Genomic DNA, 55,200 nt, shown 5'->3' on the forward strand with positions numbered 1-55,200 from the left:
GGTGGCCTGGCCGGCGACCCTGCTCAAGGGCCGGCCACGGCAGCGCGCCGATCTGTGCTGGAGCCAGCGCAGTGCGTCCAGTCCCGAATTGTGGCTGGTAATCGTCGATGCGTCGGCCTCGACCCGCCGTTATCAGGCGTTGAGCCGGGCCAAGGGGCTGCTGGCGAGCTTTTTCGACCAGGCCTACCGCGCCCGCGCCCGCCTGGCCTTGCTCACGGCCAGCGGCACTTCGCCGCGCTGGCAACGCCATGGGTTGAAAGCCTCCGCGGCGTTGCAGCCATGGCTGGCCGAGCTGGGGGCGGGGGGCGGCACACCGCTGCTGGCGGCGTTGCAGGAAGCGCGGCAATGGTTAGTGCGGCGGCAGAAGCAATTCCCTGGCGAGCAACAGCGCTGCCTGCTGCTGACCGATGGTCGCCTGAGTAAAAGCGCCGCGTTGGCGCCACTACCGTGCGCCAGCGTATTGATTGATATGGAGAGCGGGCCGGTGCGCCTGGGCCGCGCACGACAACTCGCTGAGCAACTTCAGGCTGACTATTGGCATATGGATCAATTGGATAGCGCTGCCTGCGGCGCGTTGTCGCAGCGACAATAAAGTACAACTTCGCGACCAACAAAAAGTGCACCCGAAGGTGCACTTTTTTATTGGCCTGAAAAACCCGGAAGTTACTTCGGCATGGTCCAGGGCTGCAGGTCGTAGCCTTTCAGGCGCAACTCGGCGCGTACTTCTTCGAGCAGGTGCGCCCACTGCGCCGGGTCGGAGTAAGTGCTGCTGGACACTTGTTTGCTGCCAATCCGGGTGCTGGTCCGGTCGATCACTGCCAGGCTTAGCTCACCGGTACCGTTTGGCGCGTCCCAGGCTACACACTGGAAGGGTTCGAAGGCGTGGTCGGCAATCAGCAGTGCTTCGTTGACACGCAGCGGAGCGTTCATGGGTTCGGTCTCTCTATGGTCCCAAACATCAAAATGAAAGTTGCCGGCGGTTGTTCGCGGCGGCAGGTTACTTGTACTGATGTCCGAAGTAACAGGTGAAGTCACACCGTTCGCGAAAATTTTTTATTCGCGCTTCGCACATTGTTTTTTTCCTGGCGCTTGAGACGTTGAAATAACAGGAAAATTCCCGAGGGTGAAAAATAACGCCAGTGCTCGACGGACAGACGGTAGTGGGCCAACAGTCGTTCATTGCTACTGTTACAAACGGGTCTGCCAAGATGCTGTTTCTACTCACTTTTCCAATAATTGGCGTCAAGGAACGGTCATGCTCGAACCCGCACAGAACCGTCGTTTGCTGGTGGTCGATCCTTGCGATGATTGCCATCGCCTGTTGCCCGGATTACGCAGTGTTGGCTGGGATGTTCATAGCTGCACGTTGAGCAGTGCCCTGGAGCATCCCTGTGATGTCGGGCTCCTGCGTTTGCAGGCGTCGCACCTGCAGCACCCCGAGGCGGTCAAGGACCTGATCGGGCGCAGCGGCGCCGAGTGGATCGCCGTGCTCAGCCCTCAGGAACTGCGGGCGCAGAAGATCGGCGACTTCGTCTGTGAGTGGTTCTTCGATTTCCATACCCTGCCGTTCGATGTGTCCCGGGTCCAGGTGACGCTGGGGCGGGCGTTTGGCATGGCGCGCTTGCGGGGCAAGGGCCCGGCACCGGTCGATGAGCCGGAGCACGAGCTGCTCGGTGATAGCCGACCGATCCGTGATCTGCGCAAGCTGCTGGGCAAACTGGCGCCCACCGAGTCTCCGGTGCTGATCCGCGGCGAAAGCGGGACCGGCAAGGAATTGGTGGCGCGCACCCTGCACCGCCAGTCGCAGCGCCACGACAAGCCATTCGTGGCGATCAATTGCGGGGCGATTCCCGAACACTTGATCCAGTCCGAACTGTTCGGCCATGAGAAGGGTGCCTTCACCGGCGCGCACCAGCGCAAGGTCGGGCGGATCGAGGCGGCCCATGGCGGCACCTTGTTCCTCGATGAAATCGGCGACCTGCCGCTGGAGTTGCAGGCCAACCTGTTGCGGTTTCTCCAGGAAAAGCACATCGAGCGGGTGGGCGGCAGCCAGCCGATTGCCGTGGATGTGCGGGTACTGGCGGCGACCCACGTCGACCTGGAGAGCGCCATTGTCAGTGGACGGTTCCGTGAAGACCTGTATTACCGGCTCAATGTGTTGCAGGTGGTGACCGCGCCGTTGCGTGATCGTCACGGTGACCTGTCGATGCTGGCCAGCCACTTCTCGCGTTTCTACAGCCAGGAAACCGGACGCCGTCCGCGCACCTTCAGCGAGGACGCCCTCGGTGCCATGGGCAAGCACGACTGGCCGGGCAATGTCCGTGAACTGGCCAACCGTGTGCGCCGTGGCCTGGTGCTGGCTGAGGGGCGGCAGATCGAGCCCCGCGACCTTGGCCTGCAAGAACAGACCGCAATGCTCGCGCCTATCGGCACGCTGGAGGACTACAAGCACCAGGCGGAACGCCAGGCCCTGTGCGATGTGCTCAACCGGCACAGCGACAACCTGAGCATCGCGGCGAAGGTGCTGGGGGTTTCGCGGCCGACCTTCTACCGTTTGTTGCATAAGCATCAGATTCGCTGAGGCCATTCCCTGCCAGAAACCAGAAAGCCCGTGACTGCAACAGCAGCCACGGGCTTTTGTGTGTGAAACCGATCAGAAGTAGTACGGGAATTTCAGGCTGAAGGTGAAGTCCGGCGCATCGTCGGTAAGGCCGATGGACAGGTTCGGCACGATGGTCAGCTTGTCGGTGGCGGCCAGGGTCATGCCGACGTTGAAGTAGGCGGCGTTGGCGTCGCTGCCGGTGACGGTGGCCCAGTCGCCGCCGTCTTCCTTGGTCTTGGAGCGCCGCACGATCAGGTCGGAGACGGAGAACGACATACTCATCTTCTCGTTCAGGGCGAAGGCGACACCGGCGCCGAGTTGGAAGCTGTCACCCAGTTTGACCTTGCCCGGTATTTTCTGGTTTTCGGTCGAGCTGATGTCGCTGAACGAGTCCTCGAGGTTGTGGGTGTACGACAGGCTGCCGAACAGCACTGCCGGGTCGAAGGTCTTGACCAGCGAGATACCGGGGCTGATGGACCAGACGCCGTTGCCGGTCGGCAGGCTTTCCGGGTATTGCAGGCTGCTGTTTTGCGGATCGGTACGGAACTTGATGCCGAACGGGTCCTTGCCGGTGGGCGCCTTGACCCGCAGGGTGAACACCGCGTCCGGGGCGTAATCCGACTCGTCCATGAATTTGTAGGCAACGCCGACGTTGACGTCGCCAATGGTCGGGTCGCGGGTAACGGTGCGTTCGGAAAGCGCGGTGCCGGCACCGCCGGGTTGGTTGGGCGTGCCGCTGGCACCTCCGGACTGGAAGGTCGACTCGCGGTAGACCACCGGCACGTTGACGTCGAACTGCCAGCGCTGGTTGAGGTTGTAGCGCCCGGTCAGGTCAAGGGTCCAGGTGTCGGATTTGATCCGGTCGAGGTTGATGTTGCCGAGGAAGATCGAGTCCAGCGCCAGGAAGCCGTTGAGCAGCAGTTGCTTGGTGTCGTACCGGGCATAGGTGATGCCGGTCTCGACACTGAACTTGCCGCCGCCGAAGAAGCCGCTCGCTTCGTCGTACAGGTTGGTGACGCTCTGTGCCGGGGCCGAGTCGTCTTTCAGCGATTCGCCGTAGGAAGCACCGCTACCCGATGCCGCGACCGCCTGGCCTTGCCCGGAAGGCTGGCTTGGCTTGGTTGCAGGGGAACGCACGAGGCGTTTGGGGGCTGGGGTTGCGGGTTGGTCTTCGACCTGGCGGACCCGCTGTTCGAGGACCATCAAGGCTTGTTGCTGCTGTTCATAACGTTGTTTGAGGGCTTGCAACTCCTGTTTCAGCGCCTCCACCTGCGGGTCCTGTGCCGCGAAAAGCATCGTTGAAGGAACCAGGGTGCTCAGACAGACGACTGCATTGAATGAAAACTTCCGGTGCATAGGTTAGCCATCCTTTCCAACTGCGCAATAAGTTGAAACAGAGCGTAGATCAATATCCGGAGATACGAAGGCCCTTCAACTGGTCCAGATTGCAGTTCAGCGCGCCTGCCGTGGGCATGTTGTCGCGCAGTACCACATTGAGCTGAGTGATGTTGCTGACGGCGTTGCTGCCGCCGAGCAGGGTGGTGGCCTGCATCAGCCCGCCATCGGCGAGCCGCTGGAGGCTGGCGCCCTGATTGTTGGCGGCCTGGATGCTCATCTGGATACCGGCGGAGGTCGAGGCGACGCTTAGGGTGCCGGCGTTGTTGCTGGCGCTGATGGTGGCGCCGCTGGCAAGGGCCTGGCCTTGCTGGGCGGCCATTTGCGGTGCCTGGCTGGCCTCGCTGACATTGACCTGGAAGTTGTTGGAGGTGGTGTTGCCGTCGCCGGCAGAGCGGTTCACCTGGATCACGCCCTGGCCGCTGCCCAGACCAGCGCCACCGGTGACGGTGCCAGTGCCTTGAGCGGTGGAGGTGCCCGTGCCGTTTTCACCGGTCAGGGAGACATAGAATTGCGGCTTGAAGGTCGACTGCTGCACCTGCAGCGAGGCCGTCGCGCCGATGCGGTCGCCATTGGCGTTTTGCCAGGTGCTGTTCATGACCACCCCGAAACTGATGATGCGCCCTGGCATCACGTAGCGTCCGCGTAGTTGAGACAGTTCCTGATCCTTGACTTCGATGGGTTTGAACGCCTGCGCCTGGGCAGGAAGGCTGGCCGCGAGACACGCGGCGATCAGCCAGCTTGAAGTCTTCATCGGGTGCTCCCGGAGCTCCATGCTCGCTTGTTGTTAGAAGAAGTCGCTCTGGATGAATCCAAATTCCATCAATTGCGCATCGTCGATGGGCTGGAAGTTGTTGACGCGGTTCTTGGCGGTCAGCGGGTCCGGCGGGTTGAGCAGGGCGTTGGCCTTGTCGTAGCCGGGGCCGATGACGGCGAAGATGATGCCGTTCCAGCCTTTGACGAAGTCATCGAACTTGTAGCGTTTGTGGCCCAGTACCGGGTCGCCGACGTAGGCCCAGTCCTTGTCGGTGCGTTGCAGCACGACGAAGTGTTTGTAGCCACGGATATCCATCAGCACCACGACCGGAATGCTCACGTCATGCAGGCTTTCCGGCGGGATCTTGTAACCCCGGGCACGCATGCCGAGGCTTTCCACGTAGCGTTTCATGTCGAGCATCGAGAAGCCCTGGACGCGGACGATGTCCTGATCGGAGTGGGCGAGCATGCCTTCGATGATGTGGCTTTCATCCACGTCCAGCCAGTAGGCCTGTTTGAGGATGGTGCCCAGTGCGGCGGCGCCGCAACTGAAGTCGGTCTTTTGTTGAACCAGGTTGGCGAAGCGGCGTTCACGGATGCTCTGTACTGGCTTGTAGATCGTGACTCCGCCTGGCAGGGCGGCGACCGCCATCTGCGCGGCGTGGACCGTGCCGATCTGACCACTCAGGACAACCAGCAGCATCAGCAGTAGCGCACGCATGATCTTCCCCATCCTGTGGTGAATTAGGAAAGGGGCCCCGAAGGGCCCCGATCAAGGCTGTTACATGCCAGTGCAGGCACGGCAGCCGGCGGCGATGGACAGCGAGTTGCTTTGTTGGTTGCCCGAGCCTGCCGAGACGTTGGCCCCGACGTTGCCCGACACGCCGTTCAGCGAGTTGGTCAGCGACGCGGTGTTGGTCACAGGGTTGACCCAGCCACTTGGGGTCAGCACTTGGTAGGAGGCTACGCCGTACAGCGCGAAGTCGCCTTCTTCGTGGAACTTAAGCGGATCTTTCTGGGTTTGGCCACCACGGTCATGGCTGTCATGACCGCCGTCTTTCTTGCTTTCTACGTAGCCAACGCCGTTGCCTTCGTACTGGCCGTAGGCAGCAAAGGCGGAGTAGAGGGTTTTGGTGTCGTAGGTACGGTCGGCTTCGTTGGTCACTTTCAGACCAGTGGTGTTCTGGTTGGCAGCGGCGCTGGCTGCGGCGACGCGGCCGCCGGACACGGCGATGGCCAGGTTGTTTTTCTGTTGGTTGAAGTCGCCGGCGGTGACGTTTACCCCAATGTTGCCGGAGCTGCCGTTGGCCGAGCTGTTGAGGGTCGCGGTGTTGCGGGTGGAGTAGTTCTTGACCGTGTTGCCGACGTTGTTCTGGGTTGCGCTGGAGACGGCGAGCGCGCTGCCGAAGATGAAGCTTTCGTCGGCGGTGGCGATTGCAGCGACGTTGTCTTGTTGGTTGCCGTCACCGGCTGCGGTGTTGGCGCCCAGGTTGCCCTGCGAGCCATTGGCCGAACTGTCCATCTTGGCGTCGTTGCGGGTGGCTTCGTTTTTGACCCAGTTGCCGCTGTTGTTTTGAGTATCGATCACCGTGGCGGCGGAGCCAGCGTTGATCAGCAGGGACAGCAGAAGGGTCTGGGTGCTGTCGTGATCGTCGTGGCCGCGACCACCGCCATGGTCGTCGTTACGTCCGCCTGCTTGTGCAGCAACTGCCATGACCGCTGCGAGTGCGAATACCAGAGGCTTGAGTGCCATTGTGGGTTTCATGGTGTTTCTCCGCATTAATTATGATTGTTAAGTGTTGTGTTGCCTTATCGGGTCAGTCAGCGACCCGTACGCTCAGGGTGTTGGCCATTCGGTTTCCCACCCCTGCGCTCTGATTCAACTGAACCACGCCACGACTGCCGGTGAATGCCTGGTCGCTGGTGCTGACCTGGCGACTGCCGGGTGTGTGGTCGGTTGAGTCGGAGCTGTTGGACAGCGCCACGTTCTGCTGGAGCAGGACGCTGTCATCGATGCTTTGCGGTACGGCGCTGATGCCGATGCGTACCGCGTTGGCTTGTTGCGTACCGGCACCGGCGGACTGGTTGATGCCCAGGATGCCGTTGCCGTTACTGAAGGAAGTGCCGCCGATACTGGCGTTGGCATCGATGGCGCGGCTGGCGGCCGTATCGATGCTCTGGGTGATCCGGGTGGTGGCCTGGGCCTCGTGGCCGATGGCGATGGCCCGGCTGTTGTTCTGTTGTTGCTGGTCGCCGGCAGCCTGGTTGATCGAAAGATTGCCCTTGTAACCTTGGGCGCTGCTGTCGATCCGGGCGTTGTCCTCGACGGGCGAGGCAGCCAGTGCGGTGCCGCTGCAGAACAAGGCGATAAACAGGAGGGAGGCTTTCATCTCACTTGCCTCCGGTCAGGATCTGCAGCGGGGCGAGGCCGCGCTGGATACCCGAGTTGACCGAGTTGGAGATGCTACCGCCCGCGCCGCCACCGCCGCCGCCCGTGGCATTGCCAAGGCCCGGCAGGGTGCTGGGCACCGCGTTGATTCCACGCACACCACCCGAGGCAGCGTCAGGGACCAACAAACGGTTGATCGTGGCGCCACTGGCGACGCTGGCAAAGTCACCGTCGCTCAGTTCGTTGTTGGTCTGGGAGACGATGCGATTGGAGGCGTTGGTGTTGACGGTGGTGGGGCTCGGATCCGGATGGTCGTTGCGAATGGCCGGGCGGGTCTTGACGTCACGGGTCAGGACGACCACACCGTTGCCACCCGCCTGGACCTGGGCGGCGAGAAGGGAAGCGCTGAGTGCGCATCCGATGACCATAAGGCGAAGCAGCTTATTGTTGTGATTCCCCACGGCGGCGGTTCCTTCTTTCTATGCGCTGGCCCTTCAGCGTTGCGAGAGAGAGAGCAGAAGCTGTGCCGCTTTTTGTTTGCCGTGTTGAATCAACGACTTGCATGAATCCGGGGAGAGCGCTTCGCGCTGCCTGTAACGCCGGTGAGACAACCTGGCGGCGGCGCGGGCGGGGCGTGGTACGGGAAGTCGATAAAGCGGGGCGGGGCGGCCACTGTATCAGTGGCGTGACAGTCGACTCGCGGATGGCGCGGCGGGCTCTGCGCCGCGGGCCGGGGTCGCGAAGGGTGTATCAGCGAGTTAACACTCGGTTGCGCAGGCTGGGGCTTTACCTTCCAGCAGGCGCTGGACCGTGGCCAGAACGATGGCGCGGCGGTGGACCCAGTCGCCTTCGATGATCATCAGCGGCTGACGATGCTGTTCCAGCCATTGCCGGCTGGCCGCGAAGAACGCCCGGCGCTCCTCCAGGTCCGGCTGGCAGCGCTGGCCGTCGCCGATCCACGGCACGCCGTCGGGGCTGAGCAGCAGGTGCAGGTCATAGTGCCGCGCCAGCAGCGCCTGCTCCAGCCAGTCGGGGCAATCGGCGAACAGCGTCTGGCTCCAGAGGATATTGCTCAGCAGGTGGGTGTCGAGAATCAGCAACTCCGGCTGACGCTGGCGGGCGGCGTCTTCCCAGGCCAACTGGCCGCGGGCAATGGCCGGGATATCGGCGTAGCAGGTGTCGCGCTGCTGCTCGTCGATAAAATGGCGGACATATTCGCCGACCAGCTCGCCACCGAAATGCGCCTGGATTTCCCCTGCCAGCCAACTCTTGCCGCTGGACTCGGGGCCTGCCAGCACCAGGACCTTCATGCCGCCACCACTGCGGGATCGCGGCGCCACTCGCGCAGCCCCTGGATCGCCATCAGCGTGAACAACGCATACAGACCCGCGGTCAGGTACAGCCCCTGATAGAGGAACAAGCCGACGCAGACCGCGTCGATCACGATCCACAAGGCCCAGCACTGCACGCGCTTCTGCGCCATCCACCCTTGCGCCACCAGGCTGAAGCCGGTGATGGTCGCGTCCAGCCAGGGCTGGGCGGCATCGGTCCAGGTACTCATGGCGCCGCCAATCAGCAGGCTGCCCAGCAGGCCGAAGAGCAACCCGAGATTGACCTGGCCGGGTGTCAGCAGGCTGACCTTGCGCGCCTCGCGCACACTGTCCGGCCGGGTCCACTGCCACCAGCCATACAGTTGCAATACGGCATACACCCCTTGCAGGAGCATTTGCGAATAGAGCCTGGCATCGAAGAACACCCAACTGTAAAGCAGCACCATGGCCAGGCCGATGGGCCAGCACCACGGATTCTGCTTGACCGTCAGCCAGACGGAGAGGGCGCCAAGTACGGCGGCGAACAGTTCGAGGCCGGACATCGGCGCTCCTTTACAGCAAGGAAAGAGGGGCGGGGATTGTACCTGTTAGGCAAGTAGCCGCCAGCCGGGTTTTCCGCTTGCACCTGATATTTCTGTCAGTTTCGCGCCGTTGCGTTTGCAGGCAGATTATTTCTGCGGCGTCGAGTTGTGGCTGTTCAGTCGTTGTTACGTCGATCCACTCATTGAAGAAAGATCCCGACGATTTCAGGAGACACGGCGATGAGAAGGCGTATTGACAGGCTTATTCCGCTATTGGCGTTACCGTTCATGCTGCAGGCGACGTTTGTTCATGCGGAAAGCTGCGAAGAAACATTGAAAGTGGTTCAGGAGCTCTATAACAACGAGGCGAGCAACTGTATGTCGCTGACGGGTGATAGATCGGTCAGGAACCCGGCATCGGACTGTTCCGGCCTGCTTGTCAGGGGCACGATGCGGCCCGAGCGGCAGGAAACACCTCAGCCTGCCGGCACCTATTACGTGTGGAATTCGAGTCCTACGGCAGTGAAGCTGGGGACCACGGCGGCCTCCTGGATGCGCTCTGACATCAAATATCAGACGCCCGGTGTCAGCCACCACAACGGCATGCTGCTGTACCCGACTCACTACACGCCAGCGGGTAAAACCCCGGTGAATATTGATTGCGCCTTCCCCATCGATGGCTATACGGATTCCCGCAACGATAATGGCTGCGGCGACAATGACAGAACGCCGAATGTGGAGAAGTCCTGCCAGCAAGAGGGCGTCAATGGTTCCAACTGGAAGGCCAGCGAGTTCGACCCGTTCGGCGGTGTAGACCCTGCAAGAAACATGTCCCTGTGCGGCTTCGATATGCGCGGGCTGAGCGACGAACAGCGCACGGATGCCTTCCAGCAGTTCATGCAGTCCAGGAAGTCAATCGAAGGCTCTGAAGGCGCATTCTTCTGGCAGACGGAAGTGCGCTTCAAGAACCCCGAGAAGGACAAAGCGCCTGTAATGGCGTTCTTCTTCAGTGAAGAAACCGGCACCAACGTCGAGGACGCCTGGAAGAATGCCGAAGAATATAAACAGGTGACGGGCGAGGAACGGCCGGTCATCAAGATCAACTTTCCGAATGACCCGAGCAGCAAGGCAACATTCTCTTGCGCGACCAAACCTGCACCTAAGCCAGAACCTGTAATCGAGCCCGATAAACCGGTCGCCGGCGGCTGGGGCACGGGGACCGATCCGAAACAATGCTCTCAATACATCGATTCGGTGAAATGGATATCGCGGTGGGACCCAGGCTTCAATAAAGAAGTCATGTCGCTCTCGGTAACGCCTACTGCGTGCGGTCGCGAGGTCGGACCGGACCAGACCGAGAAACTGATTGCCGAGATGAAACAGAAAGCGCTGGCAGAAAAAGACGGGGCGAAGTACTGGGGCGATAGAGACCAGACATTACGGCGTCAGGCGGTGTGCCATATAACCCTGGTCGAGAAAGATAAACAAGGTAACGACTTCCAGGTAAGAAACAAGGAAACATGGAACCTTGAGCCCGTCAGGCCGTATGTCTCGCACGAGCAATCACTCAGGGATGGTTGCAACTCTGTGAAAGTCGACGGAGGAGCCGGTGGCGCTGGCGGTGCTCCCGCGCAATGTCCCGACTACATCAAGTCGGTCAAATGGATGGACCGCACTTATGCGGAATATCCCGGCAAAAAGATCAAGGCACTTGAGGTCACCTACAACGACTGCGCACTTGGATTCGGACCTGACAAAACCGATGCAGTGATGGCGGAGATGAAGAGGAAAGCCTTGGCGGCCGACCCTCAAGGCGCAAAATATTGGGGTGACAAAGACATCTCGATGCGCCGCCAGAGTATTTGCCTTGCCCAGAAGTACACCAAGAAGAACCCGGTGTATCTGGAGTCGATCAGGCCGAACGAAGCCAGTCAGGAGCAAGTCAACGCAGCGGACTGCAACCACAAATGATAACGACGGCGCTCATTGATTGAGACCAGGCTTGTTTGAGCCACTTGAACTGCCGATATCCCGCGGATATCGGCAGTTTTTTCATGTTCGAATGGCTTCAGCGGACAAGCGCGCCGCCGTTTTTTGGCGACCCACCTGACATTTTTGTCAGTTTCGCAAAAGAGTGGGGTGTGGCAGTTTCCGGGCAGGCGGTCGGTAGTGGCATTCAGTCGTGTTCACGCCAAATCAATGAACGGTGTACTCATCGTTTCTGGAGGTGTGTGTCATGCGAAAGACTGTCGAGAAAATAGCCCCGTTACTATTATGTCCCCTGCTATTCGGGGTGCCCTTGGCCAATGCGGAGACCTGCGAGGAAACGCTGAAAGTTGTTCAGGAGCTGTACAACAATACTGTCGATAAATGTGGCGACGATCCGGCCTCGGACTGCTCCGGCCTGTTGATCAGAGGCACGCACCGGGCGGACCCCGCGAAGGGCCAGGCGTGGGATGTGTGGAACCCGAGCCCGAGAGCGCAGGAACTGCAGAGCGAAGCGTTTTCCTATATGCGCAAAGACATTAAATACGACAACCCTGGCATGCAGACGCAGAACGGTTATATCACCACCCCCTTTGATCTTCTCTGTCAGGGCAAGCAGGGCGGTCATCTGCAATGTGCCTTTCCGAACGATGCCTGGACCGACATGCGTACGGACAAAGGCTGTCGAGACAGCCAGCCGCGTGGCAACAGTCCGGGTTCAAAAGAGATTGAAGGCACCTGCAAGGAAATGGGCGTGAACAATGGCGCTCAGTGGCTCGCGCACTTCAATAAATATAATAACCAGACTTACCAGGACATCTATCAATGCGGTTTCGACATGAGAAAAGGCGTGAGCAGGGCCGACCGCACCACTGCCTTCAAGAATTTTCTGGATGCGCGCAAGTTGATAAACAACCGAGAATTCCAGACCCAGACAGAACTGCGACTTTCCCTCACCGAGCCCAATGAACGTGCTGTCCTGGCTTTTTTCACCAGTGATTCACGCGGCGATGCCGCTGCCCGGTTAAATCAACAGGATTACCTGAAGAAGACCGGTAACTACCGACCGATCATCAATATCAAGTTTCCACTTCATGCCAGTGACGTCGCCACCTTCTCTTGTGCTGCCAACCAGATGGCGCCTCCGGCGAATAGTGCGAGCCCGGGTTTTTGTCGCACAGGTAAACCACCGAGCCCTGGCTTCGGGCCAGGCACTGGTTCAGGACCGACCCAGACGCCCGCTCAGGCTCAGGCCAGCCAGGCGGCTGCGGCCGCTGCTGCCGCCGCGCTTGCCGATGCGAACCTGGCCGAGTCGAAGTACTGCACGCCTTACTTCACCAAGAGCGAGTGGATTTCCCGCGATGATCCGGTGTTCGGGCCTAACACGCTGTCGCTTTCGCTGACCACCAACCCCACTTGCTCCATTAAAAAACTCAATGAAGTTGGTTGGGAACGCATGTATGCCGAATTGTATGAAAAACACAAAAATGATCCGCAATGGAAGCAGTACGCCAACAACGGTGGATCGATGCGCGAGCAATTCTATTGCCATGTCGTCGGATACCCGGGCAAAGAGGTCATGAACCTCGAGCCGGTTCGCCCGATGGTGCCTTACAAGGACTCGTTGAAACTGCCTTCGCCGTGTAACCCAGGCAAGTAACAGTCGTTTGTGCAGTGTTGGACCTGCCGCTACCCGATGGTAGCGGCAGGTTTTTTTACACCCGGAATTGCCCCAGTACTTGCTCGAGATGCGCGCTCAGGCGGTTGAGCGCGTGGCCGGACTTGCTGGAGTGCTGCGCGGCGACGGCGGTCTGGCGCGACAGGTCGGCGGTTTCGGTGACGCTGCGGTTGATCTCTTCCACCACATGGGCCTGCTGCAAGGTGGCGCTGGCAATCGAGGCGTTGAGCGAGGTCAGGTTGTGCAGCGCCTGGCTGATGGCATCCAGGCTGGCGCCCGCTTCGCTGGCCTGCTCGACGGTTTCCCGCGAGGCCAGGCTGCTGGCGTCGATGGCCTTGACCGCTGCTTCCGACTGACCTTGCAGGTGCTCGATCATCGCCTGGATTTCGGCGGTGGACTGTTGCGTCCGCTGCGCCAGCAGGCGGACTTCGTCGGCGACCACGGCAAAACCGCGACCCTGCTCGCCGGCACGGGCGGCCTCGATGGCGGCGTTGAGGGCCAGCAGGTTGGTCTGTTCGGCAATGGCGCGAATCACTTCCAGCACGCTGCCGATGCGGGTGCTCTGGCCGGCCAGGGCCTGAATCACATGGACCGCCTGGTCGATGGTGGCGGACAGCTCGTCGATCTTGCGCAGGCTGCCGTGAATGCTCTGCTGGCCCTGGCGGGCGCGTTCCTGCGCCTCGCTGGTTTCGCTGGAAGCCTGCTCGGCGTTCTTCGCCACGTCCTGGACGGCGTAAGTGACTTCGTTGATGGCGGTGGCCACCTGTTCCATCTGCTGCGACTGCTGGTCGCTGCGCTGCTGGGTCTGCCCGGCGTTATCACCGACCTCGCCGGCCGAATGGCCCAGTTCTCGCGCCGCTTCCTGGAGACGCACGACCACCTGCTGCAACTGCCCGGTGAAGCTGTTGAAGTGCTGGCCGAGGCGGGTGATTTCGTCGTTGCCATGGGTGTCCAGGCGCTTGGTCAGGTCGGCTTCGCCGCTGGCGATGGTGGCCATGGCCTCCACAGCCTCCTGCAACGGGCGGACGATACTGCGGGAAATCAGCAGCACCAGCAGCGTCAGGACTACCGCGATGCCGGCACCGAGCAGCGAGGCGTCGCGCAATTGACGGAAGAACTCGCCCTGCATGTCGTCGATATAGATGCCAGAGCCGATGATCCAGCCCCAGGGCTTGAACAACTGGATGTAGGACGTCTTTTCCACCGGGTCGCTGGCGCCGGGCTTGGGCCAGCGGTAGTCGATGCTGCCGGCGCCGCGGGTCTTGGCCAGGCTGACCATTTCATTGAACAGCGCAAAGCCGTCGGGATCGCGGATGCCGGAGAGGTCCTGGCCTTCGAGCTTGGGGTTGGTCGGGTGCATGAGCATCTTCGGCCCCAGGTCGTTGATCCAGAAGTAGTCGTTCTGGTCATAGCGCAGCGCCCGCACGGCGTTCAGCGCCTGTTGCTGTGCGGCTTCGCGGCTAAGGCTGCCAGCGGCTTCCTGACCCTGGTAGTACGTCAGAATCCCGGCGGCAGTCTCGACCACATGGCGGGTCTTTTCCGCCTTGGCCCGGTACAGGTCAGAGTGAATCTGATTGAGCATAAGCAACCCGAGGGTCACCAACATCGCCACGGCCAGCACCAGGATGAGCCACAGGCGCCGGCTGATCGACATACTGCGTAAAGTCTTCATGAAGGTCATCTCGAGTTCTTGTTATTTTGAGCATCCAAGCATGCTTTAGCGCTTCCACCTACTCGACCAATGGCTAAGTGGTTGATTCGGCTGGCTCCATTAGTACGACCGGGCAGCGTTTATCCCACAGGTCTGATAGGATTTCGGCCTTTCTGCGCCAAATCTGAAGGGTATGTCGCGATTAATGTGGCCGTTTCCGTTTTATGGTCGCCGTCGCATGCCTGGGCCTTGAAAAACCAAAGCGTATCGAAAACTAGAACGGGGCATGCCACGCGCATCGCCTTACGGGGGAATGATGGATTTTTGGACCGCCATGCAGGCAGTGATTCTCGGCATCGTCGAGGGTCTGACAGAGTTTTTGCCGGTTTCCAGTACGGGCCACCAGATAGTCGTGGCCGACTTGATCAACTTCGGCGGTGAACGGGCCATGGCCTTCAACATCATCATTCAACTGGGTGCGATCCTGGCGGTGGTGTGGGAGTTTCGCCGCAAGATCATCGACGTGGTGGTGGGCCTGCCGCGCCAGCGTGAGGCGCAGCGCTTCACCGTCAACCTGCTGATCGCCTTCATGCCCGCCGTGGTGCTGGGCGTGGCCTTCGCCGACCTGATTCACGAGTACCTGTTCAACCCGATCACCGTAGCCGCAGCGCTGGTGGTGGGTGGCGTGATCATGCTCTGGGCCGAGCGTCGCGAGCATGTGATCCGTGTTGCCGAGGTGGACAACATGCACTGGACCGACGCCCTGAAAATCGGCTGCGCCCAGTGCCTGGCGATGATTCCGGGGACTTCGCGTTCCGGCTCGACCATCATCGGCGGCCTGCTGTTCGGCCTGTCGCGCAAGGCGGCCACCGAGTTCTCGTTCTTCCTGGCCATGCCGACCATGGTCGGCGCCGCGGTGTACTCCGGCTACAAATACCGTGACCTGTTCCAGCCGGACGACTTCATGGTCTTCGCCATCGGCTTCGTGGTCTCGTTCATCTTCGCCATGATCGCTGTACGCGGCCTGCTCAAGTTCATCGCCAGCCACAGCTACGCGGCGTTCGCCTGGTACCGCATCGTCTTTGGCCTGGTGATTCTCGGGACCTGGGCCTTCGGCGTGGTCGACTGGTCGGTGGCCCACGGCTGATGCGCTATCCACGGCTCAAGCTGCTGGCGTTCGCCATGCTCTGCCTGCTGCCGCTGGGCGGGGCCCTGAAAACGGGCCTCGCCGAACAGTTCTGGTTGCCTGCGCTGCTGTATATAGCGGCGAGCCTGGTGTGTGCCGGGCTCTACTGGCACGACAAGCGCCAGGCGCAAGTGCAGGGCCAGCGCATTCCGGAAAAGCTGCTGCACCTCAGCGAACTGCTCGGCGGCTGGCCGGGCGCGCTGGTGGCGCAGCAACTGTGGCGACACAAGACGCGCAAGCTGTCCTATCAAGTGGTGTTCTGGCTGATCGTGCTGGTGCACCAGGTGGTGTGGGTCGATGTGCTGTTTCTGGGCCAATGGCGGCATATCTTCTAGCCGCCGCCTCAACGCCCCGGTTCAATCCAGCAACAACCCCACCTGCAGCCGCTTCGGCAACTTCTTCACCACCAACTGGTGCGACCGCCTCAACATGTCCTCAAGCGTCTCGCGTCCCAATGCGTAGGGCGGGGCGACGCTGATCCAGTGCGCCCTGGCCAGATACGGCGCCGGACGAACCCCGGGAATATCGACGTAGCCGAGGAACAGGTCCTTGTCGACCTTGAACGACAGCCCCGCACCCGCCAGGTCGAGCACTGCGAACATCTTGCTGCCGGCCACGGAAAACACCCGCACGCCGCCCCATTTATAGTCTTCCCGCGCGCCAGGCAGCGTCAGGCAGAATTCCGCGACCTGTTCTTGGTTCAGGGTCTTTTCAGACATAACGCTCTCCACATTCCTCGAAAGAAGCGACCAGATGGTCGATCCACGCCCTCACCGCCGGCAGTACGCCGCGCCGATGCGGATAGACCGCTTGCAGGTAACCGCTGGGCATCGACCAGTCCGGCAACAGGCGCACCAGCTCGCCGCTGGCCAGTTCGGCTTCGCAGTGCAGCAAGGGCAGGGCGGTGAAGCCCAGGCCGGCGAGCACCGCGGCCTTGCGTACGACAAAATCGTCTATCCCCAGGCGGGCTTCCAGGCTCAGCTCTTCACGCTGGCCGTCCTTGTCCATCAGGCGCAGGTGCACCAGCCGGTCGGCCTCTACCGCGCCGAGGACTGGTAGCACGGCCAATTCGTTCGGGTGCTGGACCGGGTGCTGGCGGGCAAAGTCGGGGGAGGCTACCAGTTGCATCTGCGCGCGGTTGAGGCGGCGGGTGACCAGTGCCGGGTCTTCATCGCCCAGGTCGCGCACGCGCAGGGCGACATCGATGCCTTCGTTGATCAGGTCGACACGGCGGTTGACCAGGACCATTTCCAGTTGCACGTGCGGGTACAGCGCCAGGAAGCGGGTGATCACCTCCGGCAGAAAGGCGTGGGCCAGGCCCACCGGGCTGGACACGCGCAATCGTCCGCGCGGTTCGCTGGTCATGCTGGCGACCGCTTCGTCGGCCATTTCCGCCTCCAGCAGCATCGCCTGGCAGTGGCGCAGGTAGCGCTCGCCCACGGCGGTCAGCTTCAGTTGCCGGGTGGTGCGTTGCAGCAAGCGGGTACCGAGGCGCTCTTCCAGTTCGGCGATCCGCCGCGACAAGCGTGATTTGGGAATCCCCAGTTGGCGCCCGGCGGCGGCGAAGCCACCGGCTTCAACCACGCGGGCAAAGTAGAACAGGTCATTGAGGTCTTGCATGATTGTTCCATCAGTGGGACGAACTAACGCAATTTTGCGAGCTTATCAGCTATTGGTTGTGCCGTTAGGATTGTCTCCATCGTGACCGCCGACCAGTGGTCCTCATTCAGGAGAGCCCCATGAAACTGTTGCACATCGATTCCAGCATCCTCGGCGACAACTCCGCTTCGCGCCAACTGAGCCAGCAAGTGGTCCAGGCCTGGCAAGCCGCCGAGCCATCGGTCCAGGTGGTCTACCGTGACCTCGCCGCCGATGCCATCAGCCATTTCTCCTCCGCCACCCTGCTGGCCGCGGGCACTCCGGAAGAAGCACGCGACGCCGCTCTGGCCCACGAAGCCAATCTGAGCGCCGAGACCCTGCAGGAGTTTCTCGACGCTGACGCCGTGGTGATCGGCGCGCCGATGTACAACTTCAGCATCGCCAGCCAGCTCAAGGCCTGGATCGACCGCATTGCTGTCGCCGGCAAGACCTTCCGCTACACCGAAACCGGCCCGGAAGGCCTGTGCGGTAACAAGAAAGTGATCGTGGTCTCCACCGCGGGCGGTCTGCATGTCGGTCAGCCTACTGGTGTCGGCCATGAAGATTTCCTCAAGGTGTTCCTCGGTTTCATCGGCATTACCGACATCGAATTCGTCCGCGCCCACGGTCTGGCTTATGGCGACGAGCCACGCAACAACGCGCTGCAGGCTGCCCAGGCTCAGATCGCCAACGACCTGTTCGCCGCGGCCTGAGTCTCCGGCCTTCGCGGGCAGTAGATGCCCGCCCTGGCTGTCAGGAGTTTCATCGAGCTTTCATCTGCACCAATGTGGCCCGCTCTATGCTTTGCATTAGGCGGGTCATCGCCATTGGGTCAGGGTGAAAGCAAATGCAGGTTCTTCGGACGTTGTTGGTGCTCGGTGCGTTGTGCTGCAGCCTTGTGGTGCAGGCCGAGCCGGCGCAACAGTGGAACGTCGGCCTGCACCGCATGAGCATTCCCGATCCGCTGGACGGCCAGCCGATGCAGGTGCTGGTGTTCTACCCCTCGAGCGGCTTGGCGCACTGGCGCCGGATCGACGGTTATCGCCTCAATGTCGCCGCCGAAGCACCGGTGGTGATGGGCCGTTTTCCCTTGCTCGCCTTGTCCCACGGCAACACCGGCACGCCCCTGGCCTTGCATGACCTGGCCAGCGCCCTGGCGCGGCGCGGCTTTGTGGTGGTTGCGGCGGTCCATCCCGGCGACAACGCCAAGGACCACAGCCGACTCGGCACCCTGAGCAACCTCTATGGCCGTCCGCTGCAAATCAGCGCTGCGATCAGCGCCACGCTGGAGGACTCACTGCTGGCGCCCTATGTCAGCGGCGAACAGGTGGGCATGATCGGGTATTCGGCGGGTGCCGAAACCGCATTGATTCTTTCCGGAGCACGTCCCGATCTTCAGCGACTGAAACGTTACTGTGAGGAACGTCCGCTGGATGCTGACGCCTGCACACGCCACGGCGAACTGGTCGCTGACCGCGACGATTTGTTGCCCGAGGCCGATCCGCGGGTGAGGGCCCTGGTGCTGATGGCGCCGTTGAGCCTGATGTTCGGTCGCCAGGCGCTGGCCGAGGTGAAGGTGCCGTCATTGATCTACAGCGGTGACCACGACCAGTTGCTGGCCATCGACAAGAACGCCGAGGCCCTGGCGCGCAAGCTGCCGGTCACGCCCAACTACCGGCGGCTGGCCGGCGCCGGGCATTTCGTCTTCATGTCGCCCTGTGACGCAGCCCAGCGCGAGCGCATGGCTGCGCTATGTACCGATGCCGACGGCGTTGATCGGGTGGGTATTCACCTGTCGTTACAGTCCGAAACGTCGCACTTCTTCAATCGCGCGCTGGGCGTGCCCAGTCGCGCGGGACTGCATACCGCCGATCAGTGAGGGGGCGAGCGGCGTAGCAGCGTCAGGGTCAGGCCGACGCCCAGCAGCGACAGCAGCGACGCCACACAGAAAATCCAGGCGTAACCCAGATGGGCCGCGACCGCACCCATCACCGGCCCGGCGATCGCCAGGGCGAGATCGAAGAACACTGCATAAGCGCTCAGCCCGGCCCCGCGACTGGTCGGCGGCACTTGCTTGATCGCTTCGACCCCCAGCGCCGGGTACACCAGCGACAGCCCGAAGCCGGTCAGCCCCGCACCGAGCAGCGCCAACAGCGGCGACGGTGCCAGCCACAGCAGCGTCAGGCCGAGCGTCTCCACCGCCATGCATGCAATCGCTACGCGGTAGCCGCCCCACTGGTTGACGGCATTCACAAACATCAATCGGGAAACGATAAAGCACACGCCGAAGGCGCTCAGGCACCAGGCCGCGCCGGTCCAGCCGCGCTCTAGGTAGAAGAGCGTGACGAAGGTGGTCAGGGTGCCGTAGCCGATGGAGGCCAGGGTCAGCGCCACCCCGCACGGCGCCACGCGAGCGAACGCAGCCCAGAACGGCAGGCGTTCACCGCGCATGACGGGCAGCGATGGCTGGGTGCGAATCACCAAAAGCGCCAACACGGCCAACGCGGTCAACGCCAGGCCGATGCTGTAGAAGCCGGTTTCCTGCGCCAGCAACACGCCGACCGGCGCGCCAATGGCGATCGCGCCGTAGGAAGCGATGCCATTCCAGGAAATCACCCGCGCCGTGTGTTCGGAGCCCACCTGTCCAATGCCCCAGCTCAGCGTGCCGACGCCGATCAAACCCTGGGCGATGCCCAGCAGCACGCGCGCCACCAGCAGCAGGGTCAGGCTCGCCAACGGCACACTGACCAACAGCGCGGAGCCCCAGGTCAACAGGCCGCTGACGCCTATCCCGGCAAGGCCATAGGCGATGGTGCGGCGGGTGCCGAGGCTGTCGGCAAGGCGCCCGGCCATCGGCCGGCTGAGCAGGGTCGCCAGGTATTGGATGCCGATGGTCAGGCCGGCGATTATCGCGCTGTAGCCCAGCACATCGTGGACATGGCCCGGCAGTACCGCGATCGGCAGGCCGATGCAGAGGAAGGCAATGAAGGTGTAGAAAACGATCGACAGGATCTGCAGGGTGACCGAGGGCGTTGTGGGCGTGGCGGAGGGTGAAGCAGGCATGGGGTTTCGTTCGCAGGCAAGCGGTTGAAGCGTTACATCATGGCGGCAGGCGGGGAGAAAAGAAAGCAGGCTAACGAATGATTCGGCAGCCGAAAACAACAGCGGGCCGGCCCGTTCCCGCTGTATGGGACGGGCCGGCCCGCTGTATTACCGCTAAGCGAGGATCAGACCACGACGCCCTGGCTGCGCAGGTAATCGTCGTAGGTGCCGCTGAAGTCCACCACGCCGGTGGCGCTCAGCTCGATGATGCGGGTTGCCAGCGACGAAACGAACTCGCGGTCGTGGCTGACGAACACCAACGTGCCCGGGTAGTTTTCCAGCGCCAGGTTCAGCGCCTCGATGGATTCCATGTCCAGGTGGTTGGTCGGTTCGTCCATCACCAGCACGTTAGGCTTTTGCAGGATCAGCTTGCCGAACAGCATGCGGCCCTGTTCACCCCCGGAGATTACCTTCACCGACTTGAGGATCTCGTCGTTGGAGAACAGCATGCGGCCGAGGGTGCCACGGATCACTTGCTCGCCCTGGGTCCACTGGCCCATCCAGTCGAACAGGCTGACATCGTCTTCGAAGTCGTGGGCATGGTCCTGGGCGTAGTAACCGACTTCGGCGCTTTCGGTCCATTTCACCGCACCGGCATCCGGGGTCATTTCACCGACCAGGGTGCGCAGCAGGGTGGTCTTGCCGATACCGTTCGGGCCGATGATCGCGACGCGCTCGCCGGCTTCGATGGTGAAGCTGAAGTCCTTGAACAGCGGCTTGCCGTCGAAGCCCTTGGAGACTTTCTCCAGGGTCACGGCCTGGCGGTGCAGCTTCTTGGTCTGTTCGAAACGAATGAACGGACTGACCCGGCTCGACGGCTTGACCTCGGCCAGCTGGATCTTGTCGATCTGCTTGGCGCGGGAGGTGGCCTGCTTGGCTTTCGAGGCGTTGGCCGAGAAGCGGCTGACGAAGGTCTGCAGCTCGGCAATCTGGGCTTTCTTCTTGGCGTTGTCCGACAGCAACTGCTCGCGGGACTGGGTCGCGGCGGTCATGTACTCGTCATAGTTGCCCGGGAACAGGCGCAGCTCGCCGTAGTCCAGGTCGGCCATGTGGGTGCAGACGCTGTTCAGGAAGTGACGGTCGTGGGAAATGATGATCATGGTGCTGTTACGCGCCGTGAGGATGCTTTCCAGCCAACGGATGGTGTTGATGTCCAGGTGGTTGGTTGGTTCGTCGAGCAGCAGCACTTCCGGATTGGAGAACAGCGCCTGGGCCAGCAACACCCGCAGTTTCCAGCCTGGAGCAACTTCGCTCATCGGGCCGAAATGCTGTTCCAGCGGAATACCCAGGCCCAGCAGCAGCTCACCGGCGCGGGATTCGGCGGTGTAGCCGTCCATCTCGGCGAATTCGGTTTCCAGCTCGGCGACGGCCATGCCGTCTTCCTCGGTCATTTCCGGCAGCGAATAGATGCGATCGCGCTCGGCCTTGACCTTCCACAGCTCCTCGTGGCCCATGATCACCGTGTCGATCACGGTGAACTCCTCGTAGGCGAACTGATCCTGGCGCAGCTTGCCGAGGCGGGTGTTCGGCTCGAGCATGACCTGGCCGCCGCTCGGCTCCAGATCGCCACCGAGAATCTTCATGAAGGTGGACTTGCCACAGCCGTTGGCGCCGATCAGGCCGTAGCGATTGCCGTTGTTGAACTTGACCGAGACGTTCTCGAACAGAGGTTTGGCGCCGAACTGCATGGTGATATTAGCGGTAGAAATCAAGTGCTTGTCCTGCGGGGATTCCAGAGGTGTATTTAGTCGCTCGTGTCAGCGTTGGGCCAATCTTGGGCCAATTCGACGCTAGGCGGCAGCTTCTCCAGCTCCCTCCAGTCAGACGAGGAGCTGATCCATTTCGCGTAGGTAGAAGGCAACATCCAGACGCTGTGCCCAAGCTGATTTGCGATGAGCCCAGGGTTCATCGCGGCCATCAGGCACGTGGTTGCGTAGGTGTGGCGGGTGTCTTACTGACGGCGTTCACGGATGCTCAGCGCCTTGAGCGCTGATTTGAAGGCGCGGATTGTAACACCTGGCTCGTTGATCCACAGCCCACCTTTGCTCGGTTGAAGCACGAAAGGGCTGACCAGGCCCGCCGACTTGGAGGTCATGCGGTGCAGCGTTGCATCCCTCAGGCGCATTATTTAGCTTTCAGTATGGGGTGGAACGGGGAATCGAGGCTTTGTGCTATACAAGCCTTTTGCCAAGGACGCTCCCATGTCGACTAACTATCAAGCGCAGTACAAATCCTCTGCAAATCAGCAGTGGCAAACTAAAACCCATGGCTCCGAAATGGGATGTATGCAGGAGCTTTCTCGGCTGAGGGCGAAGTATCCGTTTGCCCGGGTTATTGATCCGGCAGGTCGAGTTGTAAGCTAACTATGGAAAGGGCTTTCACTGGAATGTTGCGCCCGCATCATCGCTAATGAGAGTCGCTCATTTGTGGTTCACCCCTCTCCCTGATACCGTCGCGCCCTGGCCTATAGGAGGAATGGATGAGTAAGGTTAAGTATTGGGCGTTCACCGTTGGCGCAGTGCTGTCGGCCTTGTCGGGCGCCGTGGTTGTCTGGAAGGGGTTCACCGAAAACCATTGGTACTTGGCGGCAACGCCGATTTATTTGGTGCTTGCCGTGTCGCTCTGGAACATGGCCTCCAGGCTTCGGAAAGTGTAGGGAAGATGCTGGTGCTCCTTGAGTAGTTCAGTCTGCTAGCATCGCGGTTTTGCAGTGAAGGACCACATCATGAAGATCAACAGGGTATCCGTAGTGTTGGCCGGTGCCGCCCTCATGACGTGTACCAATGCGTGGTCCTGGTATATGAAGGGCGACGTCATCCAGTTCAATGCGGCTGAGCGGAATTTCTGCGAGGCAGGGGCGATGGATGCTGCCGCTATCATGTATAGCAGGCAAATGGGTACGCCGCTGTCATATGCCTATGAAGCGTATTCCGATATCCATGAACAGATGAGGGAAAAGTTCACCAAGATGGCCGAAGACTACCCCATAGAAAGCACGAAAGAGAAGAAAATGGCAGTCGCCGATAAATTCACCAACGACATGCATAGAGGGTGCTTTCTATACCTGAAGGTTGCCCAGCCAGAGTCGTTTGCCGAGTAAGTTCAAAACGTTGTTGCGATTGCCAGCGCAAGTTGCTCGTCGGTCATGTGTGGCGGGGCGTAGGCTGCGTGGTAGTAGCGAGTCGCTTGTTCGAACTGCGCCCCCCGGATTTCTCCACTTGAGCCGATGAAGGCGAGGGCATCGGCCTTGGCAGGCTTGAAGTTGTGCACCGCCAGTTCGCTAAGCCCGGTGGTTCCTGAAACGAGGAAGGTTGGGGAGAGCAGTACCAGCAGCATCGACCTGTCGTACGAGCCCTTGTTCTCATCCGCCAGGGCTTGAGGACTGAGCATTACCAGGGTGGCGATGATCAGCGTTTTCCATGAGTCCATTCCGTGCCGCGTCCTGGGTTGCTATCGAGGGGCATCACCATAGCAAGGCGGAGGCTCGCGAGAAACAATAAGGCCGGCCATTTGGGGTATTTCACTGCAAACGGATTGACATAAGGCATCTTGCCATTATCGTTCTGTGACAATCATCGCGTGCGGGGCAAGGAACATGGCGAATCTGCTGGTAAAAGGTGTTCGGCTACTGGCCGTTGGGGCGGCATTGTCCAGCCTGCATGGCTGCATGCTCGATCCCGCGGGCATCGGCCTGACCCTGGCCCAGGCCGCCTATACGCCGGATGATCCGGAGCCTATCGACCACCTGACCCCGCTCAAGGACATGTACAGGGGGCAGGATTGTCGACAATTGGACGTCACCGACGGGGCGCTGAGAACCAATCTGGGCGAGCCCGGCGAGCACAATATCGTGCCGACGGCGCTGGAAGCCATCCGCCAGGTCAAGGCGGAAAAAGGCTGTCCGGCCGAGGCCCAAGTCGCTGCGACAGTGGCACCGGCCACGGCACCGGCTGTAAATACGGTGCCTGCCACCAATACGGCGTCAACTGCAAACGGGGCGCCGCTTACCGTCAATGTCGCTCCGCCAACGTCCGGAAGGGGCTGGCTGGGTGCCTCGTTACTTCCTGCCGACAAGCTGCACGACGTCCTGGTTCGGGACCTGGGCTTGCCCGACAGCCACGGCGTGCTGGTAACCGGTGTCATCCCGGGAAGTGCTGCGGCTCAAGCCGGGATCAAGGCCGCAGACGTGATCCAGTCCATCAATGGCCAGGTGTTCGACCAGACCACCCAGTTGATCGCCTACCTTGCCTCGAACAAGGCGGGCACTCCGGTGACCCTGAAACTATGGCGCAACCGCAGCAGCATCACCCTTGTTGCGACCTTGGCAGGCACCCAGCCACCGCCGATTTACGCGGCGACGGGTTCGCTTATCTACTGCTATGCCATGGCGATGCCCGGCACACTCATCCCCGGCGGCGGTAGTTACTGGTTGAGCACGCCATTCGCCTTGCCGGGCGCAACGGTCAGCAATGCCGCCGAGCGCGGAAAAGCGGTGGGTCAGCAGTTCAAGCAGTACCTGCTGAGCCAGGGCGTGAATCCCGAGACGGTCAAGGAGGCGTTCGGCATCTGCAGCCAGGGCATCGGCAACGCAAACACCTTCCTCGAAGCCGAAGAAAATTCGCGCAAGCACCCTGCGTTCCTGGCCACCAACTCCACCAGCGTGAAGATCCTCTGGCAGCCCTGACACGCAGGCCCGTCGCCAAGGCAAGGAGGCCTGGTTGAAATTCATTGTTATGGAGCCCCATCGCAGCGAGTTCCCCGAGCCCATCACCTTCACGGAGGGCACCTCGCTGCAGGTGGGCGAGGCCTATGAGGGCGATGAAGGTTGGGAACACTGGTATTTCTGCGAAACCGCAGGGCAGCGTGGCGGTTGGGTGCCGGCGCAGGTGATCCGGATGCTGGCGCCGGGACAGGGCGTGGCGCGGGAGGATTACACGGCGCGGGAGCTGGAGGTCGAGGTGGGCCAGCGGTTGCTGGGCGGACGGCAACTCAATGGTTGGGTCTGGTGTGATCGGCACGCCGAATCCGGCTGGGTACCGCTACGCAATCTGCGGGCCGACGGCGACTGACGCCTCAATCGAGTTGTTTGACCAGCAGCTTGCTCTCGTTCATCCGCGCACGTTCGCTCCAGGAGGCAGTGTGGCTGGCCTTGTTCCAGCGCACTTTGCTGATGCCATTTTCTTCGGCGCGGGCGATGGCGTCAGTGATGCAGCGCAGGCCCACGGTGGCGCCGACGCAGGCGCCGTCGATCAGCAGCGCGGCTTTCCAGGCTTCCAGCCAGCTCATGCCGTTGCGATCGGTAACGACGACCTTCTTCAGGCCGTTCTTTACATAGTGAATCTCGTACTTGTCCTGCATGTCCCTGCCTGTAGGCTGATGAACGTCCTTGAATTGCGAAATATTATCATTAGCGCTGACGTAATGACATTGGCGCATGGTCTTACACTAGTCGCGAATTGCCTGTGATAGAGCGGCGCAGATCAATTGCCCAGCGTTTACAGGGCTTCGCCGCTGTAGTTAACTGACTTGCCGTGGCACCTAGCCATCCGTCTTGAGGCAACTAGCTGTGACCTTGAGTTTCCGCCCCGTGCAGGCAAGTGATATCCCAACCGTGTGCAGCTTCGCCCAGACCGCCGACGAGGCGTTTTTCTTCTTTCCCAAGTGCACGTTTCCGGTGACGCCCGAGCAAATGACCGCGGCCATCGCGCAGCGCAGCGACTCATCGGTGGTGGTCGAGGGCGACGAGGTGCTGGCGTTCGCCAACTTCTACCAGTGGGAGCAGGGCGGCACCTGCTCGCTGGGTAATGTGCTGGTCTCGCCCGCCGCGCGTGGACGGGGCGTGGCACGTTACCTGGTTCAGCAGATGATCGAGGTGGCGCGCAGTCGGCATCAGGCGCGGGAAATGAAAGTGTCCTGCTTCAATCACAACACCGCCGGCTTGTTGCTTTACCCGGCACTGGGCTTCGTGCCGTTCGGCATCGAGGAGCGTCAGGACCCGGCCGGCCATCGCGTGGCGCTGGTGCAGATGAAGCAATCGTTGTTGCCGGCAGACCACACGCCGTTGACGGCATGACAGCGACGGCCTATACAGGCGCGGTCAATCCGTACCTGCAGCAGGAAACTTCCCATGCATGATGAAGACGATATTCACGAACCCGAGCATGACCACCTGCTCGACCATGAATTTCATGACGATGACGAACGCGAAACCCAGGCCGACCCGATGTTCGACGACGTCGAGGACGAAGACGAAGACGAGGAATACGGCCTCGATGTGCTGGACGACGAGGATCACGAGGACTGGTGAGCAACCCTCAGTCTAGGGGCGGAAGCGCGGTAGCGGTCGCTCCAGTTGCAGGCTCGTCAGGGTGCGTTTGACCAGCACTTCGTCAGCCTCGACAGCCCGCAGGCTTTCGCGGATCTTGCCGGCTACCGGGTCATCGCCTTGACGGTCGATCCAGTCGGCAATGTCCTTGCAGGCACTGGCCAGCTTGTCTTGCCGATGGTTGATGACGGTCAGCAGGGTTTTGATGTCTTTGTCGGACATGACTCATTCCTCCTGTAAGCGAATTCAGTGTAGCAGCACCCTGGTGAACTGGCCGGGTGCCAGCCGTCGGCACGCAACCGCGCTGAGTCAGGGCTTGACCAGGTTACGGAACCAATCGTTGAGCATCGCCTTTTCCGAATACAACTGATCACTTGTGCCTACCCGCCCGGGGCGTTGCAGGTAGAACTTGTCGTCCACTCGCACGTCGGCCTGCTTCACTATCTGCCCCTGTTGTTGCAGGGTGTAGTGAAGGTCGATGCTTGGCCAGGTGATGTCGCGCATGAAGCGCACCGAGTTGGCGTTGGTTTGCCAGGGTTCGTAACGTCCGGCCAGGTCGATATCGCGGATATCGATGCGCAAGGTCTGTCCGGCAGTCAGATAGCGCGTGCCAAGGGATTCCAGATAACTGCGCAGTGCTTTCATGACCTGTTCGTCGGCGCCGCGCTCGTAGCCGTTGCTTCTGAGGCTGGCGTCGCGGAATTTCTCCGGCTGGATGAAGTTGACCTCGACACTCGGCGAGGCCGCGTAGGCCATGCTGTTTAAAGCCAGCATGACGAGGGTGGCGAAAGTCAGGGCCAGGCGCATGATGACACCTCCGGGAGCGCAGGACTGCGAAGCGCAGCCGCGTTTATTGTACGCCCGTGATCCTCGGATGGAGCAGGAGAGAGGCGATGAACACTGTTGTTCGTGTAGCGCGCAATCCACTTGGGCGGGACTTGGCCGTCGGTGATGTGCATGGGCATTTTTCCCGCCTGCGCGAGGCGCTGAAGGCGGTGGATTTCGACCCGGCGCGGGACCGGCTGTTCAGCGTCGGTGATCTCGTCGATCGCGGGCCTGAGTGCGAAGAGGTCCTGGAGTGGCTGGCGCAGCCTTGGTTTCACGCCGTGCAAGGTAATCACGAAGCCCTGGCGGTATCGCATGTGCGTGGCGCGTGGCTGGATTACGCGATGTACCGGGCTGCCGGCGGTGCCTGGTTTCTCGATCTGGCCCCGGCGCGGCAAGCGCATTTCGGCGAGGGTTTCGCGTTGCTGCCGCTGGCGCTGGAAGTCGATACGGCGCAAGGCCCGATCGGCATCCTCCACGCCGATTGTCCGTGCCTGCGCTGGAGCGACCTTTTGCCACTGCTGGAGCAGACGCCTGTGCCGCCCAAGGTGCAGGAGGTCTGCCAATGGTCGCGGCAGCGCTTGCGTGATGAAGACGCGCGCGGGGTCGAAGGGCTGCGCGCCTTGCTGGTAGGGCACACGCCGCAGCAGGCGGTACGGGTGCTGGGCAATGTCTGGCATATCGACACCGGTGGCTGGTCCAAGGGGCATTTCACCTTGCTGGACCTGGCCACGCTGGAAATCGCTCAGCCGATCCGCCCCAGATAGTCGATGACCTTGGCAAGAACCCGCGCCGAGTCCTCGCGGTGCGGCACGTGGTGGCAGCCTTCGAGAATCACCGCTTCGCCGCGGTCTCCGGCCAGCGCGGCGATACGTTGCGGGTGCAGCACCGAGCCGTATTCGTCCAGATCGCCGTGCAGTGCCAGCAGCGGACAGTGCACGGAGCCCACGCTGTGTTTCAGGGTCCAGTTGCTGAAAGCCGCCGACAGCCAGGTTTCGGTCCAGGCATCCAGCACCCACTGCGCCTTGTCGCCGTGGTATTTGCCCAGTCGCTCCAGTTGGCCGGGCGCCTGGAACTGTTGCTTGGCGGTGCGGATGCCTTGCAACGTACGGTCCTCGACGAAGGCCTGGGCCGATTCGGTGATCAGCGCCAGGCAATCGCGTGGGTTGTATGCGGCGCAGTGGCTGGCCATGGCCCCGCCGACGCTGTGACCGAAGGCAATGAAGCGCTCGATGCCCAGCGCTTCACGCAGTTGCGGGAAGAAGCGCTCGGCTTCGTCCTGGACGAAGGTCAGCGGCAGGTGGCCCGGATAAGGCGCCGACTGGCCGAAGCCGAGCCGGTCATAAGCCACAACGTCCAGCCCGGTGGCTTCGCACAGTTGCTGCGGGAAGTCGCGCCACAGTTCGACCGAGCCCAGCGAGTCATGAAACAGCACGATGACCGGTTTGTCCGAGACGTTGGGAGTGGCGAACCAGCGCCGGGCGAACAGGCGACCCTGCGGGGTTTCGATCCAGAAGACTTCCGTTGTAACAGGCGACATAGGGCGTTCCGATTCAGGTTCTTGTTCCAGACAAGTAACAAAACCTGACCGCGCTCGCAAACGGATTTTGTACGCAAGTGCCACCCGCAACGAATAAATCAAACCCGAAAAGTTTGACTGTTCCAACAACTTTTTCGCCAAATTGCCGCCGTCAGAAATTCTGTGTTTTCAATAGGTTTGATGGCTTTTTCAGCGTTGTTACGAAATAGGTAGCCAAGGGCTATTAGCCAGTGCGATGCTCCGCCAAAATCCAATAAAACCGGGGCCGTCAGGGTCTTTTTCATTTCGGGGAGCAGCATGAAGTTCGCAATCAAACAGTTTGCCTGTGTGGCAATGCTGGCAAGTTCGTTCGCCCACGCGGACAGCCTGCTGCGCGTGACGTGCGCTGATGAAGATAGCGATGCGGTCGTATCGATTGATAACAACGCGGTGGGCAATTGCCCGGTAATTACCGCGATGCCGGCGGGTACTTACCAAGTGCGCGTGGTCAAGACGGTAGGCAGCGACAAGGAACAGGTTTTCGAGAAACAAGTCACCCTGGTGGACGGTCGCCCGCAATCGGTGGACGCCGAACTGTCGGCGCCGAAACTCACCGCCGGCGCGGTGAAGGCCAAGGCCCAGGCGAACGCCGCGCAAGTGCTGGAGTCGGCGCAGAACGGCGACGTCGATGCGATGAACGCCATGGCCGCGCTGTATGACGCGGGGCAGGGCGTGGACAAGAGCCCGACCAAGGCCGAGCACTGGCGAACCATGGCGACCCAGGCAAAACTCAAGGTCGCCCAGGACGAATTCCTCGCCACCGTGCAACGCGCTAGCGGTGGTGATGTGGCTGCCATGTACGCTGTCGCCAATGCCTACCAGTCCGGCAATGGTGTCCCTCAGGACCCGGTCAAGGCCGCCGCCTGGCGCCAGCGGGCCAAGGACACCTCGCTGAACCAGCAATTGCAGGCCAACGGCTTCTTCAATGACGTGAAGCACTACAACTTCAACGACCCGGGTATGTTCACCTCCAGTACCACCCTGGTGCCCACCTCGCTGTTTATCGGCGTCATCGAAAGCCCCAGCGTCACCAGCCGGCAAATGCGCATCCGCAGCGAAGCGGTCATGCGCCCCGCGACCTTCGGCAACCCTGACTCGATGATCGCCCGCGCGGCGCAACGCCAGGAAGCGGTCCTCGCCAGCCAATGAGGCCGCTGCTTGTCCTGCTCGCGGTGCTCGCGCTGTCGGGCTGTGCGCTCAAGCCTCAGGCGGTAGACCCGGATTTCGCCGCGGTTTCCGCCGTGGCGACCGGCGCAGCTGCGCCTTCGTCTGCGGACTACCAACACCAGTTGCAAAGCTACCAACACGATCCGGCCTATGCCTGTCGCCAGCCGCTTTACGCCGCGTGGTTTCTGCGCCAGAGCGTTGCCGCAGCAGCGCCGGCGCCGTGCGCGGCTAGCGTGCCGTTTGCCGTGCAGACGCCGGATGAGGGCGTGCAGGTGGTCTGGATCGATCCGGCGCGGGTCAGCGCGGTGCACTTGCTGTTTGCCGGCAACAGCCCGAGCCCGGCCTCGCGGTTCGGCCATGTGGCGCTGCGCCTGGTGGTTTGCCCCGCTGCGGACAGCTCGCCGGCCAGTTGCGACAGCAACCTTGCGGAGCACCTGGTCCTGAGTTTCCAGGCCCATGTCGACGACTTCACCCTCGATGTGCTCAAGGCGCTGGGCGGCGAATACCAGGCGCGTCTGTTCGCCAGCCGCTTCATGGACAGCTACGAGCAGTACGCCATCGGTGAGTTCCGCGAACTGTATTCCCTGCCGTTGCGCCTGGATGCCGGGCAGCGACAGGCGCTGGTGCGCGACATGGCGCAGATCCATTGGCAGTTTTCCGGCAGCTACGACTTTTTCACCCGCAACTGCGCGACCCTGCTGCAGCAAGCGCTGCGCGCGACCTGGCGCGAGTACGCCGAGAATCCAGACATGGCCGAGCGTTTCCTGCGCCCGGACACCCTGTTCGCCGCACTTCGTGACAGCCCGTTGGCCGAAGGCGCCGCGCTGGCCTCGCTGGAGCAGGCGGAGCATGACGGTTTCTACTTCTCCAGCACCCGGCCGTTCTACGACGAGGCGCTGTCCCGCGTTCGGCAGCACATGCCCGGCGAGGGGTTTTCCAGCCTGCGGGACTATCTCGAGATCGCGCCGCAGGTCCGCCGCCATGCGCTGGAAGATCCGGCTTACGCCGAGCGCCTGACGGCGGAATCGCGCACCCTCGACGCACAGTTGATGCTGGAGGAGTACGCCTTGTTCAGCAGCCAGCGGCTGCTGCTTGGGCAGGCGGCGCAGTACCTGCGTCGGCAGGATTTCTCGGCCCGGGCCACGGTGCTGGACCCGGCCCATGGTGAGATCTTCGAAGCCTGTTTCCTGCGTCCGTTGCGCCAACGCATCGGCCCGCCACGGCGCACCTCGGGTATTCCCGACAGTGCCGACCGCTTCAGTGATCTTCCCGCGTTCGCCGCGCAGTGCCGCTCAGAACAGGCCCGCCGCCTGTTGACCGAGGCCATGTTGACGGTCGCGGACGACGGCAGCGAACAGTGGCAACAACTCAACCGCCTGACCCGTTACCGGGCAGACACCCTCGACAACATCGTATTTCTCCGACAACTTCGCCCCTAGCCGGCAGGACAGCCCATGCTTACAAGAACAACCCGCGGATTTGCCCTTGCGCTCTGCCTGTCGGCGGCAGCGCCGGCGATGGCCGCTTCCACCGCCGAGCAACAGCAGATGCTCGACCAGCTCGCGCAACTCGATGAGCTGGACCATCAGGACTTCCTCGAACGCAACGCCAAGGCCAACGCCTGCGTTCAGCAACAGAGTTTCGACTGCGCCGAGAAATACATCGCCCAGGCCAAGCGCGTGGCGAAGAACGCCCAGGACAAGGCCGCGCTGCAACTGACCCGCGACAACCTGCAGATGGAGCAGGAACTGGTCGCCTCCGAGGCGCGCTCGCGGCGCGAGCAGAAAGAAGCGGAAGAAGCCGACCGGATTGCCGAGGAACGGGCCGTCCGTGCCCAGGAACTGGCCGAGGAGCGTGCAGCCCAGGACCAGCGCAACAAATACGCGGCGATGGCCGCCGGGCTTGCGCTGGGCGGTGGCGGGCAGTTGTCGCCGGAGCGCCAGGCCCAGTTGATGGCTGCGATCCAGCGCGACAGCTATTCCCAGGGCTCCGACGCAAGCAACTTCAACTCCGCTGTGCAAGGTATCCGCGAGGACCAGAGCCGCCAGGCGCAGGAGCGGGAAAACCTGCGCGCCCAGCAGCGCGAGCTGCAACAACGCCAGCAGCAACAGCTACAGCAGGCCCGCGCCGATGCGCAGGAACAGTCGCGGTTGCAGGCCGAAGCCCGCCAACAGGCCCGGCAGGATCAAGCCACGGCAGCGGCCGCTGCCAGCAACTCCGCCAGTAGCCGGCCGCAGCCGCAGATCGTCCAGTACGTGCCGCAGCACGTAACGCTGCCGACGTGGCGCGAAGAATGCCCGGCCGGTTCGTCGCCTGCCCGCAATCCCAATGGCACCACGGTCACCGCCGGTTCCGGCGCGGCGTATTGCCTCAAGGACGGCACCAGTGGCGCGGGCCAGCAGGTCGCGAGTGCGCAGACCGAGCAGGGCAGTGGCGGTGCCGGACATTCTGGTGCGGGTTCCAGCTCGGGCGGATCGAGCACGGCGCCGGGCAAGAAAGGCGGTACTTCGTCCACCGACGCCGGCAGCCAGAAAAGCCAGTGGGGCGCGGTGCAAGAAGAGGCGCTGGCGATCTGCCGCCAATCCGAGAAAAGCAAAATGTGGGAATGCAATGGCGCCCTGGACAATCAGACGCTGGTCGACGAGCCCACCGTGGAAAGTGCCCTAGCGCGGCAGCGTTGCGCGGGCGGCACGCCGACTGTCGGTGGCCCGGTGATCAAAGGCCAGCAATGGCAGGCCTACCAGTGCGGTCACGGTGTAGGACCGGGCGACTATGACGTCGCCAAACGCTACAACATGGTCACTCCACGCCGCTCCTATATCTGCAAGGCCTTTTCCAGCGGGCGTTGCGACATCCCCTACACCGGCCAGGACAAGCAATAAGCGATCAGCCGTTCATTGCTGCAATCCGTGCAGCAATGAACTGCAAACCGGCTATCTTGTTGCCTATTCCGTCAGTTCACATACTTCGCCCCATCGTGAACGCAGGCCCGCATTAGGGCGAAGGAGCATGGCAATGGTGGCAGCAATTCGGATCAACCAGACAGGCGGCCCTGAGGTGCTGGTGCTTCGCACGGTCGACGGAGCCGCGCCTGGTCCTGGCGAAGTCTGGCTGGAGCAGGACGCCATCGGCGTCAACTTCCTCGATGTCACCCAGCGCAAGGGCGCGGCACCGCTGCCGTTGCCCGGAGGCCTTGGGCTGGAAGGCGCGGGTCGGGTGGCGCGGGTCGGCGCCGGGGTGAGCAACGTGGCCGAGGGTGATCGTGTTGCCTACGCCACTGGGCCGCTGGGCGCCTACGCCAGTGCCCGGCTGTTTCCTGCCGAGCGGCTGGTGAAGTTGCCGGATTCGCTGTCGTCGGAGGACGCCGCGGCGGTGCTGTTCAAGGGCATCACCGCGCAGTACCTGCTCAAGTCGACGTATCCGGTAGGTCCGGGCACCACGCTGCTGCTCTACGGAGTGGCGGGCGGGTTGGGCTCGATCATGGCGCAGTGGGCCAAGCACCTGGGGGCGTTCGTTATCGGCGTGGTTTCGCGGCCGTCCAGCGTGGACAAGGCCAGGGCGCTCGGCTGTGACGAAGTGCTGGTGTTCGACCCCGCCACGCTGGCCGTCGAGGTCGCCCGCATTACCGACGGCAAGAAGGTGGATGTGGTGTATGACCCGATTGGCCGGGTGTCCTTCGACGCCTCGCTGGACAGCTTGCGCCCGCGCGGGCTGATGGTGTCGTTCGGCGCCTCCAGCGGCGCCCCGGCGCCGGTGGAAATGGCCACGCTGAACAGCAAGGGCTCGTTGTTCATCACCCGGCCATCGCTGGCCGCCCACACCGCCACCCACGCGGAATACCAGGAACGCGCCGCCGATGTGCTGGCGGCGGTCAGCGCCGGTATCATCACGCCGCGGATCTGGGCTCGTTACGCCCTGGCCGATGCGGCGCAGGCCCATGCCGACCTGGAAAGCGGGCGATCTTCGGGAGCGATCATTCTTACACCATGACTAGCGATGTACTGGACAACACCCACAGCGACGAGATCGCCGCGTTTCTTGCCGTGGCCGGGCAAGGCTCGTTCGTCGCCGCCGGGCGCCTGCTGCAACGCCACCCCACGGTGGTGTCCAAGCGCGTGGCAGCGATGGAAAAACGCCTCGGCGTGCGCCTGATCGAGCGCTCGACCCGGCAGGTGCGCGTCACGCCTGTCGGCGAGAAGCTGGAACAACGCCTGCGCGCGGCCTTCGGCATGATCGCCGAGGCGGAGCAACAGGCGATTTCCGGGGCGAGCGAAGTGCGCGGCGTCTTGCGCCTGGCGTTGCCGGCGGCCATGGGTCGGCTGTGTATCGGACCCATGCTGCCGGCGTTCCTGCGCGAGTACCCGCAGGTGTCGATCGTCGCCGACTACAGCGAGCGGTTGGTGGACATCATCGAGGAAGGCTTCGATATCGCCATCCGCATCGGCGAACTGGACGACAACCGCCTGATCGCGAAAAAGCTCTGCGATCACCGAAGGATCCTCTGCGCTTCACCGGGCTATCTGCAACGCCACGGCGTACCGCATTCGCCACAACAACTCGCCGAACACAATTGCCTGCGTTTCAGCGGGCTGGCATCGTTTCCGCAGTGGCGGCTGTATGCCGGGGATCAGCAACACACGGTGACGCCCAAAGGCAGCCTGACTGCCAACGACAGTGAATCGCTGCTCGCCGCTGCGCGTGATGATGCCGGCATTCTTGGCGCCGGGGAGTGGCTGATGAGCCGCGATATCGCCGCCGGGCGCCTGGTGCGGGTGTTGCCGGACTGGCAGTTGGACCCCACGGGTGGGGTGTTTCTGGTCCGGCCATCGGCGCGGTTTCCTGCGGCCACGGTGTTGGCGTTCAAGCAGTGGATCGAAGCGCGCTTCAGCCCGGTGGCGCCGTGGATCGAGATAAAGAAGTCGGAGTGAGCACTCAGCACTCGGCCAGCACACCCGTCCCGACACAAACCTATTCAAATGAAATAGATTCGCATTTATACTCCTGCACCCAATGCCCACCCCGGGCCTTGTTTCCCCGTGCAGGTCATCGTGCAGGCCGATCCCCCGAAACCCTCGTTGTTGTCCACCCTGGTGCGTCATTACGACGAACTGGTGGAGCATGTTCGCCGCCGTTTCGGTGAGCGGGGCTTCGCTCGCGAAGTGGTTCACGACGTGTGCGTGCAACTGCTGGAAAAGCACGAGAAAGAGGGCGTGCGCACGCCGCTGGCGCTATTGCGCAAGATCACCCATGACAACGCCGTCAGCCGCTACCGCAGTGACCGCCGCCGCCAGACCTGGCTTGTCGCGGTGCCTGAGTTGCCCGAGGTGGATGCCGGGATCGCCAGCCATGAGCGTCAACTGGACGCCGCGCAAACCCTGGACCGGCTGATCCAGGCCGTCGAGAACCTGCCGCCGCGCTGCCAGATGGTGTTTGTCATGCACAAGATCCATGAACTGCCGCAAGCCGAGGTGGCTGAACGTCTCGGTATTTCCCTGAAGACCGTCGAAAAACACCTGCGCCTGGGCATGGCCGCCTGCCGCGAGTATTTGGGCCGCGAGGTGGCTTCATGAGCGGCAACCCCAAACCGGGCAAGTACATCGAGGAAGACCAGGCCATCGCCCAACTGCGTGAGGCGCTCAAGCAGCGCTTCCCGATGCCGGACCCGGCGCCACGCAAGAAGCGGCTCAAGGCGACCCACGTCGGCCTGTTGTCGTTGGCGCTGTTGGCGGGAGTGGCCTGGCTCGATCCGGCGTATCACAGCGAGCATTACCTGACTCAGGTCGGCCAACGGCAGACCCTGCAACTGGCCGACGGCAGCCAGGTGGCGCTGGACAGTGCCAGCGAGCTGACGGTCAGTTGGCACCTGCTCAGCCGCCGCAGCGAACTTCGCCGTGGGCAGGCGCTGTTCGAGGTGTCGCCGAGGGTCTACCGACCTTTCCTGGTGGACGCAGGGCCCGCGCAGGTGCGGGTAGTGGGCACGCGCTTCAATGTCAGTCGCCAGGGCGACGATGTGCGGGTCACCGTCGCCGAAGGGCGGGTCGCGGTGCGTGCTGGCGAGGCGTCCAGTCTGCTCGAGTCTGGCCAGCAGGTGCGTGTGCATGCGGGGCGTCTGGAGCCGGTGGCGCGGGCCGACGCCGGTGAGGTGGGGGCGTGGCGCAACGGTCAACTGATGTTCGAAAGCACGCCGTTGGCCGAAGTGATCGGCGTCATCCAGCGCTACCACGCGCAGCCGATCCGGCTGAGCGGCCCGGGGCTGGACAGCCTGCCGGTGTCCGGGGTGTTCGACAGCGGCCATGTCGAACGGCTGCTGGCCTTGTTGCCGGGGATTCTGCCGCTGACCGTGAGCACTGCCGCCGACGGTTCGGTGCTGATCACGGCGCGGGTGAAAAAATAATGTCGTCACGGGGTAGGGTTGTGCGCGGCGGGTGACGGCTATCTCCATGTCCCCTTATTTCGTGGAGTGCAGTACGTGAGTCAGTTCCTTTTACGCGCGCCGTTGCCCCTGTCACTGCTGGCTGCCGGCGTGCTCTCGAGTCCGTTCGCCCTGGCGCAGTCCGCTGTGCTGGAGGTCGACATGCCGGCGGCATCGCTGGAAAAATCGCTCAACACCCTGGCGCGCCAGGCCAATGCGCAGATCCTCTTCGCTGGCGAGGCGACCGCGGGCAAGGCGGCCCCGGCGCTCAAGGGGCGCTACACCCTGGAACAGGCCCTGCGCCAATTGCTGGGCAACAGCGGCCTGAAAGCGCAGGAGCGTGACGAGCACACTTTCATCGTCGTGCCGGGCGCCGCGGAACCTGTGGAAGTGCCGGCCAGCGCGGATGCTGCCGTCGAGCTGTCCAGCCTGGAAATCACCTCGTCCCGGACCAGCAGCAACCTAGTGCCGCAGGCCCGCCAAGTCAATGTGCTCGAGCGTGAGCAACTGGAGCAATTGCGCCAGGGCTCGGACAGCCTGGCCACCGTGCTGGCGAAGAGCATTCCCGGCATGGCCGACTCCAGCCGCACCATTACCGACTACGGCCAGACCCTGCGCGGGCGGACCATGCTGGTGCTGGTGGACGGCGTGCCGCTGAACACCAACCGCGACTCGTCGCGCAACCTGGCGAACATCGACCCGGCGTTGATCGAGCGTGTCGAAGTGATTCGCGGCAGCAGCGCGATCTACGGTGCGGGCGCAACCGGCGGCATCATCTCCATCACCACTCGCCCGGCGGGCGGCGAAACCCGCGCCGAGACCAGCCTGACGGCGGTGTCGCCCCTTAGCCGGCTGGGCCGCGACGGCCTTGGCGGTCAGTTGCAGCAGCATTTTTCCGGCGCGCAAGGGCCGGTGGACTACGCGCTGGACTTCGGTGCCCGGCATATCGGCGCGTCCTACGATGCCAACGGCAAACGCATTGCCCCCGAGCCCAGCCAGGGCGACCTGTTCGATGCCAACGCCTTCAACATCGGCGGCAAACTGGGCCTGCGCATCGATGACGAGCAGCGCATCCAGCTCTCCGCCAGCCACTACAACGCCGACCAGGACACCGACTACACCGCCGATCCCTCCGTGTCACGCCTGCCGCCTGGCTCGGTGGCGGCGCAGCCGCTGTCCGGGCTGTCGCTGGATGAGCAGAACCAGATCAAGAACACCTTGCTCAACCTGGAATACGCCCACGCCGATGTGCTCGGCAGTACGCTCAACGCGCAGATTTACTACCGTGACTTCTTCACCCGCTTTACCCCGTTCGACGCCCGCGGCGTGGCCACGCGCGGGCGCAATGTCGACCAGGTGACGCAGAACAGCGAAGTGTTCGGCAGCCGCGTGACCCTGCGCACGCCGCTGGGCCAAGCCGGCGACACCGAACTGCTGTGGGGTGCGGACTTCAACCATGAACGCAGCGACATGCCCATCGATATCTTCGATCCACGGGTGTTCGACGCCAGCGGCGGCCGGGTCTTCGAGAAGATCGGCAAACTCAGCTACATGCCCGACCTGACCACCCGCAGCCTGGGCGGCTTCGCCCAGTTGCAGCACAAGTTCAACGAGCAATGGTCGGTGGAGGGCGGCATTCGCTACGAGTACGCCACGGCGCGCTATGACGACTTCGTGCCGCTCTCGGAATCCACGGCTACTTCGCCGGTGACCGTCGCCGGCGGCGAGGTCAACTACGACGCCTTGTTATCCAACATCAGCCTCAGCTACTCGCCAGTGGCGGGGCAGACGCTGTACGCGGCCTTCAGCCAGGGCTTCCAGTTGCCGGACATCGGCGTGCAGATACGCAACGCCCGACGCGGTTTCGATATCGACTCCTCGAACCTGGAGCCGGTCAAGACCAACAACTACGAGCTCGGCTGGCGTGGCGCCGTGGGTGAACAGACCCTGGCGAGCCTCGCGCTGTTCTACACCACCTCCAAGCTGGGAGACGTGCAGAGCTTCAACAACGGCCTGATCCTCACCCGCACTCAGGAGCGCATCTATGGCGTCGAAGGCAGCGCCGACTGGCTGACCGCCGATGAACGCTGGGGCGCAGGCGGCTCGTTCAGTTGGCTCAAGGGCCGCGAGAAACCGGACAACAGCGACTGGCAAGACATGACCGGCTACCGCATCCCGCCGCTGAAAGTCACGGCCTACGTGCAGTACAAACCTGATGAGGACTGGAGCCACCGTGCCCAGCTGACCTGGTTCGACAGCGACGACTATCGCCTCGACGGCGTTGCCAGCTTTGGCCGGCGCAAGGTCGACGGCTATGCCACCGTGGACCTCATCAGCCAATACCGGCTGAGCGCCGATGACCAGGTCAGCGTCGGCATCCAGAACCTGTTCAACCGCGACTATTACCCGCTGTACAGCCAGTTGATGCGCAACAGCACCAACACCAGCCACCTGCCTGCGCCGGGCACGGTACTGACGGTGAGCTACACGCATCAGTGGTAAGGGCTGCGGCAGGTGCATGACGCGTTGGCTTCACCGCACTTGACGGTGGGCCAGCGCGCCGGGGAAGCTTGCCCATCACCCACAGGAGCCCGCCATGGACCTCGCCACCCTTGCGCTATTCATCCCCGCCTGCTTCGCCCTGAACATGGCGCCCGGGCCGAACAACCTGCTATCGCTCAACAACGCCAGCCGCTACGGCTTGCGCACCGCCTGCGCGGCAGGCGTCGGCCGGCTGTTCGCCTTCGCCGGGATGATCGTGCTGGCAGCGCTGGGCCTGGCGGTGCTGCTGCACACCAGCGAATACCTGTTCCTGGCGATCAAGGTGCTGGGCGCGTTCTACCTGTTCTACATCGCCTGGCAACTGTGGCGGGCGCCGGTCGGGCAGAGCGGACCGGTGGGAGAGCGCAACGGCGGGGTGATGCGGCTGGCGCGGCAGGAGTTTTTCGTGGCGGCGGGAAATCCGAAAGCCATCTTGATCTTCACCGCCTTCCTGCCGCAGTTCGTCGTGATAGACAGCCCCGTGCCAGTCAGCGAGCAACTGCTCTGGCTCGGCGTGATGTTCCTGATGCTGGAATGGCTGGCGATCGGCATCTACGCCTGGCTCGGCGCGTACTTGCAACGCTGGTTCAACCAGCCCGGGCCGCGACGGGTGTTCAACCGGGTCAGCGCCGGGTTGTTGGGTTGTGCGGGGCTGGGGTTGCTGGCGGCGCGGCGGGGCTGAGATGTGCTCGACGGCGGCCCTTCCGGGCCGCCATTCATTGGCCTGTACGATGCGCTCCCCTTGGGGAGCCTGCCCTCGACACCTCAAGGTGCCGAGCTATTCTGCGTTGATGGCTTTTCGCCGCAATCTAGTTGCAATCAAGCTCAGGCATGACGTGCCGGCGGCGTCATGGTGCTACCACTTTTCCAGGACGGTATTGATGAAGCGGACAATCAAAATAATGGGACAAACCGCTGGCTTCTTTTCTGTAGCGGTTTGTGCGCTTCAGGCTCACGCATTCCAGCTTTCTCCCAACGGCACAGTTGCTGAACGGGAAATGGCCAGGACACAGGGGGTCATTTATAAAGCGTCCGTCCCGTTCCTTGACGCCGCAGTACACAGCTTTGCCGATCCTGCGCATGAAGCACTGACCCAGCGAATCTTCGGCTGCGATGGTGACTGGAAATATTGCAATACACCGGATCTGGAGAACGCTGGCCCCTATGTGATCGCAGGCGTGCGCTGGAATGATGACCCGGTGTTTATGCCCAGCCTCGAAGATGGGAAGACACGCGGCTGCAATGGCAAATACTCGGTTGGCTTCATCACCCAGACGCGCTGCTGGATCAATCTGTTCAACAAAGCCGAGGAGGAGAGTGCGAGCAACCCGCAGGCGTATATGGGAAAGGGCAATTACATCAGCCGTTCGCATTTTGGTGATCTGCAATTTCTCCACGCCATGGCTTCGCAGGACGGGGTGCCAGCAGAGGTCACTCGCGCTGAGATCCTGATGTGGGCTGAGTTCGCATGGGGTGTGGCGGACGGCACCTATTCGCTCGGAACCTACTTGAAGGACATTCCCATCGAGGGTTGGGAGCGGCACTTCAGCAATGACCAGACGGTGCAGGATCTGTTCACCGTAGGTCGCCCGTGGCTGCGGGCTCATGTCAACGAAGTGGCACTCGGCAGTCTGATGCACCTTGTCCAGGACAGTTTTGCCGAAGGGCACGTGGACCGTCGTGAAGAAATCAATGGGGAAAAATGCGCGGACGGCACACAGGCGGTCTTCGGGCGAATCAGAGAGTTTCACTCTTATGCGGGGCAGGACCATGGCAAGCACAAGGATGACGATGCGAGCGAAAGCGCCAGGCAAACGCTGATGAGACATGATCCTGATGTGGTTGACGCCGGGAAGAGGCTAAGAGGTCTTTTTGCCGACAAGAAATCCTGGGCCGAGGTCAGGCCTTATCTGGAGGGTTGTGTATTTGCCTTGGCCATAAAAACCCGGGTCTCTTCATCCGGAGATAATTACCTGAGGTCAGCGGGGCGTTGATAGACGATTTGCCAGGACGATGCCGGCCAGAAATATCAGGTGAGCGGAAAAACCCGATGTCTTATTGGGAAATGTTCTGAGACCAAACAAGGCGCTGGCCTATCCTTGAAGACGCACTGCGAGCTCGGAGCTGCAGTCCTTCAACAGTCAGGGAGTCATGGACATGCTATCTACGCTGGAACTGCGCGATATCGTCGAGAAGAGTTTTTTACCGGTTCGCTGCCGCTGCACCTTGGCCGCTGATCATTCGCTGACTGTGCAGTTGTTCGACCGCAGCCAGCGCGTCGATCTGCAGGTGAACGGCATTCGTGTCGAGCAGTTGAACAGCAGCCGCGCCATTTCCAGTCTGGTCAGCAAGCTGCGCTGCGATCTGCTGGACAAGCAGAACAATGTGGTTCAACTGCGCGACGCCGGGTAACTGCACCCCCATGTTGTAGTGTGCTCAATCGCGATAGAACGTCTGCACCAGGTGATAGCCGAATTTGCTCTTGATCGGACCATGCACGGTACGCAGGGGCTTTTTGAAGATCACCTGGTCGATCGCGCCCACCATCTGGCCTGGACGTACTTCACCCAAATCGCCGCCGCGCTTGCCCGACGGGCAGGTGGAGTATTTCTTCGCCAGCACGTCGAAGGCTTCGCCCTTGGCGATGCGCTGCTTGAGCTGCTCGGCCTCTTCTGCGGTCTTGACCAGGATGTGTCGGGCCTGTGCTTTCATGATGCGGGTGCCTCGGGGTTGCGGGTAAAAGCCGGCGATTATGCCTGATCGCGCAGCTCGATGCGGTCGCGAAAATGTTCCAGCGCCTGGGGATTGGCCAAGGCGTCGGTGTTTTTCACCGGCAGGCCATGGACCACGTTGCGCACCGCCAATTCGACGATCTTGCCGCTGATGGTCCGCGGGATGTCCGCCACCTGGACGATCACCGCCGGGACATGGCGGGCGCTGGTGTTGTCGCGGATCACCTTGCGGATCCGTGTCTGCAGGGCGTCATCCAGTTGTACGCCGTCCGCCAGGCGGACGAACAGCACCACGCGCACGTCGTGCTGCCATTGCTGGCCAATAGCGATGCTGTCCAGCACCTGCTCGACCTTTTCCACCTGGCGATAGATCTCCGCGGTGCCGATGCGCACGCCGCCGGGGTTGAGCACGGCGTCCGAGCGACCGTGGATCGCCAGGCTGCCGTTGCTGAATTCCTCGGCGTAATCGCCCTGGCACCAGACGCCGTCGAACTGGCTGAAATACGCGGCCTTGAAGCGTTCGCCGTCGGGGTCGTTCCAGAATCCGAGAGGGATCGCCGGGAAGTGCCGGGCGCAGACCAGCTCGCCTTTTTCATCCCGCACCGGCTGGCCCTGGTCGTTCCACACCTCGACGGCCATGCCCAGACCCTTGCACTGGATCACGCCGCGGCGCACCGGCAGGGTCGGGTTGCCGAGGACGAAGCAGGAGACGATATCGGTGCCGCCGGACATGGAAACCAGGCAAATATCTTCCTTGATGTCGCGGTAGACATAGTCGTAGCTGTGCGGCGACAGCGGCGAGCCGGTGGACAGCAACAGGCGCAGGCGCTCCAGGCGGTGGCTGTGGCACGGCTGCAGGCCGGCCTGTTCGAGCGCGGCCAGGTACTTGGCGCTGGTGCCGAAGACGCTGATGCCCTCGGCATCGATCAGGTCGAGCAGGCGCTGCGGCGCCGGGTGGAAGGGCGAACCGTCATACAGCACCAGCGTGGCGCCGAGGGCCAGGCCGCTGACCAGCCAGTTCCACATCATCCAGCCGCAAGTGGTGTAGTAGAACAGGCAGTCGTCCTCGCGCAGGTCGTTGTGCAGGCCGTGTTCCTTGAGGTGCTGGAGCAAGACGCCGCCGGCGCTGTGGATGATGCACTTGGGCACGCCGGTGGTGCCGCTGGAATAGAGGATGTACAGCGGATGATCGAAGGGCAGGGCGACGAATTCGGGCTCGTCGCCGCGTTGATAAAAGTCCTGCCACAGGCTGATGCGGGCGGGGGTACGGAAGGCGTCCGGGCGGATATCGTCCTGGCTGTACGGCACCACCAGCAACTGTTCGAGGGCGGGCAGGGCCGCCAGCACCTCGTTGATCTTGTCCACCTGGGACAGGGATTTGCCGGCGTACTGGTAGCCGGCGCAGACCAGCAGCAGTTTCGGCTCGATCTGGCCGAAGCGCTCGACGATGCCCTGGGTGCCGAACTCCGGCGACGAACTGGACCAGATCGCGCCGAGGCTGGTGCAGGCGAGCATCGCCACCACGGTCTGCCAGGTGTTGGGCATGCACGCCGCGACACGGTCGCCGACGCCGATGCCGATGGCCTTGAAGGCCCGTTGCAGACCGGCAACCTCGGCCGCCAGTGCCGCGTAAGTGAGGGTGACGCGCTGGCCGTCTTCGCGGACTGAAACCAGTGCCGTGGCGTTATCGCGGCGGCGCAGCAGGTGCTCGGCGAAATTCAGGGTGGCGCCGGGAAACCAGCGGGCATCGGGCATCCGCGGGCCTTCTTCCAGCACCTGGGTGGGAGGTTGCTGCCAGCGCACGCCGAAGCGCTCGGCCAGCGCCTGCCAGAAGGCCGGCCGCTGCTCGATGCTCCAGCGGTGCAGGTCGTGGTAGTCGGCCAGTCCGAGGTTGAACCGGCGATTGATCTCGCCGCGGAACTGATCCATGTGGCTTGCCTGAATACGCGCCTCGCTTGGGCGCCAGAGCACATCGTTCATGCCGATTCCCCTTGTTCAACGGCCTGTTCTGAGTTTATTCGACGCTGGCGCTTTTCACCTCGGTGGAGGCCGACCAGATCCGGTAGCGGACTTCGACCCCTTCAGGAACGTAGATCACCACCGGCAGCTTGCTGTTGTAGCGCAGCAGGAAACCGTCGCCGATCACCGGGACGAAGGCTTTGGTTTTGCTCTTGTCGGGGCAGGCCATCAGGGTCGACGCCGGGCCGGAGACTTTTTCCAGCCGGTAGTAGGGATAGCCCCAGCCTTGCAGGTCTTTCTCTTCGAGCGTGCCGCCGAGGCGCTGGCGGTTGCAGTCCACCAGCAGTTCCTTGCCGGCCAGCACTTCGAGCTTGAAGGCGCTTTCGTCTTCCTGGGCGGGCAGGTGGATGACCTGGCGGGTGAAGCCTTTCTCGGCTTCCGGGTAGGGGGCGACATCCTTGAGGCTGGCGGCCACGGCGAACGGGCTGATCGCCAGCGACAAGGTGAACAGGGCAGTCAGGGAAAGCGGGCGCATAGCGGCTCCTTGCAGGTTTTTCGGGTCAGTCATGCCGGTCAGCCGCGGGCGTCGCTCGCCCTGTTAATCACTGGGCGAGCCAGCCGCCATCGATGTTCCAGGCGGCGCCGCGCACCTGGCTGCCGGCTTCACTACAGAGGAACAATACCAGCTCACCCAGATGTTGCGGCGTGACGAAGGCCACGGATGGCTGCTTCTCCGCCAGCAGATCGTGTTGCGCCTGCTGCGGGTCGGTGCCGTTGGCGATGCGGTCGTCGATCTGCTTCTGCACCAGCGGCGTCAGCACCCAGCCGGGGCAGATCGCGTTGCAGGTGATCGGCGTGGTCGCGGTTTCCAGGCCGACCACTTTGGTCAACCCGACCACACCGTGCTTGGCCGCCACATAAGCGACCTTGCCCACCGAGCCGACCTGGCCATGCACCGAGGCGATATTGACGATCCGCCCCCAGTTGCGCGCGCGCATGCCCGGCAGGGCGAGGCGGGTGCAGTGGAACACCGCCGAGAGGTTGAGGGCGATGATCGAGTCCCAGCGCTCCACCGGGAATTCCTCCACCGGCGCGACATGCTGGATACCGGCGTTGTTGACCAGGATATCGACGCCGCCGAATTCCGCTTCGGCGTAAGCGAACAGCGCTTCGAGTTGGGCGACGTCGCCGAGGTCAGCCGGGTGATGGGCGACCTTGCCGCCATGGCCGGCGACCTCGGCCAGCGCCGCGGCCGGGTCGCCGAAGCCGTTGAGCAGCACATTGGCGCCGGCGGCGGCCAGGACCTTGGCGATGCCCAGGCCGATGCCGCTGGTGGAGCCGGTGACCAGTGCGGTTTTTCCGTGAAGACTCATATGTGGCTCCTCAAACGATGCCGGTGGCGTAGAAAGTGGCGATCACGACGAACACCGCCAGGGTCTTGATCAGGGTAATACCGAAAATGTCCTTATAGGCTTCGCGGTGGGTCAGGCCGGTTACCGCCAGCAGGGTGATCACCGCGCCGTTGTGCGGCAGGGTGTCCATGCCGCCGCTGGCCATGGCGGCCACGCGGTGCAGCACTTCCAGCGGGATATTGGCGGCATTGGCCGCGGCGATGAAGCTGTCGGACATCGCCGCCAGGGCGATGCTCATGCCGCCGGACGCCGAGCCGGTGATCCCCGCCAGCAGGGTCACGGTGATCGCTTCGTTGACCAGCGGATTGGGAATCGCGCGCAGGGCGTCGGCCAGCACCAGGAAGCCCGGCAACGAGGCGATCACCGCGCCGAAGCCGTATTCCGACGCGGTGTTCATCGCCGCCAGCAGCGCGCCGCCTACCGCGCTCTTGGTGCCTTCGGCCAGGCGACTCTTGATCGCCTTGAAGCCTGCCACCAGCACCAGCAGGATGCCCAGCAACAAGGCTGCTTCCACCGCCCAGATTGCGGTGAGCTTGGCGATGTCGGTCTGTACCGGCGCGGCCATGCCCGGCAGTTGCAGGCTGTGGCTCTTGCCGTACCACTCAGGAATCCAGTGGGTGAACAGCAGGTTCATGACGCCCACCAGCAGCAACGGCGACAGCGCCAGCAGCGGGTTGGGCAGGCTCAGGTCGTCAGCGGTTTCCGGCTCGTTGCGCAGTTCGGTGCCGTAGCCTTCGCCGGCGCGCTGGGCCTTGTTGCGCTGGCGTTGCAGGTAAAGCATGCCGCTGCAAAACACGAACAGCGTGCCGATCAGCCCCAGCCACGGCGCGGCCCAGGCCGTGGTGTTGAAGAAGGTGCTGGGAATGATGTTCTGGATCTGCGGCGTGCCGGGCAGGGCGTCCATGGTGAAGGAGAATGCGCCCAGGGCGATGGTCGCCGGAATCAGCCGCTTGGGGATGTTGCTCTGGCGGAACATCTCGGCGGCGAACGGATAGACCGCGAACACCACCACGAACAACGACACGCCGCCGTAGGTCAGCAGGGCGCAGACCAGCACGATCACCAGCATTGCCTGGCGTGTGCCGAGCAGGCGGATCGCCGCGGCGACGATGGAGCGGGAAAAGCCCGACAGCTCGATCAGCTTGCCGAACACCGCGCCGAGCAGGAACACCGGGAAATAGAGTTTGATGAAGCCGACCATCTTCTCCATGAACACCCCGGTGAAGGCGGGCGCGACGGCGGACGGGTCAGTGAGCAGGACAGCGCCGAGGGCGGCGATGGGGGCAAACAGGATGACGCTGTAACCGCGGTAGGCAGCGAGCATCAGCAGCGCCAGGGCTGCGAGGGCAATGATCACACTCATCGAGTGTCTCCTTGGTGAATCTTGTTTTTGTTGGGTTCAAGGAGATAGCGGGAATCGTGCCAATTGGTTAAGTTGCTGATTTATAAGGGGAAAAGTTTGTTTTTTGGTCTGGGTGGACGAATTTGTCTCTTAAGTGAGAATTTTTTAGGGTTTTAGGGCCTCATCGCTAGCAAGCTAGCTCCTACAGAGGGGGGCGGGCACCCGATTCCCTGTAGGAGCTAGCTTGCTAGCGATGAGGCCAGAAAGTCCAATCCCAAAAAAGAGACATAAGTCTCTTTATGGAGACGAAATCCCCAGCGCCACCAGCTTCTTGTACAACGTCGACCGCCCCAACCCCAATTGCCGCGCCGCCTCCGGCACATTCCCGGCACACCGCGCCAGCGCGTTCTGCAGCAATTCCCGCTCGAACGCCTCGCACGCCTCGCGATAGCCCTGCACCGGCGCATCCACCACCGCCAGCGGCTGCAACGGCCCCAGCGCCGACTGGATATCCGTCACTCCCAGCCGCGCCTGATCCGCCAGCAACGTCGCCCGCTCCAGCACGTTGCGCAACTCGCGGATATTCCCCGGCCAGGCATGCCGGCCCAAGAGGGCGAGGGCGTCGTGTTCCAGCTCATGACGGCTGCCCAGTTCCTCGAGGATGGTCTCGCTCAAGGCCGGCAAATCGTCCAGCCGCTCGCGCAACGCCGGGACGTCGATCGGCAGCACGTTCAGTCGGTAATACAGATCGGCGCGGAACTCGCCCCGGGCCATGGCCGCCTGCAGGTCCCGCGAGGTGGCGGCGATGATGCGCACGTCGCTCTGCAGCATCTGGTTGGAGCCCACCGGTTCGTATTCCTTTTCCTGCAACACCCGCAGCAGCTTGCTTTGCAGCGGCAGCGGCATGTCGCCGATTTCATCCAGAAACAGCGTGCCGCCTTCGGCAAGCTGCAACTTGCCGGCGCGGCCCTTGCGCTCGGCGCCGGTGAAGGCACCCGGCGCGGTGCCGAAGAACTCGGCTTCGAGCAGGGTTTCCGGGATCGCCGCGCTGTTGATGCTGACAAAGGCTTTGTGCGCCCGCGGTGAGGCGGCATGGATGGCGTGGGCCAGCAACTCCTTGCCGGTGCCGGTCTCGCCCAGCAGCAACACCGCCGAATCACTGCTCGCCGCGCGCCGGGCACGGCGTTTGACTTCCAGGCTCTGCGCGCTGGTGCCGATGAACTGGTTGAAGCTGTATTTGGCCTGGCGGGCACGCAGCAGCGAACGGGTCGAGGCCAGTTCCTGCTGCATGCTGGCGTAGCGCTTGAGCAGCGGCGACAGGCTGCGCAATTCGTCGAACAGGGCAAAACCGATGGCGCCGATCACCGCGCCGCCAGCGTCGTGGATCGGCAGGCGCATCACTACCAGCGGTTCTTTCGGCGTGTCGAGCATGTCCAGCAGCGCCGGGCGACCCTGGGTGACCACGTCGCGCATCAGGCTGCCGGGGATCACCTGCTCGCACGGCTGGCCGATGGCGGCGCTGGCATCGGTCAGGCCGAAGCGTCGCGCATAGCGCTCGTTCATCCAGACGATCCGCGCGTCGCGGTCGACGATCACCGTGCCTTCGCTGGACTGCTCGATGATCTCGAACAGCGATTTGATCGCCAGGCGGCGCACCCGCTGGTAGTCCTTGAGGCTGTCGCTGTCGTGCATGAGGTGTTCCGTCAAAGAAAAAAGTGATCAGGCCCGTGGGTCGAACGCCTCGCGCAGGGCGTCGCCGATAAACACCAGCAAGGTGAGGATCAGCGCCAGGGCGAAGAACGCGGTGAAACCCAGCCACGGCGCCTGCAGGTTCTGCTTGCCCTGGTTGACCAGCTCGCCCAGCGAGGCGCTGCCGGCGGGCATGCCGAAGCCGAGGAAGTCCAGGGCGGTCAGGGTCGAGATGGCCCCGGTGAGGATGAACGGCAGGTAGGTGAGGGTGGCGTTCATGGCGTTGGGCAGGATGTGCCGGACGATCACCAGCCGGTCCGGCAGGCCCATGGCCCGCGCCGCCTGCACGTACTCCAGGTTGCGCCCGCGGAGGAACTCGGCGCGCACCACGTCCACCAGCGCCAGCCAGGAAAACAGCGCCATGATCCCCAGCAACCACCAGAAATTCGGCTCGACGAAGCCACTGAGGATAATCAGCAGGTACAGCACCGGCAGCCCCGACCAGACCTCCAGCAGGCGCTGGCCGACCAGGTCGACCCAGCCGCCGTGATAACCCTGCAGGGCGCCGGCGGTGACGCCGATCAGCGTGCTGATGACGGTCAGCGCCAGGGCGAACAGGATCGAGATACGCGTGCCGTAGAGCACCCGCGCCAGCACGTCGCGGCCCTGGTCGTCGGTGCCCAGCCAGTTGCTCGCGCTGGGCGGGCTGGGGGCCGGCACCTGCAAATCGTAGTTGGGCGTGTCGGCGCTGAACGGCACCGGCGCAAACAGCATCCAGCCGCCGTCGCCCTCGATCAGTTCACGCACGTACTGGCTACGGTAGTCCGGCTGGAACGGCAGTTGGCCGCCGAACTGCTGCTCGGTGTAGCGCTTGAACGCCGGGAAATACAGGCTGCCCTGGTGGCCGAGCAGCAGCGGCTTGTCGTTGGCGATCAGCTCGGCGCCGAGGCTCAGGGTCAGCAAGGCGGCGAAGATCCACAGCGACCACCAGCCACGGCGGTTGCGGCGGAAATTCTGCAGGCGGCGCCGGCCCAGCGGCGACAAACGAAACATCAGCGGGCCCTCGTCGCGAAGTCGATGCGCGGGTCTACCAGCGTGTAGCAGATGTCACCCAGCAGGCGGATCAGCAGGCCGAACAGGGTGAAGATGAACAGCGAGCCGAACACCACCGGATAGTCCCGGCTCACCGCCGCGTCGTAGCTCATGCGGCCGAGGCCGTCGAGGGAGAAGATCACTTCGATCATCAGCGAGCCGGCGAAAAACACCGTGATCAGCGCCTGCGGAATGCCCGCGACCACCAGCAGGATCGCGTTGCGGAACACATGACCGTAGAGCACGCGGCGCTCGCTGAGGCCCTTGGCGCGGGCGGTGACCACGTACTGGCGGGTGATTTCGTTGAGGAAGGCGTTCTTGGTCAGCAGCGTGAGGGTGGCGAAACCGCCGATCACCAGCGCGCCCACTGGCAGCACCAAATGCCAGAAGTAGTCGGCGACCTTGCCGATCAGGCTCAGCTCGGCGAAGTTTTCCGACACCAGCCCGCGCACCGGGAACCAGTTCAGCGAGGTGCCGCCGGCGAACAGCACGATCAGCAGCAGGGCGAAGAGAAACGCCGGCAGCGCGTAGCCGATCACGATCAGGCTGCTGCTCCACGCATCGAAGGCGCTGCCATGGCGTACCGCCTTGCGGATGCCCAGCGGGATCGACACTAGGTAGGTGATCAAGGTGGCCCAGAAGCCGAGCGAGATTGTCACCGGCATCTTGTCGAGGATCAGGTCGGTGACTTTGGCACCGCGGAAAAAGCTGTCGCCGAAATCGAGGCGGGCGTAGTTACCGAGCATCAGCCAGAGCCGTTCCGGCGCTGATTTGTCGAAGCCGTATTGTTTCTTGATGGTTTCCAGCAGGGCCGGGTCGAGGCCGCGGCTGGCCCGCGAATCCACCTGCAGCGACGACGAGCCTGGCGCACCGCCGCCGATGCCTTGCAGGCGCGCCACCGCCTGCTCCACCGGTCCGCCGGGGGCGGCCTGGACGATGACGAAGTTGACCAGCAGGATCACCAGCAACGTCGGAATGATCAGCAGCAGGCGCCGCAGGATATAGGCGGTCATTTCGCGGCTCCGCTGCGTTCGGCCATTTGCGCGTTGGTCAGCGGGGTCGGGCTGACTTCCCACCAGGTGTCCAGAGCCGGGTCATTGGCGGCCGGGATTTTCGGCAGGCCGAAGCGGTTCCACCAGACGCTGGACGTGCCTGGCGGGTAGTAGTTGGGGATCCAGTAGTAATTCCATTGCAGCACCCGGTCCAGGGCATGGGCGTGGCGCTGCATGTCGGCCTGGGTGGCGGCGCGCACCAGGCCGTCGATCAGGCCATCCACCACCGGGTCTTTGAGCACCATGAAATTGTTCGAACCGGGATCGTTGGCCGCCGCCGAGCCGAAGTAGCTGTACAGCTCTAGCCCCGGCGAGGGCGACACCGGGTAGCCGGTGACGATCATGTCGTAGTCGCGGGCCATCAGGCGGTTGACGTACTGGGCGGCGTCGACGCGGCGGATCTGCATGTCGATGCCGATCTGCGCCAGCGTGCGTTTCCACGGCAGCAGCAAGCGTTCGAGGCCGTTCTGGCCATTGAGGAAGACGAAACTCAGCGGCTCGCCCTGGGCATTCACCAGGCGGTCGCCGTCCGGCTGCCAGCCGGCCTCCCGCAACAGCGCCAGGGCCTGCAACTGCTTGTCGCGGATCAGCCCGGAACCATCGGTTTTCGGCGCCTCGAACACCTGGCTGAAGACTTCATCGGGGACTTTTCCGCGCAGCGGTTCCAGCAGTTTCAGCTCGTCGGCGTCCGGCAATTCGCGGGCAGCCAGCGGGCTGTTGGCGAAGTAGCTCTGCTGGCGGATGTACAGGTCGCGCATCATCCGCCGGTTGCTCCACTCGAAGTCCCAGAGCAGGGCCAGGGCCTGGCGTACGCGGCGGTCCTGGAACATCGGGCGCTCCAGGTTGAACACATAGCCTTGGGCGCTTTGCGCCATGTCTTTGGCCAGGTGCGCGCGTTGCAGGCGGCCGTCGTCGAGGGCCGGGCCGTTGTAGCCGATGGTGTAGCCGGTGGCGGAAAACTCGCGGTTGTAGTCGTAGCCGCCACCGCGCAGGACCTGGCGGGCGACATCGGTGTCGCCGAAGTACTCGATGCGCAACTGGTCGAAGTTGTAGCGGCCACGGTTGACCGCGAGGTCCTTGCCCCACCAGTCGCGGTCGCGTTCGAAGGTGATGCTGCGGCCGTTGTCGATCCGCGCCACGCGGTACGGCCCGCTGCCCAATGGCGCTTCGAAACCGCCGCCGTTGGCGAAATCGCGGTCGCGCCACCAGTGTTCGGGCAGCACCGGCAGGGACGCGAGGTCGAGGGCCAGGGTGCGGTTCTGGTTGGTCTTGAAGTCGAAGCGCACTTGCGTCGGCGACTCCACCACCACATCGGCGACATCGGCGAACTGGGTGCGGTATTTCAGGTTGCCTTCGCGCAGCAGCAGGTCGTAGGTGAAGCGCACATCTTCGGCGCGGATCGGCTTGCCGTCGGCAAAGCGCGCCTTCGGGTCGAGGTAGAAACGCAGCGACAGGCCGTCGGCGGCCCGCTCCATGCGGCGGGCGACCAGACCGTAGACGGTGTAGGGCTCGTCCAGCGAACGTACTGCCAGCGGCGAATAGAGCCAGCCATCGATTTCACTGACACCGATGCCTTTGTCGATATACGGAAGGATGTGGTCGAACTGGCCGATCTCGATCGCCGAGCGGCGCAGGCTGCCGCCTTTGGGGGCGTCAGGGTTGGTGTAGTCGAAGTGACGGAAATGCTCCGCATAGCGCGGGGCTTCGTCGTAGACGGTTAGAGCGTGGGAAGGGGCGGCCTGGGCAGTCAGGCAGAGCGCCGTCGCGAGCAAGCTCGCTCCTACAGTGATGGTATTGCGCAACATCTTCTGTAGGAGCGAGTTCACTCGCGAAGGACCGCAGAGCGGTCCCTGGTATCGGCGCAAGACCGATCAGTCCTGGCGGCTGGTCACTTCCAGCAGGTGGTAGCCGAACTGGGTCTTCACCGGACCCTGTACTTCATTCAGCGGCGCGCTGAAGACCACGGTGTCGAATTCCTTGACCATCTGGCCTGGACCGAACGAGCCCAGGTCACCGCCCTGGCGGCTGGATGGGCACGTGGAGTTGGCTTTGGCAACGTCCGCGAAGTCGGCGCCGGCTTCGATCTGTGCTTTCAGTTCGTTGCACTTGTCTTCGCTGCTGACGAGGATGTGGCGTGCGCTGGCTCGGGCCATGGGGGGTACTCCTGTTGGGAAAAGCCAGAGCCTAACGCAATTGTTTGGCGATTTCTCCTGAAACCTTGTGGTAAGACTCCGCACTGAAGACTTTGTGCTGAACGTCCGGGCTTCAGTGCCCCGCCCGTTGCTTGCGCAATTCACACGCCGCCTTGCGCAACATCGCCTCGGTGCCTTCCCAGCCCAGGCAGCCATCGGTGATCGATACGCCGTATTCCAGCGGCCCCTTGCCCAGCGCCTGGCAGCCGTCGAACAGGTGGCTTTCGATCATCACGCCCACCAGCGAGCGGTCGCCGTCCAGCCGCTGACGCAGCACATCATCGAACACCGCCGGCTGTTTCAGCGGGTCTTTGCCGCTGTTGGCGTGGCTGCAATCGACCATGATCCGTGCCGCGATCCCGGCCTTGGCCAGCCCCTGGCGCGCTTGCTCGACACTCGCCGCGTCGTAGTTCGGGCCCTTGTGGCCGCCGCGCAATACCAAATGGGTGTCGGGGTTGCCGAGGGTTTCGACGATGGCCGGGTGGCCCTGGGCGTCGAGGCCGAAATGCCGGTGCGGATGGGCGGCGCTGCGGATCGCGTCGCAGGCGATGCCGACGCCGCCGTCGGTGCCGTTCTTGAAGCCCACTGGCAGGCCGAGGCCGCTGACCATCTCGCGGTGGATCTGCGATTCGGTGGTGCGTGCGCCGATTGCCGCCCAGCTCAGCAGGTCGTCGAAGTAGCCCGAGGCCATGGGTTGCAGCAGTTCGGTGGCGACCGGCAGGCCGAGTTCGAGCATTCCCAGCATCAATTCGCGGGACAGGCGCAGGCCGCCGTGCATGTCATCGCTGCCGTCCAGGTGCGGGTCGTAGGCCAGACCTTTCCAGCCGACCGTGGTCCGCGGCTTTTCGACGTAGGCGCGCATCACCAGCAGCAACTGGTCGCCGACACGTTGCGACAGCGCGGCAAGGCGCTCGGCGTATTCGAGGGCGGCGCGGGGATCGTGCAGGGAGCAGGGGCCGACGATTACCAGCAGGCGCGGGTCGTTGCCGTCGAGGATGTTTTTCACCGCCTGGCGGTGGTGCTGGACCTGGGCCGTGAGGGCCGTGGAAAGCGGCAACTGCTGTTTGAGTTGCATGGGGCTTGGCAGACGCAGGCTGACCGGAGTGTTGGCCGCGGCGTTGGTGTTCAGGGGCAGTGCTTGGCTGGACGCTTGCATGTTCGGATTTCCCTGGGCGGAAGGCGGGTTCTGTCCCGCGCCTTCGGCCCTATCGCTGTGTTCGACAGATACGTGTAAGTGTGTGATTGCCACCTGTACTGGACCGGTCGGAGGCGGCTGGCTGGCCCGAACGGAAGTGGCTAAATCGCCAGGCAGAGCGTTGGTAACGGTAGTCAGTGGTGGTGTTCATCTGTCGTTCCTCAATGGTGTCGGTGTGGTCTGGCCCAAAAAAACAAAACCCCCGGAGGGCGGGGCCGACCGGGGGTTTGAGTATTCTCGTATTCGGCGGCCCCTTTGAGTGGGCGCCGGTGTGGGTATCAGCGGCGCCTTTGGCTAAACCAATACCCAAAATAAAAGCCGACTGGAGCAGCCGTCCCGCAGGCAGCCACGGACACGACGGCGCGCGCGAGGCGGGCGGTGTGTTGTGCGTGGTTGTGAGGGGTGGATTGCATGGTGTGCTCCAGTTGAATGCGTTCGAGCTTACTTCAGCGTAACTGCGTGTTTCAACGATTAATTTCAATCGAAACGATTAATTACGCCTAACGTCGCAGGTAGGCCGTGAAGTCGATATCACCGGCACTGAGAATCGCCTGCACCCGGTTGTGCACGTTGAGCTTGCGCAGGATCGCCGAGACGTGGGCCTTGACCGTGGTTTCAGCGATATCGAGGTTATAGGCGATCTGCTTGTTCGACTCGCCCTTGGTCATGCGTTCCAGTACCAGCAGTTGCTTGCGGGTCAGCGCTTGCAGCAGTTCCGGGGCAAAGCCCTGGGTTTCGTTCTGGCTACGGCGGCTGCCGCTCTTCTGGGTGCGGATGATGTCCGGTGGCAGGTAGACGTTGCCGTTGAGGATCTGCTCGATGGCCTCGGTCATCTGCGAGCGCGGCGAGGACTTGGTGATGAAACCCACCGCGCCGTAGGTGATGGCTTGCAGCACCACTTGCTTGTCCTGTTCGGCGGAGACGATCACCACCGGGATGGTCGGCGCTTCGTTACGCAGGTTGATCAGCCCGCCCAGGCCGTGCATGCCGGGCATGTTCAGGTCGAGCAGGATGAGGTCGAGGTCGTCGTGTTCGCCGGTCAGCGCCAGGGCGCTGTCGAGGTCGGCGGTTTCCATCACTTCACTGCCGGGGAAACCATCGCTGATGACGTTATGGATGGCTTCGCGAAACAGCGGATGGTCGTCAGCGATCAGAATCTTGTACATGGCTTTGCACCTTATTGTTTTGGCGTTGACCGCAAGGAATCGTCGTTCAGGGAAAGACCTCGGGCGTGGCGGCAACCACGGGCAGGCCGGCGGCTTCCCAGGCATCCAGGCCGTCACGGTACCAGTACAGGCGTGTGTAGCCCAGCGCCGTGGCGCGCTTGACCGCGTTCCAGCTCAGCCAGCAATCGGAGCGGCAATAGAAGACGATCGGCCGCTGCCGGTCGCCGTTGCTGAGGCGTTGCAGGTGGCGGCTGAAATACTCCGACCACTGCGGGTTCAGCTCGC

Annotated in this window: 59 protein-coding genes and 1 pseudogene (1 of these 60 only partly in view); 26 read left to right on the forward strand and 34 right to left on the reverse strand. The window is 62.8% G+C overall.

Annotated elements, in window-relative coordinates:
* Position 1: 1 nt before the first annotated feature.
* Positions 2-592: a vWA domain-containing protein gene (locus NTD88_RS15370; RefSeq protein ID WP_262191735.1), complete on the forward strand. Its 591-nt coding sequence runs from the start codon at positions 2-4 to the stop codon at positions 590-592.
* Between the two features lie 71 nt (positions 593-663).
* Here NTD88_RS15370 and NTD88_RS15375 read toward each other — a convergent pair whose 3' ends face one another.
* Complete coding sequence (locus tag NTD88_RS15375) at positions 664-930, reverse strand: hypothetical protein (RefSeq protein WP_095153593.1); 267 nt, start codon at positions 928-930, stop codon at positions 664-666.
* A gap of 325 nt (positions 931-1,255) precedes the next feature.
* Here NTD88_RS15375 and NTD88_RS15380 point away from each other — a divergent pair, with 325 nt between their 5' ends.
* Positions 1,256-2,581: a sigma-54 dependent transcriptional regulator gene (locus tag NTD88_RS15380; protein ID WP_262127375.1), complete on the forward strand. Its 1,326-nt coding sequence runs from the start codon at positions 1,256-1,258 to the stop codon at positions 2,579-2,581.
* A 72-nt stretch (positions 2,582-2,653) separates the two neighbouring features.
* Here the strand turns inward: NTD88_RS15380 and NTD88_RS15385 are convergent, their stop codons facing one another.
* The 8 genes from NTD88_RS15385 to pnuC form a co-directional block, all read right to left on the reverse strand.
* The gene (locus NTD88_RS15385) at positions 2,654-3,958 is read right to left on the reverse strand and encodes a transporter (RefSeq protein WP_095153591.1); all 1,305 of its coding nucleotides are present in this window, start codon (positions 3,956-3,958) and stop codon (positions 2,654-2,656) included.
* Positions 3,959-4,007: 49 nt separating this feature from the next.
* Entirely contained in the window at positions 4,008-4,751 is a 744-nt protein-coding gene (locus tag NTD88_RS15390) for a hypothetical protein (RefSeq protein ID WP_095153590.1), read from the reverse strand.
* A gap of 33 nt (positions 4,752-4,784) precedes the next feature.
* Positions 4,785-5,474 carry a C39 family peptidase gene (locus NTD88_RS15395; protein ID WP_262127374.1) on the reverse strand — a complete coding sequence of 230 codons (690 nt, stop codon included), beginning with the start codon at positions 5,472-5,474 and terminating at the stop codon, positions 4,785-4,787.
* Between the two features lie 60 nt (positions 5,475-5,534).
* Entirely contained in the window at positions 5,535-6,518 is a 984-nt protein-coding gene (locus tag NTD88_RS15400; RefSeq protein WP_262154421.1) for a heme utilization protein, read from the reverse strand.
* A gap of 52 nt (positions 6,519-6,570) precedes the next feature.
* The gene (locus NTD88_RS15405; RefSeq protein ID WP_262154422.1) at positions 6,571-7,143 is read right to left on the reverse strand and encodes an adhesin; all 573 of its coding nucleotides are present in this window, start codon (positions 7,141-7,143) and stop codon (positions 6,571-6,573) included.
* A gap of 1 nt (position 7,144) precedes the next feature.
* Positions 7,145-7,603, reverse strand: coding sequence for a hypothetical protein (locus NTD88_RS15410; protein ID WP_095153586.1), 459 nt, complete (start codon positions 7,601-7,603; stop codon positions 7,145-7,147).
* Between the two features lie 297 nt (positions 7,604-7,900).
* Positions 7,901-8,452 carry an AAA family ATPase gene (locus tag NTD88_RS15415; RefSeq protein ID WP_262127380.1) on the reverse strand — a complete coding sequence of 184 codons (552 nt, stop codon included), beginning with the start codon at positions 8,450-8,452 and terminating at the stop codon, positions 7,901-7,903.
* Positions 8,449-9,015: a nicotinamide riboside transporter PnuC gene (gene pnuC / locus NTD88_RS15420; protein ID WP_095153584.1), complete on the reverse strand. Its 567-nt coding sequence runs from the start codon at positions 9,013-9,015 to the stop codon at positions 8,449-8,451. The genes NTD88_RS15415 and pnuC overlap by 4 nt, the downstream gene beginning before the upstream one ends.
* Positions 9,016-9,234: 219 nt before the next feature.
* On the opposite strand from pnuC, the gene NTD88_RS15425 reads away from it, so the two are divergent.
* Positions 9,235-10,965 carry a DUF2599 domain-containing protein gene (locus NTD88_RS15425; protein ID WP_262154423.1) on the forward strand — a complete coding sequence of 577 codons (1,731 nt, stop codon included), beginning with the start codon at positions 9,235-9,237 and terminating at the stop codon, positions 10,963-10,965.
* Positions 10,966-11,230: 265 nt separating this feature from the next.
* Positions 11,231-12,640, forward strand: coding sequence for a DUF2599 domain-containing protein (locus NTD88_RS15430; RefSeq protein ID WP_262154424.1), 1,410 nt, complete (start codon positions 11,231-11,233; stop codon positions 12,638-12,640).
* Between the two features lie 55 nt (positions 12,641-12,695).
* Here the strand turns inward: NTD88_RS15430 and NTD88_RS15435 are convergent, their stop codons facing one another.
* Complete coding sequence (locus NTD88_RS15435; protein ID WP_262154425.1) at positions 12,696-14,330, reverse strand: methyl-accepting chemotaxis protein; 1,635 nt, start codon at positions 14,328-14,330, stop codon at positions 12,696-12,698.
* Between the two features lie 295 nt (positions 14,331-14,625).
* On the opposite strand from NTD88_RS15435, the gene NTD88_RS15440 reads away from it, so the two are divergent.
* Both NTD88_RS15440 and NTD88_RS15445 read left to right on the forward strand, forming a co-directional pair.
* Positions 14,626-15,456: an undecaprenyl-diphosphate phosphatase gene (locus NTD88_RS15440; RefSeq protein WP_095153835.1), complete on the forward strand. Its 831-nt coding sequence runs from the start codon at positions 14,626-14,628 to the stop codon at positions 15,454-15,456.
* Positions 15,456-15,830 (forward strand): DUF1294 domain-containing protein, encoded by a 375-nt coding sequence (locus tag NTD88_RS15445; protein ID WP_262127366.1) that lies wholly within the window; start codon positions 15,456-15,458, stop codon positions 15,828-15,830. Before NTD88_RS15440 ends, NTD88_RS15445 begins: the two co-directional genes overlap by 1 nt.
* A gap of 21 nt (positions 15,831-15,851) precedes the next feature.
* Here NTD88_RS15445 and NTD88_RS15450 read toward each other — a convergent pair whose 3' ends face one another.
* A complete protein-coding gene (locus NTD88_RS15450) occupies positions 15,852-16,214 on the reverse strand; it encodes an MmcQ/YjbR family DNA-binding protein (protein ID WP_262154426.1) in 363 nt (120 codons plus the stop codon).
* The gene (locus tag NTD88_RS15455; RefSeq protein WP_262127363.1) at positions 16,207-17,115 is read right to left on the reverse strand and encodes a LysR substrate-binding domain-containing protein; all 909 of its coding nucleotides are present in this window, start codon (positions 17,113-17,115) and stop codon (positions 16,207-16,209) included. Before NTD88_RS15455 ends, NTD88_RS15450 begins: the two co-directional genes overlap by 8 nt.
* A gap of 119 nt (positions 17,116-17,234) precedes the next feature.
* Between NTD88_RS15455 and NTD88_RS15460 the strand changes: the two genes are divergently transcribed.
* Together NTD88_RS15460 and NTD88_RS15465 are read left to right on the forward strand one after the other, a co-directional pair.
* Entirely contained in the window at positions 17,235-17,846 is a 612-nt protein-coding gene (locus NTD88_RS15460; RefSeq protein ID WP_095153578.1) for an FMN-dependent NADH-azoreductase, read from the forward strand.
* 134 nt (positions 17,847-17,980) lie between these two features.
* The gene (locus NTD88_RS15465; RefSeq protein ID WP_095153577.1) at positions 17,981-19,012 is read left to right on the forward strand and encodes an alpha/beta hydrolase family protein; all 1,032 of its coding nucleotides are present in this window, start codon (positions 17,981-17,983) and stop codon (positions 19,010-19,012) included.
* Here NTD88_RS15465 and NTD88_RS15470 read toward each other — a convergent pair.
* The 3 genes and pseudogenes from NTD88_RS15470 to NTD88_RS29010 form a co-directional block, all read right to left on the reverse strand.
* Positions 19,006-20,196 carry an MFS transporter gene (locus NTD88_RS15470; protein ID WP_262154427.1) on the reverse strand — a complete coding sequence of 397 codons (1,191 nt, stop codon included), beginning with the start codon at positions 20,194-20,196 and terminating at the stop codon, positions 19,006-19,008. The genes NTD88_RS15465 and NTD88_RS15470 overlap by 7 nt on opposite strands.
* A 164-nt stretch (positions 20,197-20,360) precedes the next feature.
* The gene (locus NTD88_RS15475) at positions 20,361-21,947 is read right to left on the reverse strand and encodes an ABC-F family ATPase (protein ID WP_095153575.1); all 1,587 of its coding nucleotides are present in this window, start codon (positions 21,945-21,947) and stop codon (positions 20,361-20,363) included.
* Positions 21,948-21,979: 32 nt separating this feature from the next.
* Positions 21,980-22,330 (reverse strand): annotated as a pseudogene (locus NTD88_RS29010) (integrase).
* A gap of 384 nt (positions 22,331-22,714) precedes the next feature.
* Here NTD88_RS29010 and NTD88_RS15480 point away from each other — a divergent pair.
* A complete protein-coding gene (locus NTD88_RS15480) occupies positions 22,715-22,891 on the forward strand; it encodes a hypothetical protein (protein WP_262127358.1) in 177 nt (58 codons plus the stop codon).
* Between the two features lie 69 nt (positions 22,892-22,960).
* On the forward strand, positions 22,961-23,335 hold the full coding sequence (locus tag NTD88_RS15485) for a hypothetical protein (protein WP_262154428.1): 375 nt from the start codon (positions 22,961-22,963) through the stop codon (positions 23,333-23,335).
* Positions 23,336-23,337: 2 nt separating this feature from the next.
* Here NTD88_RS15485 and NTD88_RS15490 read toward each other — a convergent pair whose 3' ends face one another.
* Complete coding sequence (locus NTD88_RS15490; protein WP_262127356.1) at positions 23,338-23,664, reverse strand: DUF2388 domain-containing protein; 327 nt, start codon at positions 23,662-23,664, stop codon at positions 23,338-23,340.
* Between the two features lie 166 nt (positions 23,665-23,830).
* Here NTD88_RS15490 and NTD88_RS15495 point away from each other — a divergent pair, with 166 nt between their 5' ends.
* Positions 23,831-24,919 (forward strand): PDZ domain-containing protein, encoded by a 1,089-nt coding sequence (locus tag NTD88_RS15495; RefSeq protein WP_262154429.1) that lies wholly within the window; start codon positions 23,831-23,833, stop codon positions 24,917-24,919.
* A 34-nt stretch (positions 24,920-24,953) separates the two neighbouring features.
* On the forward strand, positions 24,954-25,304 hold the full coding sequence (locus tag NTD88_RS15500) for an SH3 domain-containing protein (RefSeq protein ID WP_218241179.1): 351 nt from the start codon (positions 24,954-24,956) through the stop codon (positions 25,302-25,304).
* A gap of 4 nt (positions 25,305-25,308) precedes the next feature.
* Here the strand turns inward: NTD88_RS15500 and NTD88_RS15505 are convergent, their stop codons facing one another.
* A complete protein-coding gene (locus NTD88_RS15505) occupies positions 25,309-25,593 on the reverse strand; it encodes a hypothetical protein (protein ID WP_095153570.1) in 285 nt (94 codons plus the stop codon).
* A gap of 208 nt (positions 25,594-25,801) precedes the next feature.
* On the opposite strand from NTD88_RS15505, the gene NTD88_RS15510 reads away from it, so the two are divergent.
* Entirely contained in the window at positions 25,802-26,308 is a 507-nt protein-coding gene (locus NTD88_RS15510) for a GNAT family N-acetyltransferase (protein WP_262154430.1), read from the forward strand.
* A 54-nt stretch (positions 26,309-26,362) separates the two neighbouring features.
* Positions 26,363-26,542, forward strand: coding sequence for a hypothetical protein (locus NTD88_RS15515; protein ID WP_262154431.1), 180 nt, complete (start codon positions 26,363-26,365; stop codon positions 26,540-26,542).
* 12 nt (positions 26,543-26,554) lie between these two features.
* Here NTD88_RS15515 and NTD88_RS15520 read toward each other — a convergent pair whose 3' ends face one another.
* Together NTD88_RS15520 and NTD88_RS15525 are read right to left on the reverse strand one after the other, a co-directional pair.
* Positions 26,555-26,782, reverse strand: a complete 228-nt coding sequence (locus NTD88_RS15520) for a hypothetical protein (protein WP_095153568.1) — start codon at positions 26,780-26,782, stop codon at positions 26,555-26,557.
* An 87-nt stretch (positions 26,783-26,869) separates the two neighbouring features.
* Positions 26,870-27,367, reverse strand: coding sequence for a DUF3016 domain-containing protein (locus NTD88_RS15525; protein ID WP_095153567.1), 498 nt, complete (start codon positions 27,365-27,367; stop codon positions 26,870-26,872).
* Positions 27,368-27,453: 86 nt separating this feature from the next.
* Here NTD88_RS15525 and NTD88_RS15530 point away from each other — a divergent pair, with 86 nt between their 5' ends.
* Positions 27,454-28,152 carry a metallophosphoesterase gene (locus NTD88_RS15530; RefSeq protein WP_262154432.1) on the forward strand — a complete coding sequence of 233 codons (699 nt, stop codon included), beginning with the start codon at positions 27,454-27,456 and terminating at the stop codon, positions 28,150-28,152.
* On the opposite strand, the gene NTD88_RS15535 is transcribed toward NTD88_RS15530, so the two are convergent.
* On the reverse strand, positions 28,131-28,925 hold the full coding sequence (locus tag NTD88_RS15535) for an alpha/beta hydrolase (protein ID WP_262154433.1): 795 nt from the start codon (positions 28,923-28,925) through the stop codon (positions 28,131-28,133). The two genes, NTD88_RS15530 and NTD88_RS15535, sit on opposite strands and share 22 nt — an antisense overlap.
* 98 nt (positions 28,926-29,023) lie before the next feature.
* On the reverse strand, positions 29,024-29,224 hold the full coding sequence (locus NTD88_RS15540) for a hypothetical protein (RefSeq protein ID WP_262154434.1): 201 nt from the start codon (positions 29,222-29,224) through the stop codon (positions 29,024-29,026).
* Between NTD88_RS15540 and NTD88_RS15545 the strand changes: the two genes are divergently transcribed.
* The 11 genes from NTD88_RS15545 (at position 29,223) to NTD88_RS15595 (ending at position 41,496) form a co-directional block, all read left to right on the forward strand.
* Entirely contained in the window at positions 29,223-30,113 is an 891-nt protein-coding gene (locus NTD88_RS15545) for a PEGA domain-containing protein (protein WP_262154435.1), read from the forward strand. The genes NTD88_RS15540 and NTD88_RS15545 overlap by 2 nt on opposite strands.
* Positions 30,110-31,570, forward strand: coding sequence for a DUF4105 domain-containing protein (locus NTD88_RS15550; RefSeq protein ID WP_262154436.1), 1,461 nt, complete (start codon positions 30,110-30,112; stop codon positions 31,568-31,570). Before NTD88_RS15545 ends, NTD88_RS15550 begins: the two co-directional genes overlap by 4 nt.
* A 15-nt stretch (positions 31,571-31,585) precedes the next feature.
* Complete coding sequence (locus NTD88_RS15555) at positions 31,586-33,013, forward strand: hypothetical protein (RefSeq protein WP_262154437.1); 1,428 nt, start codon at positions 31,586-31,588, stop codon at positions 33,011-33,013.
* Between the two features lie 133 nt (positions 33,014-33,146).
* Positions 33,147-34,121, forward strand: coding sequence for a quinone oxidoreductase family protein (locus NTD88_RS15560; protein ID WP_262154438.1), 975 nt, complete (start codon positions 33,147-33,149; stop codon positions 34,119-34,121).
* The gene (locus NTD88_RS15565) at positions 34,118-35,059 is read left to right on the forward strand and encodes a LysR family transcriptional regulator (protein WP_262154439.1); all 942 of its coding nucleotides are present in this window, start codon (positions 34,118-34,120) and stop codon (positions 35,057-35,059) included. The genes NTD88_RS15560 and NTD88_RS15565 overlap by 4 nt, the downstream gene beginning before the upstream one ends.
* A gap of 120 nt (positions 35,060-35,179) precedes the next feature.
* Positions 35,180-35,701, forward strand: coding sequence for an RNA polymerase sigma factor (locus NTD88_RS15570; protein ID WP_095153834.1), 522 nt, complete (start codon positions 35,180-35,182; stop codon positions 35,699-35,701).
* Complete coding sequence (locus NTD88_RS15575; RefSeq protein ID WP_262154440.1) at positions 35,698-36,525, forward strand: FecR family protein; 828 nt, start codon at positions 35,698-35,700, stop codon at positions 36,523-36,525. Before NTD88_RS15570 ends, NTD88_RS15575 begins: the two co-directional genes overlap by 4 nt.
* 75 nt (positions 36,526-36,600) lie before the next feature.
* Entirely contained in the window at positions 36,601-39,045 is a 2,445-nt protein-coding gene (locus NTD88_RS15580; RefSeq protein WP_262154441.1) for a TonB-dependent siderophore receptor, read from the forward strand.
* 94 nt (positions 39,046-39,139) lie between these two features.
* Positions 39,140-39,766, forward strand: coding sequence for a LysE family translocator (locus tag NTD88_RS15585; protein ID WP_262154442.1), 627 nt, complete (start codon positions 39,140-39,142; stop codon positions 39,764-39,766).
* 199 nt (positions 39,767-39,965) lie between these two features.
* Positions 39,966-41,078 (forward strand): hypothetical protein, encoded by a 1,113-nt coding sequence (locus NTD88_RS15590; RefSeq protein ID WP_262154443.1) that lies wholly within the window; start codon positions 39,966-39,968, stop codon positions 41,076-41,078.
* Positions 41,079-41,241: 163 nt separating this feature from the next.
* Positions 41,242-41,496: a DUF1652 domain-containing protein gene (locus NTD88_RS15595; protein WP_371864248.1), complete on the forward strand. Its 255-nt coding sequence runs from the start codon at positions 41,242-41,244 to the stop codon at positions 41,494-41,496.
* 24 nt (positions 41,497-41,520) lie between these two features.
* Here the strand turns inward: NTD88_RS15595 and NTD88_RS15600 are convergent, their stop codons facing one another.
* The 13 genes from NTD88_RS15600 to NTD88_RS15660 all read right to left on the reverse strand — a co-directional run.
* Positions 41,521-41,796, reverse strand: coding sequence for a peptidylprolyl isomerase (locus NTD88_RS15600; protein ID WP_095153555.1), 276 nt, complete (start codon positions 41,794-41,796; stop codon positions 41,521-41,523).
* A gap of 38 nt (positions 41,797-41,834) precedes the next feature.
* On the reverse strand, positions 41,835-43,796 hold the full coding sequence (locus tag NTD88_RS15605) for an acetoacetate--CoA ligase (protein WP_262154444.1): 1,962 nt from the start codon (positions 43,794-43,796) through the stop codon (positions 41,835-41,837).
* A gap of 34 nt (positions 43,797-43,830) precedes the next feature.
* A complete protein-coding gene (eco, locus tag NTD88_RS15610) occupies positions 43,831-44,310 on the reverse strand; it encodes a serine protease inhibitor ecotin (RefSeq protein ID WP_262154445.1) in 480 nt (159 codons plus the stop codon).
* 67 nt (positions 44,311-44,377) lie between these two features.
* Positions 44,378-45,148, reverse strand: a complete 771-nt coding sequence (gene hbdH / locus NTD88_RS15615) for a 3-hydroxybutyrate dehydrogenase (RefSeq protein ID WP_262154446.1) — start codon at positions 45,146-45,148, stop codon at positions 44,378-44,380.
* A gap of 10 nt (positions 45,149-45,158) precedes the next feature.
* The gene (locus NTD88_RS15620; RefSeq protein WP_095153551.1) at positions 45,159-46,550 is read right to left on the reverse strand and encodes a GntP family permease; all 1,392 of its coding nucleotides are present in this window, start codon (positions 46,548-46,550) and stop codon (positions 45,159-45,161) included.
* A gap of 276 nt (positions 46,551-46,826) precedes the next feature.
* On the reverse strand, positions 46,827-48,221 hold the full coding sequence (locus tag NTD88_RS15625; RefSeq protein WP_262154447.1) for a sigma-54 interaction domain-containing protein: 1,395 nt from the start codon (positions 48,219-48,221) through the stop codon (positions 46,827-46,829).
* Between the two features lie 27 nt (positions 48,222-48,248).
* Complete coding sequence (locus NTD88_RS15630; protein ID WP_095153549.1) at positions 48,249-49,271, reverse strand: ABC transporter permease; 1,023 nt, start codon at positions 49,269-49,271, stop codon at positions 48,249-48,251.
* Entirely contained in the window at positions 49,271-50,323 is a 1,053-nt protein-coding gene (locus tag NTD88_RS15635) for a microcin C ABC transporter permease YejB (protein WP_095153548.1), read from the reverse strand. Before NTD88_RS15635 ends, NTD88_RS15630 begins: the two co-directional genes overlap by 1 nt.
* Positions 50,320-52,167: an extracellular solute-binding protein gene (locus NTD88_RS15640; protein WP_262154448.1), complete on the reverse strand. Its 1,848-nt coding sequence runs from the start codon at positions 52,165-52,167 to the stop codon at positions 50,320-50,322. Before NTD88_RS15640 ends, NTD88_RS15635 begins: the two co-directional genes overlap by 4 nt.
* A gap of 66 nt (positions 52,168-52,233) precedes the next feature.
* Entirely contained in the window at positions 52,234-52,515 is a 282-nt protein-coding gene (locus NTD88_RS15645; RefSeq protein WP_095153546.1) for a peptidylprolyl isomerase, read from the reverse strand.
* Between the two features lie 112 nt (positions 52,516-52,627).
* Positions 52,628-53,710 (reverse strand): 3-deoxy-7-phosphoheptulonate synthase, encoded by a 1,083-nt coding sequence (locus NTD88_RS15650; protein WP_095153545.1) that lies wholly within the window; start codon positions 53,708-53,710, stop codon positions 52,628-52,630.
* 539 nt (positions 53,711-54,249) lie between these two features.
* Positions 54,250-54,915, reverse strand: a complete 666-nt coding sequence (locus NTD88_RS15655; protein WP_095153544.1) for a response regulator transcription factor — start codon at positions 54,913-54,915, stop codon at positions 54,250-54,252.
* A gap of 46 nt (positions 54,916-54,961) precedes the next feature.
* A protein-coding gene (locus NTD88_RS15660; RefSeq protein WP_177454386.1) for a PQQ-dependent catabolism-associated CXXCW motif protein crosses the window boundary here: on the reverse strand, positions 54,962-55,200 show its final stretch. The gene runs 310 nt beyond the window's last position; the window shows 239 of its 549 coding nt (coding positions 311-549); its start codon lies beyond the right edge, outside the window; its stop codon occupies positions 54,962-54,964.

It is taken from the genome of Pseudomonas sp. 20P_3.2_Bac5 (genome assembly GCF_025466035.1).
In the GTDB taxonomy this organism is placed as follows: Bacteria; Pseudomonadota; Gammaproteobacteria; order Pseudomonadales; family Pseudomonadaceae; genus Aquipseudomonas.

Coding starts and splice junctions, on each gene's coding strand:
- NTD88_RS15375 (WP_095153593.1), bottom strand. CDS start 930: ATGAACGCTCCGCTGCGTGTCAACGAAGCACTGCTGATTGCCGACCAC.
- NTD88_RS15380 (WP_262127375.1), top strand. CDS start 1,256: ATGCTCGAACCCGCACAGAACCGTCGTTTGCTGGTGGTCGATCCTTGC.
- NTD88_RS15385 (WP_095153591.1), bottom strand. CDS start 3,958: ATGCACCGGAAGTTTTCATTCAATGCAGTCGTCTGTCTGAGCACCCTG.
- NTD88_RS15390 (WP_095153590.1), bottom strand. CDS start 4,751: ATGAAGACTTCAAGCTGGCTGATCGCCGCGTGTCTCGCGGCCAGCCTT.
- NTD88_RS15395 (WP_262127374.1), bottom strand. CDS start 5,474: ATGCGTGCGCTACTGCTGATGCTGCTGGTTGTCCTGAGTGGTCAGATC.
- NTD88_RS15400 (WP_262154421.1), bottom strand. CDS start 6,518: ATGAAACCCACAATGGCACTCAAGCCTCTGGTATTCGCACTCGCAGCG.
- NTD88_RS15405 (WP_262154422.1), bottom strand. CDS start 7,143: ATGAAAGCCTCCCTCCTGTTTATCGCCTTGTTCTGCAGCGGCACCGCA.
- NTD88_RS15415 (WP_262127380.1), bottom strand. CDS start 8,452: ATGAAGGTCCTGGTGCTGGCAGGCCCCGAGTCCAGCGGCAAGAGTTGG.
- pnuC (WP_095153584.1), bottom strand. CDS start 9,015: ATGTCCGGCCTCGAACTGTTCGCCGCCGTACTTGGCGCCCTCTCCGTC.
- NTD88_RS15425 (WP_262154423.1), top strand. CDS start 9,235: ATGAGAAGGCGTATTGACAGGCTTATTCCGCTATTGGCGTTACCGTTC.
- NTD88_RS15430 (WP_262154424.1), top strand. CDS start 11,231: ATGCGAAAGACTGTCGAGAAAATAGCCCCGTTACTATTATGTCCCCTG.
- NTD88_RS15435 (WP_262154425.1), bottom strand. CDS start 14,330: ATGAAGACTTTACGCAGTATGTCGATCAGCCGGCGCCTGTGGCTCATC.
- NTD88_RS15440 (WP_095153835.1), top strand. CDS start 14,626: ATGGATTTTTGGACCGCCATGCAGGCAGTGATTCTCGGCATCGTCGAG.
- NTD88_RS15445 (WP_262127366.1), top strand. CDS start 15,456: ATGCGCTATCCACGGCTCAAGCTGCTGGCGTTCGCCATGCTCTGCCTG.
- NTD88_RS15450 (WP_262154426.1), bottom strand. CDS start 16,214: ATGTCTGAAAAGACCCTGAACCAAGAACAGGTCGCGGAATTCTGCCTG.
- NTD88_RS15455 (WP_262127363.1), bottom strand. CDS start 17,115: ATGCAAGACCTCAATGACCTGTTCTACTTTGCCCGCGTGGTTGAAGCC.
- NTD88_RS15460 (WP_095153578.1), top strand. CDS start 17,235: ATGAAACTGTTGCACATCGATTCCAGCATCCTCGGCGACAACTCCGCT.
- NTD88_RS15465 (WP_095153577.1), top strand. CDS start 17,981: ATGCAGGTTCTTCGGACGTTGTTGGTGCTCGGTGCGTTGTGCTGCAGC.
- NTD88_RS15470 (WP_262154427.1), bottom strand. CDS start 20,196: ATGCCTGCTTCACCCTCCGCCACGCCCACAACGCCCTCGGTCACCCTG.
- NTD88_RS15480 (WP_262127358.1), top strand. CDS start 22,715: ATGAGTAAGGTTAAGTATTGGGCGTTCACCGTTGGCGCAGTGCTGTCG.
- NTD88_RS15485 (WP_262154428.1), top strand. CDS start 22,961: ATGAAGATCAACAGGGTATCCGTAGTGTTGGCCGGTGCCGCCCTCATG.
- NTD88_RS15490 (WP_262127356.1), bottom strand. CDS start 23,664: ATGGACTCATGGAAAACGCTGATCATCGCCACCCTGGTAATGCTCAGT.
- NTD88_RS15495 (WP_262154429.1), top strand. CDS start 23,831: ATGGCGAATCTGCTGGTAAAAGGTGTTCGGCTACTGGCCGTTGGGGCG.
- NTD88_RS15505 (WP_095153570.1), bottom strand. CDS start 25,593: ATGCAGGACAAGTACGAGATTCACTATGTAAAGAACGGCCTGAAGAAG.
- NTD88_RS15515 (WP_262154431.1), top strand. CDS start 26,363: ATGCATGATGAAGACGATATTCACGAACCCGAGCATGACCACCTGCTC.
- NTD88_RS15520 (WP_095153568.1), bottom strand. CDS start 26,782: ATGTCCGACAAAGACATCAAAACCCTGCTGACCGTCATCAACCATCGG.
- NTD88_RS15525 (WP_095153567.1), bottom strand. CDS start 27,367: ATGCGCCTGGCCCTGACTTTCGCCACCCTCGTCATGCTGGCTTTAAAC.
- NTD88_RS15530 (WP_262154432.1), top strand. CDS start 27,454: ATGAACACTGTTGTTCGTGTAGCGCGCAATCCACTTGGGCGGGACTTG.
- NTD88_RS15535 (WP_262154433.1), bottom strand. CDS start 28,925: ATGTCGCCTGTTACAACGGAAGTCTTCTGGATCGAAACCCCGCAGGGT.
- NTD88_RS15545 (WP_262154435.1), top strand. CDS start 29,223: ATGAAGTTCGCAATCAAACAGTTTGCCTGTGTGGCAATGCTGGCAAGT.
- NTD88_RS15540 (WP_262154434.1), bottom strand. CDS start 29,224: ATGCTGCTCCCCGAAATGAAAAAGACCCTGACGGCCCCGGTTTTATTG.
- NTD88_RS15550 (WP_262154436.1), top strand. CDS start 30,110: ATGAGGCCGCTGCTTGTCCTGCTCGCGGTGCTCGCGCTGTCGGGCTGT.
- NTD88_RS15555 (WP_262154437.1), top strand. CDS start 31,586: ATGCTTACAAGAACAACCCGCGGATTTGCCCTTGCGCTCTGCCTGTCG.
- NTD88_RS15560 (WP_262154438.1), top strand. CDS start 33,147: ATGGTGGCAGCAATTCGGATCAACCAGACAGGCGGCCCTGAGGTGCTG.
- NTD88_RS15565 (WP_262154439.1), top strand. CDS start 34,118: ATGACTAGCGATGTACTGGACAACACCCACAGCGACGAGATCGCCGCG.
- NTD88_RS15575 (WP_262154440.1), top strand. CDS start 35,698: ATGAGCGGCAACCCCAAACCGGGCAAGTACATCGAGGAAGACCAGGCC.
- NTD88_RS15585 (WP_262154442.1), top strand. CDS start 39,140: ATGGACCTCGCCACCCTTGCGCTATTCATCCCCGCCTGCTTCGCCCTG.
- NTD88_RS15590 (WP_262154443.1), top strand. CDS start 39,966: ATGAAGCGGACAATCAAAATAATGGGACAAACCGCTGGCTTCTTTTCT.
- NTD88_RS15595 (WP_371864248.1), top strand. CDS start 41,242: ATGCTATCTACGCTGGAACTGCGCGATATCGTCGAGAAGAGTTTTTTA.
- NTD88_RS15600 (WP_095153555.1), bottom strand. CDS start 41,796: ATGAAAGCACAGGCCCGACACATCCTGGTCAAGACCGCAGAAGAGGCC.
- NTD88_RS15605 (WP_262154444.1), bottom strand. CDS start 43,796: ATGAACGATGTGCTCTGGCGCCCAAGCGAGGCGCGTATTCAGGCAAGC.
- eco (WP_262154445.1), bottom strand. CDS start 44,310: ATGCGCCCGCTTTCCCTGACTGCCCTGTTCACCTTGTCGCTGGCGATC.
- hbdH (WP_262154446.1), bottom strand. CDS start 45,148: ATGAGTCTTCACGGAAAAACCGCACTGGTCACCGGCTCCACCAGCGGC.
- NTD88_RS15620 (WP_095153551.1), bottom strand. CDS start 46,550: ATGAGTGTGATCATTGCCCTCGCAGCCCTGGCGCTGCTGATGCTCGCT.
- NTD88_RS15625 (WP_262154447.1), bottom strand. CDS start 48,221: ATGCACGACAGCGACAGCCTCAAGGACTACCAGCGGGTGCGCCGCCTG.
- NTD88_RS15630 (WP_095153549.1), bottom strand. CDS start 49,271: ATGTTTCGTTTGTCGCCGCTGGGCCGGCGCCGCCTGCAGAATTTCCGC.
- NTD88_RS15635 (WP_095153548.1), bottom strand. CDS start 50,323: ATGACCGCCTATATCCTGCGGCGCCTGCTGCTGATCATTCCGACGTTG.
- NTD88_RS15640 (WP_262154448.1), bottom strand. CDS start 52,167: ATGTTGCGCAATACCATCACTGTAGGAGCGAGCTTGCTCGCGACGGCG.
- NTD88_RS15645 (WP_095153546.1), bottom strand. CDS start 52,515: ATGGCCCGAGCCAGCGCACGCCACATCCTCGTCAGCAGCGAAGACAAG.
- NTD88_RS15650 (WP_095153545.1), bottom strand. CDS start 53,710: ATGCAAGCGTCCAGCCAAGCACTGCCCCTGAACACCAACGCCGCGGCC.
- NTD88_RS15655 (WP_095153544.1), bottom strand. CDS start 54,915: ATGTACAAGATTCTGATCGCTGACGACCATCCGCTGTTTCGCGAAGCC.